The sequence below is a fragment of the Dapis purpurea BLCC-M126 genome (assembly GCF_050015975.1).
Lineage (GTDB): Bacteria > Cyanobacteriota > Cyanobacteriia > Cyanobacteriales > Microcoleaceae > Trichodesmium.
Map to the genome: position 1 here is coordinate 1 of NZ_JBNHER010000214.1, position 55,748 is coordinate 55,748.

The window sequence follows — 55,748 nt, forward strand, 5'->3', positions numbered from 1 at the left end:
AACACTCCTTGAGATAATTTTTCCTCATTCTTGATGCACGAATAGACTTAACTTGGATAATTATATAGAGCTCAAATGGGTTCTATAGCAGCTTGTGGATACTCAAGAGAAGCCGCTCCGCGTCTACAAACCCCCATAAAAGAGGCACCACTAATTTTTTCGCTCCTTTGTGAGGGACCGTTACTCTTAAATTTTTAGTGCTCCAGCTAAATGCTGTTTGCGTAGCATTCGGCAGGAAAAGCTGATAGCTAGTATAAAAGTCTCAATAAATATTATTTAGGGTTTGCTAAATAAATCTCGCTCGCATGGGCAGATAAAGGTTTGAGCATTTTCAAATCCGGAAAAAGTAGGATATTTTCAGCCAGGGTAAGCTCAAAAAGTTAGTATTTTGGTAAGAGTTAGGGAGGTTGGAGCAAAGGATAATTTTTCTGAGTACCTCCTGTATAACTCTCTGTCTCTGTTGAGTTTTCACTACTCCCTACTCCCTTCCTTCACCATCAGACTTTTGAGCGCAAGCCCTATTTATTAGAAACAAAAGACATGATTAAATTTTGTCTTAGTGAGAAATTTAATCACACAAAGCTTAATCAAATAGCCTTAGAGTGAAGGAGTTCAGTCGTGTTTATTTGTTTCCATCAAATATTTATTGTATTTTACTGGTCAAATCCACTTAGTCAAACTTGAAGAAGAAAGTAATTATTTTGCTTGACTCCATCATTACACTGAATAATATATGAAGATTTAGTAAAGATTCACTGTAACATTAGATAATTTTATATTTTATATATGAAAGTTTGATGTTTTTTTATGTGAAAGAGGTTGCTTATTCCTACTCAAATGCGTAAAAATACTGATATATATTCATAGATATGTATAAATAAGAAAAAGGGACAATTATATAATGACTACTAATAAATCTGAATCTCAATCTGTGGCTCCAATTCTAGCCATGGCAAGCTTGACACTTACTGCTACATTAGTTTACGTTGGATTTGGAGTAGCAAGTCTAGTTGATAAAAGTGCGGTTGTGGATATGAGCACTGAAAATGCAAGCGTAGAGCAATTAGAAGAAAAATTGTCGGCTCTGCCTGATTCTGAATAATTGCTTTAGGACTTAATATCATGTCCGGGTGAATAGTTATAACTAGAGCTTCGTAGTAGGGCTTGATCAATAATATAGATATTTTGTGGACTAGATCAATACTACGAACAAAAACTTTTTTATCACTTATTATCCGGACATCATATTACCGACTTCTGAGCAAAACTATTCTGAATCAATTTCTTCCATATTAGAATTAGTGCTAAGGCTAACCTCAACCTCATCATTATAGAATCGATAAAAAAGAGGCTCATCCTTAAAATTATGTTCATCGAAAATATGGTGTATTATCCCTTGTTGTAACATTAACTCACCCATCATAATCGCTTCTTCCCTCGTAGCTCGTTCATTAATCATTAACCACTCTACTGCTTCTGACCCCAAAAAGACTTTTTTGAAGAGCTTAAACTGAAATCGTCGATCTTTGATACAAACTCCATGCTCTCCACGCATCGTACTAGATATTGCCTCCCAGTCATACTCTTCTTTGCTAGAAGGAGGTTCAATAGTTGGAATTTCTTGAGGTAGAGGTCGATATTCTACAGGGGTTTGCGATCGCACCCAAGCATAGAGTTCTGGATCGAGGTCTTTGAGATGTAAGTCTTGTTGGGGGCGAGGGACTTCTACTCCATACTTTCGCAAATATCTTTCTATTTGGTTATATAGGTGGGTTCTTACCTTTGGTTGTTTGAGAGGATCGCGGATAAATGCCACCACCCGAAACTGCAACCCATCCTCTACATATTCCCGAAATTTGACTTTGGGGGGAGGATGGCGGAGAATATCTGGATGTTCTACTTGTGCAGCACCGAGTAGCACTTTGTAGACAAAATCAATATCTGTTCCATAGGGAATTTTAACATAAGCTTTCACCCTAGTTATACCGCTACGGTTCCAGTTGAGAACCTCCCCTTCAATAAAGCGGGAATTAGGAATAGTAATAATGTAGCGTTCGATATTAGAAATATCAGTAGTTCTGGCACCAATACGTTGAACTAAACCTTGAAACTCTCCCACTTGAACTAACTCTCCTACTTTTATCGGACGGGCGACAATTAAAATTAACCCACAGATAAAGTCTTTAACAATATTTTGTAATCCAAAACCAATACCTATACCCAGCGCCCCAAGTAGAATAGCTAAAGATTGAAAGTCTACCCCTCCAGCATTGAGAATGAGAAGCGTGCCAACAGACAGCAGTCCGTATTCAACAAAAAAAGCAATTGTACCTTGGTGACTGGCTTCTGCTTCTGTGAGAGGGAGCAAGCGAGATTTGAGAATACTCACAAACCAACCTACTCCTACCCAAAGTGCAACAACAGTTATGGCGATCGCTAATATTCGGTTGAGAGAAATGCTTTCTTCTCCCAATTGAAACATTCTGGCATTAAATGTACTGTCTAGAAGTTGAAAAATCTCGTAAAACCAACCTCTAGTTATGGGAAATAATTGAATTCCATAATTGATAAATGTCGCCCATACTCCCACTTGCAATAATAGTAAAACTAATAACTGTAAAGAGTGCCAGCGTCTCTGAGGATTTTTGATCTTCCGGCGTAGAATGTAACGAAATAGTAATACCAGTCCTCCTTGAAGCAACAGAGTAGTCACAAAGGCAATTGTCAGCATTTTGATTGCCCAACGGGTATAAGCTGGTGTGCGTTCCCGCCAACTTTGCTCCAAACCCTGCTGGAGTTGTTCCTGCCATATTTGCTGCTGCATCTCTGAGTGCATTGAGTTGAGGTTATCCTGTGGTATCTCTAGCAAGGGGCGACTATCAACTTTCAATACCACATTTTGATTAGAGCGAACTATTTTGACCTCTGGAGGTTTTCCTCGTTCAATGCTATCAGCTAAAGCTGACTCTAGAGTTGATGTGATAAATTCAGCACGTTCCTGAGCTGTGACTTTTCCCAGAGGTCCAATTTCTAACAATTCTCGACCATCTAATACCACTGGAACTTTGACAATTGTTGCATCTTCAGCTTGGACAGGAGAAAATACTAGAAATACTGATAGTAAACTGATGCAAAGAACAAGAACAAATTTAACTAAATATTTCTGAAATCTTGCCATATTTGTTTTAGGGAGTAGGGAGTAGGGAGCAGGGAGTAGTAATTCGGGAAACAGGGAATAGAAAAGAAGAAAAATAACTCTACCTCAGTAACTTGAGGAAGGTTATAATATTGTTATATATTCTAAAGTATTAAACTAGATCATGTCAACACCAATAAAAATATTAGACCCCCAGACCAATATTTTAATTCAGCTAACATAACTGAAGCTAATATTATTAGATAATTGATACCTAAATTCAGTGTAAGTGAGAAAAGTTTTATCAATCACTTATTCTTAATTAAGTCTACTCAGTCAAAAGAGGAAATCGTAATTTTTTACCAATTTATCCATAAATTAATATATGAAGAAATCATTACTATATTTGACTATCTCAATCATCTATGGGTGTAGTAATTCTTCTACTCCTGAAAATCAATTATATTTGCCCAGTACATCATCCACTCCTAGCTTTGTAGAATGCCCAGAGAAACCAAAAAATCGTCTCGGAAAAACAGACACTAAATCTTTATCTTTAACTACAAATATAGTTACTATATCGGATACTGTTAACTCTGAAAAACAACTTGGATATAAATTTTATGCCAGAACAGGCAAAGATTTTAACTATAGAATTACCAGCAATGTTTGTATTTGGATATTTGCCCCAGATACTAAATTATTGCAACGGCGAGAATTAATCATAGCGACACAGCAAGATTCTCCTATTTCGGGAGAACAAATGTCTATTGATTTACCCCTAACAGGAGAATACATTGTACAAGTTTCAACTCCTACTAAATCCTCAGAATTTAACTTAGAAATGAGTTTAGGTGATTTGCCAATACCAGAACCATCTGTAGTTACTTCAGAAATCCCAAAATCAGCTTCTCCATCAACACCAATATCAGAAACAACTCCTACAAAAACTTCTGCTGAAGAAGCAGTAAAAAATTATTATTCAAATCTGAATAAAGGTAAATATCAGGAAGCTTGGAATCAATTATCATCAAGTTTTCAGAATAATCAACAACTACATCCAGATGGTTATAATTCCTATTATGACTGGTGGTCAGGAATGAGTAATGTTGTGATTCAAGATGTTCAACAAACCAATACAAGTACAGACACATCTACAATAGATGTACAGGTAAAATATACAAAAAAATCAGGAGAAAATCTTACTCAATCTCTGGAGTTATTTTTAATCTGGAATTCTGCAAATAATAATTGGGCGATAGATGCTGTTACACTTAATTAGTTGAAATTATTATGGTACAATACTCCCTAAATATTACTGAAAAAAATACTAATCAACAATATAGATATACTGTAGACTTAGAACAACATTATGAAGATCAGCCAACAAATTTTTTTACCCCAATAGTATGTAATAAAATTAAATATGAACTAGAAAGCCAAAGTAACTGTCAAATTAATGATATGCACTTACAAACAATCATCAAAACTTGGGTTCAAGATATAAAAGAAGGATATAGAGATAGCAGTATTATTCTAGACTTACCTATAGCTAATCATCAGAATATTCACAATCTCACAGAATTGGCAAATCAAGAAATTTCCCCACTGATTTATCCAGACTTATCTGATTTAGAACCAAAAATAGGAGCATTACCACCTCTAGATTTTTCTTAAAGGTAGGGAGTAGGGTTTTTAGGAATAAGATATTTTTGCTTAATGCCTAGAATCGTTAAAAATATTCCTAAACCTTAATTATTATATAAAACTGCCTTAAAAATTCCTCATTGCCACGATAGGAAGCAATCTCTCAAAAGCCCTGAGATTGGTTCCTTAAACTCCGTTACAGTCTCTGCGGACTTGGCTATAGCAATTATCTGGATTCTATATTACTTAATAACTAAAGTTTTGAGGAAGTATAATATTATTTTTGGGAATTGGTATAATACCACTTTGAAAACAGAATCCTACAAAAAAAAGTGCATCTCGATCAGAAATGCTTAAAAATAGCTGATTGCTGATAGCTGAGAGCTGAATGTTTATAAAGAGGATAATTATGGCTATTACTTGTAATTTATGTTTCTACGACAGAAATGCAGACAAAAACCAATTTTGCGAAATTTGTGGTTCAGAAATTAGAGCATCAACCACTTTATTTGAAACTCAAGAAAAAGGGATTCAAGACCGAGAAGCAAAAACATTTATACAATCAGATGAACAACAACTAAACCTAAATCATAATATTAACAACTATCCCCTAAAAACACCAGTATCTACAAATATTTCTACCAGTAAAAACCAGATTATAGAAGATAGTCAAAAAGCTAATATATCACCTAAAAATCCTACTAATCCCACTTTTATTAATAGTACTGTTGTTAAACTTATCTCTAAACAAGTAGGTGCACCTATAACAGAGTTTATTATCGATAGTAACAATGCCATTATTGGTAAATTCGACCCAAATCTCGGACCAGTAGAAATTGATTTAGATGGATTCTATGGAGATGAGACTGTTTCCTCAACCCATGCAGAAATTTATTTTGAAAATAATCAATGGCAGATAAAAGATATGGGTTCAACTAATGGTATTTATATCAAACCTACAGGTAAAGCTCGGTTTGGATACCGTATGAATAAACCAGAAATATTAAACTCAGGAGATGAAATTGCCATAGGTAAAATTCGGTTATTATTTATAATTACTTAAATCTCAGCTAATATACCTTTATTTGCAGAATAAAATACACATAGGAAAGGAATAAGAACAAGAAAAAATATTTTAAGCTATCAGTTAATTAATAAATGCTAATTTATTATTCACAATTTCAATGTACAGCAGAATTTATTCTTCTTTCTTTCTTCTTTCTTCTTCCCTTTTCCTTCTTAAGTAAAATAAGGATAAAAAATGTCAATCAACTGCCCAATTTGTGGCGCAGAAAATCTTGATACAGCCATTACCTGTACTGCCTGTGGTTGTGCTTTAATAACCTTAAATTCAGTGGGATATCAACTTCCTAGTGGCACTTTACTTTACCAAGGTAAATACAGAATAGAAAAAACTTTAGGTGAAGGTGGTTTTGGCATTACTTACAAAGCAACTGATTTAGAAAATTTTACTGATATTGCTATTAAAGAACTTTGCCCAGATAAGTTTCTCAGACATGGGATTAATATTATCTGGCCTCCTTCTATTCCTCCTAAAATTCAACAGGAACAAATCCAAAAATTTCAGACCGAAGCAGAATCTCTAAAAAAATGTGTTCATCCCAATATTGTCAGAGTAATTAACTGGTTTGAAGCTAACAATACCGCCTATTTAGTAATGGAATTTGTCTCAGGTAAACCTCTATCTCAAATTTTGCTTGAAAGAGGTAAATTGCCAGAAAATATTGTCAAAAAATATTTTATTCAAATTACCGAAGCTTTAAAATTAGTTCATGCAAATAACTTTCTGCATCGGGATATTAAACCAGATAATATTATTATTAACTCCCAAGATAAAGCCATCTTAATTGATTTTGGTTCTGCAAGAGAATTTTTAGCAGGTCTCACCAATAAAATGACCGCTATGCTAACACCTGGATATTCACCTATTGAACAATATACTAATCTAAGTAAAGCTAATCCCAGTACAGATTTGTATGCTATTTGTGCCTCAATTTATCATGCTTTAACAGGTAAAGTGCCAGTAGTATCACCTGCTAGGTTAGGGTCAGAAACTTTAATCTCTCCAAGGCAAATAGAACCATCAATTAATTCCCAAACAGAACAAATTATATTAACAGGAATGAAGATGGAAATAGAGGAACGTTTTCAAACTGCTGATGAATTAATTGATGCACTTAAAGGTAAGTTTATTTCTCAAAAATTAAAACAAGCAAGACAGATTTTAAAACAAGGAAATCTAACAGAAGCAGTTACATCTTATCAACAATGTTTGCTCAAAGAAACTGATAATGGTATAGCAGCAGTAGAGTTGGCAATGATATTAGTTTATATAGAAGATCGCCAAGCTATTATTGCAGCTAATCAAGCAATTCAAATTAATCCTAATGATGGTAGAGGTTATGGAGTTTTAGGGCTAATTAATTGTCGTCAAGAAAATTGGCAACAAGCACTTCAACAGTTAGAAATAGCAGTAAAATTATCTCCACATGAATCTTGGATACAGGCAAATTTTGCTTGGTCTCTAGCTAAAATAGGAAGATGGAAAGAAGCATTAATTGTATGCAATTTCGCCTTGAAACTAGATAATAATTCTGACTTTGTATTAGGATTAAAATCCTGGATTTTAGTTAATCAAAAACACTTAGCAGCTATAGCGCTACGGACAAGTCACAAGTAATCAATGAATGATGATAGAGCAGTTATAAATGTCTGCAACTTATTTGCCTAGTGCTATATTAAACCTATCCACTAAAATATATTTTAGCTAAGAATATTAGAAACATAATTGAGATTAACTCCGTCTTATACTAATTATACTAAATATAGCCTATTTTTGTTACATTTCCTTAAGAGCAGCGAATAGGGACAAGGGAGCATCGAAATTAGGAATAATATATATTAAGGTTGATGTCTAGAATCTTAAAAAAAATTAGTTAACTTTACCTATTACTTAATCACTGAAACTGAACTGTTAGATAGGTATAGTATTGCTTTGGGGAATTGGTATAATTCAAAATTATTAAATAGTGGTGGAAATGCAGATGTATAACTATGCCATTTTCTGGCTTCATTCATTAAAAATCTGTTTGAGTCGCATTCCGCAGGATGAGCTCAGTGCTAATAGCTGAATACCTACGGTAGACTATTTTTCTTTTATCTATTCCCTGTTCTATCAAATCCAAAAATTATGTATCTTACCAATTCTAAAATTGCTATACTATTTGTATGATTGATGAATAAAGTATTATAATAAATTATTGATCTATGCAATAGATATAGATATGGTAATGAAATCCAGCAATAATGATCGTCTCAATACTAATATAAGCAATAAAAGTACCATTTTAGTAATTGATGACAACCCAACTAACTTAAGTTTAGCAGCTAATGCTCTAGAATATCGGGGATTTAATGTTTTGATTGCTAGTGATAGTCTCAGTGGTATTAAAAGGGCAAAATTTGCCCATCCCGATCTAATTTTGCTAGATATTTTAATGCCAGAAATAGATGGTTTTGAAACCTGTCGTCGATTAAAGGAAGATGAAAAAACTCAAAATATTCCAGTTATATTTATGACTGCTCTTAATCAATCAGAATATCAAGTCAAAGGATTTCAAGTAGGGGCAGTTGATTATGTAACTAAACCAATTCAAATTGAAGAAGTTTTAGCTAGAGTGAACCTGCATCTTCAACTGTATTTTTTGACTCAAAAACTAGAACAACAAGTAGAAGAACGGACAACAAAACTAAATAGAGCTTTACAAGAACTGCAAGAATCACAATTGCAATTAGTTCAGAGTGAAAAAATGTCATCTTTAGGTTTACTTCTAGCAGGAATTACCCATGAAATCAAGAATCCCTTGGGTTTTATTGCCGGCAACTTGGAACATACAGAAGTAGCAGTAAAAGAGCTAATTGAATATTTGAAATTATATCAAGAAATATTTCCTGTGTCAGGAACAATTATCCAAGAAAAAGCTGAAGAAATAGAACTAGAATATTTGTTAAGTGATTTGCCGAAAATGCTTATTTCTATGAAACAAGGTATTGAAAAAATTCAGGAAATTAGTAGATCTATGCAAACATTATCTCGTGCAGACCGCAATGAAAAAGTAAATTTTAACCTTCATGAAGGCATTGATAGTACCTTAATGATACTCAAACATAGATTAAAAGCAAACGAGTATCGCTCTGGAATTAATGTCATCAAAAATTATGGAAGTATCCCCCTGATTCTAGGATTTCCAGGACAGTTAAATCAAGTGTTTATGAATTTAATAGCTAATGCAATTGATGTATTTGATGAAGTGATTAGCAATCAAACAAGAACTGATGATTTGATTGTGGAAATTTCTACTGAAATTAGTCTAGATTATCAGCAAGTAATGATTAAAATTAAAGATAATGGTCATGGAATGTCAGAGGAGATAAAAAAACAAATATTTGACAACTTATTTACCACAAAAGAAGTAGGTAAAGGTACAGGATTAGGGCTTTCTATTTCTCGCCAAATTGTAGAAGAAAAACATCAGGGTAAAATTTTCTGTGAATCGAAACTTGGTCAAGGTACAATATTTACTATTATTCTGCCAATTTTTCAGGATGATAATTCTGAGTTAAATGATTAAATAATTTTTCAAGGAAATAAAAATGACTGTTTTAGACAAAAAAAATCGACAACAGGATTTATCAGAGCCTCAACAAAAAAGTTTATATCATAATTTTTGGGTCCGAGTAATTATTGCTGGTACAACATTATTTGTTAGTTTTAGTACTTACTTCAGCTATCAAATAGTTAGGAATTTAATTTTAGATAATTTACGAGACAAAGCATTTCTAGAAGTAGAACAAGGTGTGAATGAAATTGATAGTTGGTTGAGTAATAGAAAAGCCTCACTGGAAGCAATAGCAAATAATCCCATATTCCGAACTATGGAGTGGTCTCAAATTAAACCCTATTTGCAAGTAGAAGAAAAACGCTTACCAGAATTTATGTATTTAGGAATGATCGATGCTGATGCTTTTTTATACACTACAGTAGAGGGAGAACCCAGTGGAGTGATTAACCTAAAAGACCGGGAACACGTTCAAGAAGCTCTGAATAAAGGTATCACAACTTTATCCGATCCGATAATTGCTCGCATTCCCAAAGGTAAAAGAATAGTGGCTTTTGAAGCACCAGTTTTTTCTGGCATCCCCGAATTGGAAAAACCATTGGGAAAAGTTATTGGTTTAACTGATGCTGTAGTTGATATTGAAAAAGTCATTGATATCGTAAATAGTTTGGAATATGGGAAAAAAAGTTATGCTTTTGCACTCAACTCTAAAGGAGAAGCGATCGTTCACCCAGACACAGAGTTAATGTCAACCTTAGAAAAACCTGCCCCTAGTTTGCTCAACTCTACAGACCAAGGTTTGGCAGTTATTGCTCAACAAATGGTTGACAAAAAACAAGGAATTTCCCTAACAAAAATAGACAGAATTTTCAAATATGTAGCATATTTACCCCTAAAAGAAGCCAATTGGTCAGTTGCCCTGGTTATTCCCCGACAGAATATTGAGTCTCAACTTAGACCTCTTAACTTAATTGCTGTAGTGGTAATAGCATTAGCAACAATGATGATGATTATTTTATGGAAAATACAATCATTTGAACAAAAACAACTGAAAAAATCTAAACAAGTAGCAGAAACAGCTAACCAAGCAAAAAGTGAATTTCTCTCAAATATGAGTCACGAACTGAGAACACCTTTAAACGGTATCCTGGGTTATGCTCAAATTCTCCAACGCGATCGCAACTTTACCCCTACTCAAAAAAATGCTTTAAATATTATTCATAATAGTGGAAATCACCTTTTGACCTTGATTAACGATATTCTAGATTTATCCAGAATAGAAGCTCGAAAAATGGAGCTTTACCCTAGTGAAATTCACTTTATTTCTTTTCTAGAAAGTGTCGTAGGAATTATTAAAATGCGCGCTCTAGAAAAAGATATTCTCTTCAAATCTCAACTAGATTCTCACTTATCAACTGGCATTATAGTAGATGAAAAACGTCTACGACAGGTACTATTAAACTTATTAGGAAATGCTGTAAAGTTCACTGATAATGGTCAAGTAAATTTCAATGTTACTCAAATAGAAACAGAAACTAATCAGGCAACTATCCAGTTTGAAATAATTGATACTGGAGTCGGCATGACTGCTGAAGATTTAGAGAAAATATTTCAACCTTTTGAACAAGTAGGAAATACTAAACACCGACAGCAAGGAACAGGTTTAGGACTAGCTATTACTAAGCAATTAGTTGAATTAATGGGAAGTAAACTACAGGTGAAAAGTGAACTGGGCAAAGGTTCAAATTTCTGGTTTGAAGTTAATTTACCGACAGTTAATACTTCAATAGAAACTACTACTGAAACTATAGGACGCATCATTGGATACCAAGGCACAAAACGTAAAATTTTAGTAGTAGATGATAAACAAGAAAACCTATTAGTGCTGCAAAATATGCTCGAACCTTTAGGATTTGAAATAATTCTTGGTGTAGATGGTCAAGAGGAAATAGATCTAGCGCAAAAATTTCAGCCAGATTTAATTTTGACAGATTTAGTAATGCCAGTTAAAACTGGATTTGAAGCAATTCAAGCTATTCGTAGCCTGTCAGAAGTAAAAAATATTCCTATTATTGCAGTTTCTGCTAGTGTTTTAGATATGGATAAAAAACAAAGTCAAATAGCAGGTTGTAATGATTTTTTATCCAAGCCAATTGATGAAAATAAGTTACTATCACTATTAGGAGAATATTTAAAATTAGATTGGATTTATGAAGAAGAAGCAGCAGAAGAAAAACTAGATACAAATAGTATTAGTCTATCAGAAAAACTTGAATCTATAATCCCACCTCCTCTAGAAGAAATGGAAATATTATATGAATTTGTTATGCTAGGTAGTATGCGAAAAATTCAAGAAAGAGCAGCTTATCTAGAAGAGTTAGACCAAAAATATATTCCCTTTGCCCAACATTTGAAAAATTTAGCTCAAGAGTTCCGAGATAAAGAAATTACAGCCTTTGTAGAGAAGTATTTGTATCAAGATTGAAAAGAAGTATAAAATAAAATATAGCAATTACCACAGTTATGAAGTACAGTTATTTTTCTTATGTTCATACTCTTCTAATTTTCTACTTACCAAAGCCAAAAAAATTGTGTATCTCATAAGTATGGTCATTGCTATAAAAGTTTAATCAATTTCTGTTTAAGTATTTTCTTGAAAACTGAAATATTATTGGGATTGTAACTATTCTTGCCATTACGCATCTACTAGAGTCTTACCATTAATTATCATACCTTCACAAGAGCGAATCTGGCTAAAATCTACTCCTTTTAAGTTAGCATTTTCAAGATTAGTGCTAGTAAAATCTGCATTTTCTAAATTACATTTTTCTAAATTAGCTCCTTGTAAATTCGCATTTTTAAAAGAAGTATTACTTAAATTTAAACCTGAAAAATTAGTTTCTTTTAAATTAGCTTCGTCAAATATTGCTCCAGTCAAATTAATCAAATTAATCCTACTAAAATCTACTCCTGATAAATCTGTATTTGTGAAATTAGCATTTTGAAAATTTACGTCTTTTATTGTAATAGGACTACTAAGAAAGTCATATAAACGTACCGCACCTGAAAAATTTGCATAGCTAAAGTCTGCTCCATCCATTTCACCTAAACAAAAAGTTGCTTCCTGAAAATTTGCACCTCTACAATTAGCATTTCTAAAATGTGCATCTTCGTGCCAAAAGGAAGCTCGACTAAAGTTAGCATTAATACAAATAGTATTCTCAAAATCACCTGAATTAAAACAAGTATCACTTAAATCTGCTCCTTCTAAGCAGGCACCTGATAAAGAAGCGTGTTCAGAGCCACTTAAATTAGCATTTTTGAGATTAGCATTAGTAAAATCAAAGTTATATAAATAGGAGTTACTGAAATTTGCACCTTCAAGGTTAGCACCAGTTAAATTTACTCGTGAATCGTAATCATCGGAATTGATAAAATCAATTTCAATATTACTAATATCGACTCCTTTTAAATCTCGATTTTCTCCTCCTAAATTAACTAATTCCCAAAGTAATCGCCATTTAGGATCTATTTGTGTAGTTTCATCAATTTTACTTTCTTCTAAAATAACACCTTGAAGTTTTGCACCCGTTAAATTTGCCCCAATTAAATTTGTTTGAGAAAGGTTACAACTACTTAAGTCAAGGTTACTTAAATCAGCATAACTTAAGTCAATTCCTACCAAATCTACTCCAGGATTTAATCCGGCTTTTTCAAGTTCTTCTAAAAAATTATCTACTTTTTTTTGCTTAATGCTATCAATAATTTTTTGTCTGTCAGATAAGAATATTTCTAACAAATCATCATCATAAAAATATTGAGAATCAGAAAATTTATATCCTTTATTCTGTTTGGAATTAACTAGGCTATCAAATATTTCTTTAGCCTCTTTTAAAGAAACAGGAGTATTTGTTTTTGTGCCAGTTTTAAGTTTACTCCCTGTTCTGCCATAGGCAAAATTAACCTGATATTTTTCCCAAGCTAGGTAAACTATTTCCACTTCATAAACTTTATCTGATTTTTCATCTTTATAATTGAGAGAAGCCTTTTTAGTAAACATATTTTAAAGATTTTTTATTTAAGTAGTAAAATTAAACATTCCTAAGTTAAATTTAGCACGCAAAAATTTATGTTTTTCATATCTATTCTCAGTTTAATTTATTGCTTAAAGTTGCTCTCGAAATTTATACTTAACTTCCTTATTCCCAGCACCTATAACGCAAGTGCAACGAAGAGAAACTTCACCTCTTCTACCTGGTGTACCATCAGCATTTAACCAAGTTACTGTTTCACTTCTGAGAAAAATGTCACTCAAATTTTTATCGGTATAGTCATACATACATTCTCCTTTTACTGTTAATATAGATTCTTGTCTTTCATTTTCTTCTGTGTTTTGAAAATCTGATAAATGATACTTTAATTCAAACTCTAGAGCTAGTTTATTTACAACTTCTGTATAAAAAGCTGAAATTGAAGATTTATTTTCATAAAATTCTGTTATTTCAAAGCCTGTTTCCGAAAGTAAATCTTGAGATAAATTAGAATTTATTTCTTGATTTATTCCTAGAATAATACTTGTTTTATCGAGTTCTTGCATACCAGCTTGAAGCTTATCTAAACATGATTTTAAATCTTTATATATAAACACCTTTTGACCTAAATTTTTGCAGTCTTCCTCAAGATTTTCAGCCAGGCGAGCATAATGATCATTTCTATTCTTAAAAAAACCTTTATCTTCAGTTATAAAGTGAACTTGGTAATTTTCTCTTAGTAGAGAAAGTATTGCTTCCCAAATAGCATAATCTTTGAAATTGTTGATTTTTTTCTCCATTAGGTGGTGTTCCTTCATCTACGCGCTGAAGTGCTGACTTAGCGTGTTCAAAAGTAAACGGAACTCTTTTAATCCACGGCTCAATTTCTTTCATTCTGCTTTCTATAGACTCTTTAATTGCAGTTTTATCTGGTACTGCTTAATCAGATCGCTATCCCATGATAATTTCAATTATTTTAAAGTTTTTCTTGATATTTTCAACAGCTTCATATCCATATTTAATAATATGTTTTATCACTTCATTTTCAATAACTTCTGGCAACCCAATACAGCCATTATTTTGTTTGATACAATAAAGTAATGCTGCTCCTAAAGGCGTTTTTAGTAAAATAGTAGAATTTTGTTTCCATATATTAGCATCAATTACCACACAGAGTTTTTTTGACTTTTTTTCCATACAAATAAATCCTAAAAAATATTATTTTTTGACTATAATTTCTCTATCAACAAATTGTAGGTGCTAGTCACCAAAAAACAAGGTATTCTACCTCTTTTAACGACATAAAAAAACTCCTATTTAGTATTTAAACCCTCCAACTTCAGCAGAATAATATTATGTCCGGTTAAATAGTTATAATTAAAGTTCGTAGTTGGGCTTCAGCCCCATCTATAGTTAGGGCTAAAGCCCAACTACAAACTATCACCGATCGTCCGTACATCCGTGGAAAAATTTATGTCCTGCCTTTCTTATTTTTTATATTTAGCATAATGCCTCTCCATTAACCGAGAAACTTCAGGATTATAAATCTGCAAATAATTCCAATAATTTTCAAAGACAGCCTCCACATAACCCCTCGTTTCTGGATAAGGTATTTTCTCGACAAAAGCATCAGCATCATCAAACCCAAAACGCTTTAACCAACTACTTACAGCATTCGGACCAGCATTATAACTCGCTACTGCCAACATAGAATTATTCTGATACTCTTTATGAGTAAAATCCAAATAAAAAGTACCTAAATTCACATTATCATTTACATTCTCCAAATCATAACTAACAAGATTAATTTTCTTAGCAGCTTCTTTTCCAGTTTCCGGCATTATCTGCATTAATCCTGTTGCTCCCACAACCGATTTAATCTTGGGCATAAAACGAGATTCTTGACGAATTAAAGCACTCACTAAAACAGTATTTAACTCTCGTTTATTAGACCATTTAACAATAGTTTCCAAATAAGGAAAAGGATACAAAGTTTGCCAATAAGTAGGCTTTTCTTTTAAAGCTTTATACTCAGCTATCTCCTCTGGTTTTTCCCGTTGACTCAAGCTAGTCAACATCCAAATACCATCTAAATTTTCCCCCACACCAATCCTCAATACACCATCAGTATACTGTTGAGCAACAGTTGGATTCATCCGTTCTTCAAATTCCATCTGCCACTGTTTCCAAGCATCCCGATCTTGACCAATTTGATACAGTTCGCGCAATGTTTCAGAGCCAAAAGGTAGTGGATCGCGCCCTTTCGTATGTACAACCTCTGGAGACAAATCTCTAACTGTTGTAAAATCTCCCACAGGCCAACCTAATATTACTGCTGATCGCCAAGCATAATAAGAGTGAGGATACCGTAAAATCATATACTCAAAAGCTTTTTTAGCATCCTTTGTCAACCCAAGTTGTTGTGCCCACTTACCTACCCAGAAACCTGCTTGCGCTGCTAACTCACTATCAGGATTATTCACAGTCAACTCTTGCGCCCACTTCCAAGCTGCTTGTAAATTACCGCCTGCAGCAGCTTGTTCGGCTAACTCCCACCGTAGTTTAGCAGCAGTATCAGAATTATTATACTCTCTCAACAATTGTTGACGTACCAGTGAAGCAGACTGAGCAGATTCAAGTTTATCAAGCAACTTAGACTTATCTAACATAGCTTCAGGTGCATGACTAGGGAAATTAGCAATTACTCTGTCAAGATAAGGTATGGCATCTTTGCGTTCAACCAATCTTGATAAACGGATCAAACCCAAAGCTGTATGTTCTCCACCATTGGGAAATGTATTAATTAAGGTTTTATAAGCTTCGCGAGATTCTTTAGTTTTTCGCCCTAACCACAACCCCCTAGCATAACGATATAGATTTTTTGGTGTTTTAGTTGCTTTTTCGTAGGCAAGGGCACCTTTACCATAGTCCTGTTTTTCCCAATACCCAAAAGCAATCATTTCCCAATCTTCGGGAGTTAACTGGGAGGCATATTTTGTTCTCAGTTGTTCCAATACTGTGCCATATTCCGGCACATGAAAACCATACTTAGCAATGAGCAATAATAACTGAGGTTGATTAGGATTTTGCTTTAATTTTTCCTGAGCAATTTTAACTGTAGTTGGATAACCAGGAAATTTAGCGATCGCCTCATCCCAGTATTCTGGGTTTTGTTTTCCTAACACATACAAAGCTTCTGCCACTACTGCTTCTTCCGGATAGGTTTTTAAGACTTCTTCCCAAGTTTTTTGTGCTTTGTCTATTTCCCCTATTTGTTCGTAAACTTGCGCCCGTTTAACCAAAATATATGGTGCTAGAACTGTATATTCTTGTTCTAAATCTTTAAGTTGAGCGATCGCCAACTCTGCCTCTCCTTGTTGAATTAAATCATTAGCCAGAATATAACGAGCGCGACTGGCATTAAGAGATTTTCCTGTTTTTATCGCAGCCTCCAATTTACTCTGGCGTTGCTCTGGTGGCAATGACACAAAATTTGTTACATCTAACTCTGGGTTAAGTTTTTGGATGGCATTTTGGGAGATTTTATTAGTGTTAGTGCTAGTGAGTTGTGGTAGAAAAACTCCCAGTAACAGAGCGCCAATAGAAGCGACTACTACTATAGAAACTTTTGTTATGTTTTGCTTTAACATTTACTTGCCGTAAGTTAATTTTAAATTTGTTTGGTTTGAGTATTAATTTTTTCCCTGTAAGGATAATTGAACATTGCTAGTGTGTATTAAAATTTACACTCTTAGGAAAAGTTGTAATTTCTCCATCTAGCAGTTAATTAATTGGGACTTTCGTCCAAGTTTTGACTCTTGCCAGTATTTTATATCAGGTTATGAGTATCACTTATAGCTGAAGTTAGAAGTAGGTAAGAATGGCCATTCGCTCCTACATTTTTTAATTTGAGAATTATGAGAATGTCCTAATAGTTAATGATAACTGCTATAAATAATAACAGAAGTTCCTACTGCCTCGGAGTACCTCCTTTTTAGGAGGAATTTAAGTATTCAACCGAATTTAATATTATTAGAGTCTTTTCTTCTGTTTGCTACACATTTTCCTACTTATTTCCGGACTTTAATCTTGCTTTTTGTATCACCCGTTCTATAATCAATTATATAATAACAATTACCAAGAGTAATGGTATACTTAGGTAGGACTTCAATTATTAAGTAATTAACAGCGACTTTTGAACTTCTTTGATAATTACTAGCTATTTAATGTTAATTATTCTTATGTCTACTTCTCGGTCTCGGACATTGCATACAACGTCCTTACCTAATCAATAAAAGGCGTTGCATATTTGCGGCATGAATTAGTGGAAGTGTGGGGAGTGTCAGGAGTGTGGGAGGAATTAGAGTTTTAGAGAAAGAGGAAGTACAAAGATTCATCCCTTGGTTCAGCAACGCCAGTTTTTAAGAAATGTTATAATACTAAGCATTTAAGGCGCGGACATTGGTAAATCCTATTTGCGGGGCATTTGGGCACCGAAAACTCAGTCAGACTCTATTGTTCCACTGCACCCAAAGTTTTTAACATCTCCAAATGAGCATCAGTTAATCCTTTTACCCCAGTAATGTTCATACCTTCATAAGGTCTAGCCACTCGCATAGTTTTCAAACATTCACCACTCTCAACATCCCACAGTTTAATAGTTTCATCCAAACTACCAGTAATAACCATTCGACTATCCCTACTACAATCTAATGATGAGATCCGAACGTTATGCGCCTCGATAATTTTCAGGCATTTTCCAGTTGAAGCATCCCAAAACCTTAAAGTGCCATCCTGACCCCCACTGATAACAAATTTACCATTAGCAGCAAATTTCACAGGTCACACTAAACCTTGATGTCCGTGAAGCGTGTTCAGGCATTCTCCCGTTCTCACATTCCAAAGCTTTAACTTACTATCTTCACTGCCACTCACTAAAAACTGCCCATCCGGACTAAAAGCGATCGATATCACATTATTTGTGTGGCCGTGTAAAGTTTACAGCGGTTTTCATATGAATAAACCACAATGATACTGACTTCTAACTCCTAATCTCCTGACTCCTGACTTCTGACTCCTAACAATGAATTTAGTGGTCTACTCAACTGAAAAGCGCTGTAAAGACATTCATCACTCTCAACATCCCAAATTTTGATAGTTTTGTCATCACTACTACTAGCAAGAGTTTTGCCATCATGGCTAAATTCAACTTTCCAAATCCAACTGTCATGCCCTGACAAAACATGAAAATTACCAGTATCAATATTCCAAATTTTGACAATTGAATCCCGATCTCCACTAGCTAGAAGTTGACTGCAAGGACTAAATGTCACCGTCCAAATTCCACCTTGATAGTGTTCAGTAGGATTAGGATATCGGAAAGTTTGCCTACAACAACCTGCATTAACATCCCAAACCATAATACTTTCATCATCACCACAACTAGCAATTTGTTTACCATCAGGACTAAAAACTACTGCCCAAATTAAACCAATATGCCCCCTCAAATTTTGCAGACATTCTCCAGTGTTCGCATCCCATAACCTAATAGCAGCATCCAAATGACTGCTAGCAATTAGTTTTCCATACCTTCTCTGGTTGTAAATCTTGAAAATTGATAAATATAGTTATCGAGCAATTTTGTTTTTTCCTGGTGTCACTAAAACATAGGTAGATGTTGTATTAATTTTGGCCATTAGATATCTCTAATCTCTAAATATTAATTTATGGATATGTATTATATCACACTCATTTTTAAATCTTGTCGATTATCGACAAGATCTAAAAAATTTTTGTCGATCTTAAAATTAAATTATGGTAAAACGCTTACTATAAGTCAGTTTTAAGATTTTTTTCTTATGAAAAAATTTGCCTATCTTTAACTATCGACGATCGAAAAAAAATTTATTTGCTTAGATTATGATATAGTTATTTAAGTAATTTATTAGACATTAAAAGCTTGTTTATGCGAGTATTTACTGAGATGCTAATACCTTAGTAATTAACTCAAGAAAAAATATTGAGCTAAAAAATTTTTCCAGGGAGGTCATTGTGGAGAATATTTTTGGAGACCAGTCTAACATTTTGGAACAACAGTTTACCAACCCAATGTTAGCTGGGATAGATAGAGCAAACGTTAGTAATGAGTGGCGATCGCTTAGTGCTATTAAGTCGAGTGTAGAGAGTTTGGGACTAGAAGTCCAACAACTAAACACATCAAAAGTGTTCGAGTTAACTGAACCCAAGCTTTTATTGGCCTCAAATTCTCCACCAGGGGAGGAAGATCCAATAATAGGTAAGGAGAACGAAGCAGTTGCGGAAAAAAATGACAGTTTGACAAATCCAACCAATGCTGAAACTAGAATTCAAGCTCGAACTCGAAGCTCTTCTTCTGTTGAAAAGGTAAACATCACTTCTCCAACTAGCAGTACCAGTCTCGAACCAGGACAACGCTATACTATCCGATGGACAGATAACTTCAGGGATAATGTGAAGCTAGAACTATACAAAGGCAGTTCCTGGGAACAAACAATTTCTAACTCTACCTCCAGTGATGGCAGTTACTCTTGGACAGTGCCCACATCTTTAAGTAGTGGGAGTGACTACAGAATTAGGATTCGTAACGTCAACAATGGTAGGCTTTCCGACTTTAGCAGTAATTTCACCATTGAACCAGAAGACTTCATAACAGTCACAGCACCCAACGGAGGCAATACCCTAGAACCTGGAAAAAGCTACACTATTACTTGGAACGACAACATTGACGAAAATGTTAATATAAAACTATTGCTGTTACCTGCTGACACGGTGTCAATATCCAGGAATATTACCAGTTCCACCAGTAGCGATGGCAGTTACACTTGGACTGTACCTGAGAACGTAGTTGGCATCGCCGATGGCAATAGCGAGTACAAAATACAAATCACCAGCGTCAGCGATAACAGCGTTTCAGACTTGAGCAATAGCAGCTTTACTATCGAACCAGATGAACAGGTAAATATTACTTCTCCAACCAGTCGTACCAATCTGGAACCAGGAGACCGCTACACTATTCGGTGGAATGACAACTTCAGCGATAACGTTAGGTTGGATCTCTACAAAGGCAGTTCCTTACAACAAACAATTTCTCGTTCTACCAGAAGCGATGGTAGTCACTCTTGGACAGTGCCGACATCTTTAAGCAGCGGTAGTAACTATAGAATCAGAATTCGCAATGTGAACGACAGTAGCGTTTCTGACTTTAGCAGTAATTTCACCATCGAACCAGATGAACAGGTAAACATCACTTCCCCAACCAGCAGTACTAGTCTGGAACCTGGACAAAGATACACGATTCGGTGGAACGACAACTTCAGGGATGATGTGAGGCTGGATCTGTACAAAGGCAGTTCCTTACAACAAACAATTTCTCGTTCAACCAGAAGCGATGGCAGTTACTCTTGGACAGTACCGACATCTTTAAGCAGTGGTAGTAACTATAGAATCAGAATTCGCAATGTGAACGACAGTAGCGTTTCTGACTTTAGCAGTAATTTCACTATTGAACCAGATGAACAGGTAAATATTACTTCTCCAACTAGTCGTACCAATCTGGAACCAGGAGACCGCTACACTATTCGGTGGAACGACAACTTCAGCGATAACGTCAGGTTGGATCTCTACAAAGGCAGTTCCTTACAACAAACAATTTCTCGTTCAACCAGAAGCGATGGTAGTCACTCTTGGACAGTGCCGACATCTTTAAGCAGCGGTAGCGACTACAGAATCAGAATTCGCAATGTGAACGACAGTAGCGTTTCTGACTTTAGCAGTAATTTCACTATTGAACCAGATGAACAGGTAAACATTACTTCTCCAACGAGTCGTACCAATCTGGAACCGGGAGACCGCTACACTATTCGGTGGACGGACAACTTCAGTGATAATGTCAGGTTGGATCTGTACAAAGGCAACTCGTTCCAACAAACAATTTCTCGTTCAACCCGGAGCGATGGTAGTCACCCTTGGACAGTGCCCACATCTTTAAGCAGTGGTAGCAACTACAGAATCAGAATTCGCAATGTGAACGACAGTAGCGTTTCTGACTTTAGCAGTAATTTCACCATCGAACCAGATGAACAGGTAAACATCACTTCCCCAACCAGCAGTACTAGTCTGGAACCTGGACAAAGATACACGATTCGGTGGAACGACAACTTCAGGGATGATGTGAGGCTGGATCTGTACAAAGGCAGTTCCTTACAACAAACAATTTCTCGTTCAACCAGAAGCGATGGCAGTTACTCTTGGACAGTACCGACATCTTTAAGCAGTGGTAGTAACTATAGAATCAGAATTCGCAATGTGAACGACAGTAGCGTTTCTGACTTTAGCAGTAATTTCACCATCGAACCAGATGAACAGGTAAATATTACTTCTCCAACGAGTCGTACCAATCTGGAACCAGGAGACCGCTACACTATTCGGTGGAATGACAACTTCAGCGATAACGTTAGGTTGGATCTCTACAAAGGCAGTTCCTTACAACAAACAATTTCTCGTTCTACCAGAAGCGATGGTAGTCACTCTTGGACAGTGCCGACATCTTTAAGCAGCGGTAGCGACTACAGAATCAGAATTCGCAATGTGAACGACAGTAGCGTTTCTGACTTTAGCAGTAATTTCACTATTGCAGCAGTGACTCCCCCTCCAGAAGAAGAAAACAGTTTGGGCACGGCTCGCAATATCGGTACCATCAGCGGTAGTCGCAGTTTTCGCGACTCTGTAAGCAGGAGCGACACTAACGACTTCTATCGGTTTAACGTTAGTCAATCTGGTATTTTTACCGCTGATTTAACTGGGTTGAGTGGAGATGCAGATGTCCGACTAATTAAAGACCGCAATAACAACGGTCGAATAGATCGAGGTGAAGTCGAAGCTTGGCAATGGGAGCGTGGCTCTGGTAGTGAATCAATTCGTAAATTTGTTACTCGTGGTACTTACTTCCTGCAAGTCAACAGCTACCGAAACCAAAGCACTAATTATAACTTAACGACTAACTTTAGTGCTGCCTCTCGCGATAATCATCAATTCTCTATCGAAATTGATGTGGATGGGTCGGTGAGTTTAACTTCTCAGATGAGAAATGCGGTAGAAGAAGCTGCTAGTTTTTGGGAAAATGTCATCTCCCACAGCAGCCTTAACTTGAATCACAGATTGACTATTGATGTAGAAGGAAAGGATCTAGGTGGAAGAGATGGAGGTGGGATAGCACTAGCTGAAGCTGGTCCCCGTAATCGGACAACTGATGCTAATGGAAATTGGAAACCAATGTCCGGTATTGCTAGGATCAATATCAACCCAGAAGCTTTAGAACAGTTGAGTGACATTGATTATTTCAAAGGAGTAATGATACATGAATTTGGGCACGTTCTCGGCTTAGGAAGAGCTGGTTGGGGCAGAAATAATCTAACGTCTGGTGCAAGTTACAAGGCTAATACTGATGCCGGGTGGGCTTATGGTGAGTTACTAGGTACGTTTAGACAAACTGCCATACCCCTAACTACAGGTGAAGGTGAAGGTTCTGACGGCGCTCACTGGAAAGAGGAAGTTTTTGGTGATGAAATCATGACTCATGAAGCCGACGATGATTACCCCTTGAGCCAAATGACGATAGCTTCTTTAAGGGATATGGGTTGGAATGTTAATTATGGTGCAGCAGAAGAATATTCTTTACCCTAAAGATGGAGATGAGGTTGAATACATCTAGAAAAATGAACTATGTAACAGAACTTGGGTTCTTGAAAATTGTCTAGTACAATTCTCAACCTAAAGTCAATTTTTAAGATTCGCTAGAAAAGAGCGATCGCCCTCTCTAAAAACAATCACGTTTGAGGAGCGATCGCTTTCTCGATTCAATACAATTATCATTCAACTATTGCAGCCAATTTTCCAAAATTAACCCTTCAATTCTCGACATATCTGAATCATTAGAAACTAAAACCAGATTATGATAAATTGCTGTAGCTGCAATCAAAATATCGGGAAATTGTATTGGTGTTCCCTTACTTCTTAAATCTGCATAAATGCCAGACGCAATATTAATTATTTCTATCCGGTCTAAAAACAAAATTTTTAGCTCCTTCTTACACAAATTCTCCAGAATAGCTAACTTTTTCTGGGATTTAATTGCCAATAAACCTCCCTCACTTTCAAAATAAGTAATACAACTGATAAAAAGTTGCTCTTCTCTAGCATTAACATCATTCAGTTTATCAAATAGTCTAGAATCTTTTTTCAGAATAGCAGTCAATATATTTGTATCTAATAAATATTCCATTAGTAGCTTTTCCTTAAGCCTCTAACTGCTGTATCAAACTCTTCTATTTCTCTACCTGTTAAATCACTCAGTAGTCCAAACATTACTTGCCCTCCTAATATGCGTCTAATTTTACCAGTAAGTGTTTTATCAGTCATTTCTTGCAATTGTTCTACGGTATAATTTCTCCTCAAAGTATCATCTACAATTCCAACCATTTCATCTCTATCTAAATGTTCTAACAAGCGATCGGTAGCTAGAAAATTTTCTACAATTGAAATTACTCTATTCTGAAAAATATTATCGATACTAACAGAAACTTTAGGCATAATTTTCTCCTTTTTATTTTTACATCTTTAAGTTTAGCATTTTTTTTGCGTTGGCGTAGTTTTGCTTGGGGAAAGTTTTTACTAAAAGTTAGGCGAACTTAATTTAAGTTAGGACGAATAATGGCAGACTCAAACAATTACTGACTGAGAAGGATCTTGATTGTCAGATTCGATATTCAGCGGTCGTAACTCACTAAAACCCTTCACAAATACCCCTATCGCTTTCTTTGATATCAGAACTACTCTGCAAATAATCGTGAATAACATCGCAACCCCGCCCCAACAAATTCTCTAAATCAAAATTCCACAACATCCCCACCCTATCCCTACCAACAGCACCAAGCATTTTACCATCAGGACTAAAGCTAACATCCATCACTCCTTCCCGAATAGCTTCTAAACTCACCAACTCTTTGCCATCAAGATTCCAAATTTTCACCGTACCGTCATCGCTACCAGTCGCAATTATTTTGCCGTCCGGAGTAAAACTCAAACTATTCACTGTTCCCTGATGACCTCTGAGAATTCCCACTACTTGACCTTTAGGAGTTAGTAATTTCACTGTATTATCAGAACAAGTTGCAGCAATAATCTTCCCATCTGCACTAAAACTAATCTTTCTCACCACACTACACAACCCCTCAACCTTTTCTAATTCCTCACCCTCGAGGTTCCATATTTTCAGCACAACCTGACTATCACCACCAAAACCAGCAGCAGCGATCGCCTGACCATCAGGACTAAAAGTTACACTTCTGAGGTCATCAATACCCCCTGGAATAGTCAGCAATTGTTGACCGCGAATATTCCATAATTTAATCGTCTTATCCAAGCTAGCAGTAGCCAACATCTTACCATCAGGACTATAACTAATACTATAAACCTGATCCTGATGTCCGGTGAGAGTCGCATTTCCTAAACCAGCTAAATTCCAAACAATACCCGTTCCATCAGCACTTGCAGAAGCTACAGTTTCACCATCAGGACTAAAACTCAAACTATAAATACCACGCTGATGTCCCTTCATAGTTGCTAACTCCTCCCCTTCCCGACTCCAAATTTTCACGGTATTGTCATAACTTCCAGTAGCAATAGCATCTTTGCTCAAACTAATAGCTGTAATATAACTGGTATGTCCTCTGAGAATAGGTAGCTTTTGTTCTTGCAGACTCCAAAGTTTAATCGTATTGTCTGCACTAGCAGAAGCTAGAGTCAACCTATCATTACTAAAACTGAGACTACTAACCCAGGTACCATGACCTTTGAGAGTTGCTATTTCTCGACCGTAATGAGTCCATAGTTTAATCTCTCCATCAGAACTTCCTGAAGCAATAGTCTTACCATCCACACTAAAGTTAACGCTAACAACTGGACTTTTATGCCCCCTCAAAGTACCTATTTCTTTGCCATCCATACCCCAGACTTTAACGGTATTATCCCAACTAGCAGTGGCAATAGTTTTACTATCAGGACTCACACTAACGCTCAAAACTCTCTCTTTGTGACCTTTGAGAGTAGCTAATTGTTTTCCCTTAGCATTCCATAACTTCACGGTTTTGTCTTCACCCGCAGATGCTAATACTTTACCGTAGCTAACACTATAAATTTTATCCTGATTAGCTTTAATAGAAAGAAGTTGCTTCCCCTGAAGATTCCACAATTTAATTATCCCATCTACGCCACCAGAAGCAAGAGTCTTGCCATCCGCACTAAAATTGACACTATTAACTGCTCCCTGGTGTCCTTGCATTGTACTTAAGAGTTTACCATCCCGACTCCAGAGTTTCACCGTACCATCTTGACTACCAGAAGCTAATACTTTACCATTTTTACTCATACTCACACTGTAAACTGCCCCCTGATGTCCTTTCAAGGTAGCAATTTCCTCACCATAGCTAGTCCATAGTTTGATTGTACTATCATCACTAGCAGAAGCAATAATTTCTCCATCTTGGCTCAAACTGATGCTATTAACAGGTTGTGTATGTTTTGCTATGGTTCTGCGCTTACTCACACCATAAACAGTTTTTTGCAGAGCTATCAAAACTCCCATTCTTATATCTGCTGCTACTTCAGAAGCATCATGTAATTGTTTGCCAGCTTTAATAGCAGTAAGTAAAGCATCAAAACGTTGGTTAGCAGTAAACTGATTTTCTGCTGACAAACTCAAGGCATTAAGTTGGGCATTTAATTTATCTTTTTCTGCTACTCCCCAATTAATTAAGGAAAAGCCACTTAAACATCCTAAGACTATGATTAATCCCACTATACTCTTAATGCGAAAATTGCTTTGAAAACGTTTGCGATTAATACTTTTTTCGAGAAATTCTTTGGCTAATACAGACACAAAAGCACTTTCAGGATCGCTCTCTAATAAATTTTCAGCTAAACTTAATTTGCGCCCAGTTAGCAAATATTTATCCGATCTATCTTTTTTCAGCCATCGTTGAGCATCCTCTTCCATTCCGGGTTTTTGTTTAATTGCCTCCCTATTTGACTCTACCCAAAAATTTAACTGAGACCAATTATTAATAATTGTATTATGAGCTAATTCTACTACCGTTACTGTTTGATTACTATTTTGATAATTTGTGAATTTTGTAATTAATATTAATCTGGCTTTTGCTATTTTTTTTAGTACCTTACTTACAATTGCTAATGATTGTTTAGGAGTAATTAAATTTGTCTTCAATACTTGTTTACAACTTGCTACTGTATCTTCATTAATTTGTACAAGTTTGAGAAATATCTGCTTTGCTACCTGACGCTCTCTAGCATTAAAGGAATGATAAATTGCATAACCTTGTTTTTCTAGACAACCTTTTACTCCACCTAAATTAATATATTGATTCAGAGTAAATTGATTGCCCCGGCTCTGTTGCCATAGTTCTGTTAGAGTATATTGTAAGAGTGGTAAGCTACCATAATTTTCTGTATCAATAATCATTTGTTCGACTAATTCTGGGTGTATTTCTATACCTACTTGTTTTGCCGGTTCGGCGATAGCTTGTTGCAATTCCAGTCTAGTCATCGGTGTTACTGTTACTAAATGGGATTGAATTTGCCTAGCTAACCCAGAATATTCTTGTTCAAAGCATTTACCTAAAAATTCTGCTCCCATAGTGATAATTAATAGCAGCCCACTAGCGTTAGAGTTACCAAGGTAACTTCTATCTATTGCTCCCATCAAACATTCAAAAAATTGCTGTCTTTCTATTTTGTCTGAACACAGGGTAAAAACTTCCTCAAACTGATCTATTACCATAACGATTCGAGATGCTTGAGTATTTTTCAGCACTTGTCTAAACCCACTAGCACCTTGATTAATTAATTCTTCAATTTCTAAAGGTGAATGAATTATGCGCTCAATGTTGGTCTTTTCTCTTCCTTCTTCTAGGTTTTCATTACCAGAATTTTTAGTTGTCGGCGGTGGTGTTAGAGATGATTTTATACGGGTTCGTTTTGTTTTATGTATAGGTGGTGGAGGCGGAGGGTAAATTGATAATTTGGGCGATCGCTCTCTTTCTTGTTGATGCTGCAAAGGAGTTGATGATAATTCTTTTACAGGTGTTAGTAAAGTCTGTAGTTGATAATCTACAAATGCTGCGGCTAAATTTTTTAAAGGATGTTCACTAGGTCTAATAATTAATATTGGCCAAGTATTACTGCCTGACAATCTTTGCCCTAGTTTTAATTGATATAATAATCCTGCTTTAACAATACTTGATTTACCAATTCCACTTGCTCCTACTACTGCTAAGAAATTCCGAGAGCGAACTTTTTCTAAAAGTAGATTGACTAAATTTTTTCTACCATAAAAATATTTGAAGTCTTTATCATTAAACTCAAATGCAGCTAATCCTTTATAAGGACAAACTCCGGCTGTTAGATCGGTATTTTCTGTATTTTCTTTTTCCCCAGTCAAGATAATTTCATTTCCAGAATTATGAAACACTGGGGGCTGAATTGAAAGATTTAGCTTTTGATTGAGATAGTCTATTAAACTATAATTTGTTACCCAACCATTGGGATTATTTTCTGGTTCTAAAGCTTCTAATAAATAATTTGTGAGAAAGCTATGTTCTGAATTTATTTGTATTGTAGTTGCTTCGGCTGGTTGAGAAACAAAAATAAAACATCTATCATTATCGGTTGATTCTATATTACCCAGAGCTGTTTGTAAGAAGTTAATTTTTTTTTCTTGATAGTAACAATCTAACCATACTATTTGTTGTTTAACCGGGGATTTTTGTAATAGTTGACTTAACCAATGTAGGGAAATGCCCCATTTTCCTTTTTCAGGGTTAGTATCACTGGTTGCTAAAAATCCTTCTTGTACTCCCCCTTCTTCATCTAATACACTATTTCCTACAAAAAATAATAAGGCAGTTTCAGGTATATTATTTTGGGGATTAAATAATTTAGAAATAGCTTCTTTTAAAGGATTTATGGAACTATTTTTCGTCTTTGCATGAGGATCTACTTGCCAATAACCTTCTATTTTAACTTCTGGAAAGCGCTGCACATGAAAATTTCCAGAAGTCTCTAATAATTGAGCTATCGCTTCTGCATCTGCTGCTGGTTTAATTAGGTCTTGGGGGTGGCCAGAGCCATCTCTGAGTAAAGGATAGTGATTAATGCCCACTACTAATGCTTCTCGGTTCATGCACGGTAGCCCATTTTAGTTAATAACTGGCCAATTTATTATAATACTAATTTTATCAAAAAAATAGGGGTTTGGTCTCCAAACCCTTCTAGGTTGCTCGCTCCTGAAACATAATTTTAGTCTAGTGCAGGATGATGGAAATAAGTTACCAGTGACAAAATACTCAAAGCCTTACCAATCAAAACTTCTGAATTCCCATCCAGGCTCCCCTCCTGGGAGGGGCGGGGGTGGGTTGAATTCTGAATTCTGACTTCCGCGTAGCGGTACTAGACACCCTACTAGCTAATGTTAAAGAAAAAGCCAGTTGATTTTCCCAAGTTATAGCCATAAGAAATCACATCTGCACAAAAAACTGTATACGATAACATCCTACAACCTATCAAATCTGGCATTCTGAATTTAGAATTCTGAATTCTGAATTCAGTCTTTAAATGTCAAATAATATCATGTCCGTTGGTATCGTTTGTGTAAAAGCCGGGAAAATATCCACCATATTTAAGGTTTTTTCTTCTCTTAAAGCTTCTTCCTTCTTCCTTATTCCTTCTTCCTTCTTCCTTACCTTCTCTATACAATACCAATGCTACCAGATATAATATAATTGCCTGAAACTTTTGTGAGTGTCAAAGTTTTTAGCCTATCATTCAGAATTCTAAATTCTAAATTCTGAATTCAGTGAAACGGTATAGCGATCGCCTCCTATTTCTTCCTTTGCAAAGTCTCTGAAGGCAACTCCCCAAACATGGCTTTGTAATCTTTAGTAAAATGACTTCGATGGTAGAACCAAAATTGACTAGCGAGGGTAGCTATAACACAACTTTCTGGATCGCTTGCTTTCAAGTGTTGTCTTACTGCATTGAGTCGTCGCACCTTGAGATATCGCATGGGACTCAAGCCAAATAAGTCCTGAAAACCATAAGATAACGCAGAACTGCTAGACTCTAAATTTTCAGCTAGCTGTTTTAAGGTGAGGGGTGTTTCTAAGCGCCCTAACATTGTTTTCTCTGCTTGAGTAATCAACTTTCCTCTTCGAGAAGGTTTGAGGAAAGATTTGGAATTGCACTTAATGGGAATCTGACTAATTAACAAAGGAACGAAATCATCAGCAATGAGTTTCTCAATATCAGGTTTTTGTAACCAATTTGGTTTGTGTACTGCTAACCAAAATAATTGTTTCAGGTAATCTTTAATTTCTTTCATCCCAGTTGGGAGCAAATTCACATGATTTTTACTCAAAAAATTATCGTCTAGATCGTGGCATTGTAGTTTGTCTGCATAAGTATCAAAAGTTTTGACAGGGATATGAATCTCTATTATCGCTCCACCTTGAGAAAGTAATAAGTCTGCTTCCATTTTATTGAAACCAAAAAGAGTCCTTTCAGTCTTGACGAGGTGACGGTAGGAGTAAATTTCTCCTTCCAAAGCTAGTGACTTAGCTGCATCTATCGTTAAATCTGCATATAGTCGAGGACTACTTATAGAAACCTGTGGCGCAAATAGGGATGTTGTCAAGATAATTCCTCTAACAGGAATTAAACATTAATTTCTCAGTTTATGTTACCCTTTGTATTAGTGGGTTACGCTCAAGCGAAGCCACCCTAATGTGGTGTCAATACATTTTAGGTGTGTCATACCACTACTAAAAGCGATCGCCATTCTCGACTATCTAATCCTGGCATCTCAAAAATTACAAGGTTGACAGTTTCAACAATGTATTGAATGAGTGTAAGTCCAGCAATTAAAATAGAAACACAAATCGTATTTATGAAGACCAAAAATCGTTTAGCTTTCAGTTTTCTCATAACGTGGGTTTGTACCTGCTTCCTAGCAGTAACTATTGGACTAACCTCCAATCCTACCCCTGCTAAAGCAGATGTTATCTACCATGCTTTCGATGAATGTTTTGCCAATGTCACAGCAAAACTGCCTGAAGTTGAAGCAGCAGGATATAACTATATTCAAATTTCCCCTCCGAATCAAACACCAGGACGGGAAGATGATGCCTGCACTTCAGATAAATACTGGTACTTCCAGTATCAGCCTTATGATTATGTTCTGGAAGGAAATCTAGGTTCGGAGCAAGATTTAAAGGATTTGATTGACGCTGCTCACGAACGGGGAATTAAAGTTATTGCTGATGTGGTATTTAATCACATGGCTAATTATCGTTTCTATAAAGACGTTGCACCTTTCCCTGAAGCATATCCACTTTATCCAAAAAAAGAATACTTCCGCGAGGCAAAATGTATCGCCGACTATAATAATCCCTACGAAGTTGAAAATAATTGGTTATGCAGTCCCAATGATCAGGAAGGATTGCCAGATTTGAGGACAGACTTACCTTATGTGCAACAGAAACAGCATGAGTATATGCAAAAACTGATGGATATGGGAATTGACGGTTTCCGCTTTGATGCTGTCAAACACATTTCTGTTGAAGATTTAGAGAAGATCGTCGAAGTTATCCCTGAAGATAAGTTTTATTATGGTGAAGCTATTGGGCGCAACTTTGACGAAAGCATGAAATATATTCCAGTGTTTCCCAAGGTAACAGATTTTCAACTGGTTAATACCTTGAAAGATGCTTTTAGTTATGGAGGAGACTTACGTTCTTTAGTTAATCCAGCAGATAGTCAGCGTGCATTACCTGGTGATGATGCTGTCACGTTTGCTCGCAACCATGATACTTGGGCACCAAGACAGTTTGATAATTGGAAATTTGACAAGGACGATTTAGTTTTAGCAACAGCTTACGTTTTAGGGAGAAAAGAAGGAACCCCCTTGATTTTAACTTTTGATGCTTTTGAACCTACAATTGTTGCTGGAACAAAATTCCACGAAGAAATGATAGCAGAGCCTCAATACTATCGTAATGGTAACGAAATTGCTGACAGTGCAGATAGTCCTAATTTGCTATTTATCGAACGTGGAGACAAAGGTTTAGCCATTATTAATAAATCTGGCGAAACATTTGATGTTACAGCAGCCAAAATGCCAGGTTTAGCAGTAGGTTGTTACGACGAACTTCAGTACGACTTTGAAATGTGTGTAGACTACGGTGGTGATGGTCAAAAGTACATTAACAAATGGGGTTCTCCCAATCGTGGTGGGATTGAAATCGGTCCTCGGACTGCATTGTTCTTTGTCAAAAATGATGTTTAAGTAGTCTCTTTGATGACTAGATTAATCTTGGTGAAGATAGCTATCTCCCCTTCGGAGGAGCTATGCAATCGGATAAGCACGTTATAATAAAGTTTTTGTTTGTAGTTTTGCTCTATCCCCTTAAATATTTATGTCCGAGCCAGAGCAAAACTACAACCCTAATTATAAGTGTTCTAGCCAAAATGATATATAGCGATGAGCCGAGAATTAATCCCACAGTCAGACTGGCATTTGCCTCTTGCATTCTGGGGAAGAGCTGCGCTAATAAATCTGGGGCAATTCCGGCGAGGAAGCTAACAACCCTCATAAATTTCACTTCTACTAGCCAATATTCATTGTGCAAAAGCTTGTTATGGCTTGCTTGCGGTAATTCTCATACAGGAGAGCTAAAGCAGCTCAAGCAATTTTTGCTTGATCGTTATCATCCCCGCTCTGAAACAGACGGGGGTTCCAATATCACTTTCGCGTAAATATGTGAAGTATTTAGTCTTAACTTAAAATCATGCTGTTGCCATTTCCTCTTCTAAATCCTCTTCTTCCATATCCACATCCGCATCTGCTTCTACTTGACGCAAATGAATATGTTTACGTCCCAAGGAAATTTCAAACTCATCTCCAGGCTGTAAATCCATTTGTTTAGTATAAGCTGCACCAATTAATAAATTACCATTGGATTGTACACTAATCTTATAACTAGCAGAACGTCCGCCACGTCCATTACCATTTTGTTTTCCATCTAACTCAATACCCTCAGCATCAATCAAGGCATTCAAAAACTTCATCATGTTGACTCGTTCAACACCACTTTTAGTAACAGTGTAGTAGCCACATTCTCTAGCTTTATCTTCTTTACTTTTATTACCTAAGTTTTTGACTTTTTCCAGTAATTCTTCCCCTTGTAAGGGTTCAGGATTTTTCTTTTTACCCATGTTTTCAGTCCTATAACACTTTACTACAGTTATCAACTTTTGTCTTAGCTTTTTTTAGTTCCAAGAAACAATAGCTTGATATTTGCTTGTAAAACTATATTACACTAATTATGTAAAAAATTCACATATTTGATTAAATTTTTTAGACAATAATCTAAGAATAGGAATTTATTACACTCAACAATCATCTATATAGTATGTAACATCAGCATTGAACTATCAACTATTAACTATTAACGAGTTTAGTTGAATGGCCATTTGATATAGTTACAGCTATAAATTACTCTCGCACCTTTTAATTAAGAACAATACAATGAAGTTAACTACTCGTGGACATTATAGTGTTAAAGCACTTTTAGATTTAAGCTTACAACACAGTAATACTCCAGTATCTGTCAAAGAAATAGCAGTACGTCAAGACTTACCTGTAGCCTATCTTGAAAAGTTATTAATAGATATGCGTCGTGCAGGTTTAGTTGTATCATTTCGTGGGGCTCAAGGTGGATATCAACTAGCTAAATTACCAGCTCAAATATCTCTAGGAGAAATACTAGAATCTGTTGGTGAAACAATCGAACCTTTGCCTCGATACGCTCCTGATACTAACCAAGCAGAAGACTGGGTTACTTATTCTATCTGGCATCGACTGCATAAAAAACTTTCTGAAGCTCTTTACAATATTTCTTTAGAAGACTTATACTACGATGTCCGTAGTTGGCAAGCTGTAGTAGGAGAAGAAACAAGTTTTGTTGTTTAGTTTCTGATAGCTTGACTGTAAAGTTGTGAAAGTTAATCAGCATTTAGATCATTGACAATGATTATTCACTAAAACAAATTTATAATTATTTAATTTCTGTGACTTATAACTATAGCTTCATTGTTGTTTTTATAGCTGCTTGCCTAGATTATTTGATTGGCGATCCTTGGAATTGGCCACATCCTGTAAAAGTCATGGGATGGATAATTACTCATTACACTCAAATGATTTTTCAACTCAGTAAACACCATAGAGAGAACCTCCCTGCACTTATACTGAGATTGGTAGGTATTTTATTGGCAGTTGCTCTTGTTTTCGGTAGTGGAATTATCAGTTGGTTAATTGTTCAAGCTTTACGAATAATTTTTGTCCAATTTCCTTTATTAACAGTAATATTAGAGAGCATTCTATTAGCTAGCTGTTTTGCTGGTAAAAGTTTAAATACTGCAGCCAAAGACGTACTTAAACCTGTCATAAGTGGTAATTTAATTCAAGCACGTCAAACATTAAGTTTATATGTAGGTAGAGATACAGAAAACTTATCAATTTCAGAAATATTTCGTGCAGTTTTGGAAACAGTCACAGAAAATGCTACAGATGGAGTAATAGCACCATTATTTTATGCTTTAGTAGGAGCAATAATACCTAATGTAGGCAGTATCCCTTTGGCCTTTGCTTACAAAGCTGCCAGTACATTAGACTCAATGGTAGGCTATAAAGAAGCACCCTATACCGATCTAGGATGGTTTAGTGCCAAACTAGAAGACGTTTTAACCTGGCTACCTTGTAGGTTAAATGTGCTGACTATAGCATTTCTCTCTGGCAAACCTCTATATGTTTGGAGAATATGTCAAAGGGATGCAGTGAAAGACCCAAGTCCTAATGCTGGTTGGAGTGAGTGTGCTTATGCTGCAACATTAGGGGTGCAAATGGGTGGTGCAAATTCTTACAAGGGGGTGGTTAAAAATAAACCACTATTGGGAGACGCCATTTATCCAATTACACCAGAAACGATCGATCGAGCATTACGCTTAACTCGGTACTGCTTTTTAATATGGCTGGGATTATCAGTTATCAGTTATCAGTTCAGAGATTACTTTTAACTTTTGAATTTTGAGCAGTACACATTTCAGTTATCAGCAGGACTTACTCATTGGGAACAAGTGTTGGGCATTTAAGATTGCTTCCTTATTACTCGCAATGACAGAAACACCTTATTTTGCTTAAGTCCTAATCAGTTCAGAGATAACTTTTAAATTTTGAATTTTGAATTTTGACTTGTATTTGTGGTAGGTGAATAAATGAGCAATACAGTAGAAATTTTATCAGCAGAGGAGTTACGACGTACTATTACTCGTCTAGCTTCCCAAGTAATTGAAAAGTCAGGAGATTTATCTCAACTGGTATTATTAGGTATTCATACCAGAGGAGTTCCACTGGCAAAAATTTTGGCAAATCAAATTGAATTACTAGAACAAGTTAAGGTACCTGTGGGAGCATTGGATATTACTTTTTATCGCGATGACTTGTATCAAGTGGGAATGCGAACACCAGCTAAAACAGAAATTCCTGTGGATATTACTGGTAAGATTGTGGTTTTAGTTGATGATGTTATTTATAAAGGTCGAACAGTAAGAGCTGCTTTGAATGCAGTTGTGGAGTATGGCCGCCCAGAAGTAATTAGATTAGTTGTTTTGGTAGATAGGGGTCATCGAGAGTTGCCTATTCATCCAGATTTTACAGGTAAAAAGTTACCTACTGCTAAGGAAGAGCAGGTAAAGGTTTATGTGCAAGATATTGATGGCAGGGATGGGGTAGAGTTATTTAGGTAGATAGCAACTTTTCAAAGATATAGCTTTAAGCTATCAGTATTCAGTCAAGTCAAAACTATTAATTGTAAAGAATTTTAATTTTATTAATTTTCTAACACTTTTTTGTAATCCTATATCTAATTTCGGGGGGTTGCACATTACAGTGCTTTTCAGTTGAGTAGACCACAAAAATGTTGTAGGAGTAAGAAGTAAGGAGTAATGAGTCAGTATGATTGTGGTTTATTCATATGAAAACCGCTGTAAAGAATGATAATAGATTTTAAACTCTACATTTTATTGAAGAAAAAGTTATCCAAAAATATCTACTTTTGGATTTAATTATTCCTGATTGTGCAACGCCGGGGCATGGGTGGGTTGTCTCCTGATATCAAATCCGGTTAATTCGGTATAAAAAAAATTTTCATCTTCATCCAAGAGCGAATGTTTCTAAATTCTCTTCCCTCCTGACTCCTGACTCCTGACTCCTAGATTAACTATTTAATTATACCAATGCTACCGGATTTGATATGACTCCTACCCTTACCCATAAGACTTATAAATAGGATTATTTGAGCTTAAACTATTGCTGTGTAAGCTTTTGATACTATTTTTAAATTACTTTTTGTTAAAGTATGATTAGATAAATTTCCAACTTTATGCAATAAACGCATTTTTAAAATACATAAAAATCATAACAATAAATAATTTGTAATATAAACTACAAAATATTTATTTACCTTCCTCTAAATTGGTCAACAACAAATTAAAAGAAAATTAGTTAAACAAATAATATGCTCAGAAAAGATACAATCTCTTAAAAAAGTTTTTTATCTTAGTAAGGATTTTAAAAAAATAAGTAATCAACTAAAAACTAGACCTAAAATTAGTTTTTGACATGGAAATAAAAGTCTGTAAATAAGGAAAAATAGATGACTGGCACTATAGAACGCCAAACAAAACTAAATAAATTTGAGAAAATTAAAGCTGAAAAAGATGGTCTAGCAGTAAAAACAGAAATAGAATATTTTGCCAAAATAGGTTGGGAAGCAATAGACGAAACAGACCGCAACCACAGACTCAAATGGTTAGGTATATTCTTTCGACCTGTAACTCCAGGCAAATTTATGTTAAGGATGCGTATGCCTAATGGAATTATCACCAGTCAACAAATGCGAGTTTTGGCAGAAATAGTCCAACGCTACGGCGATGATGGTAACGCCGACATTACCACTAGACAAAATTTACAATTACGAGGAATTAGAATTGAGGATATTCCAGACATCTTCAATAAATTTGAAGGAGTTGGTTTAACCAGTATTCAATCTGGGATGGATAACGTGCGAAATATCACAGGTTCTCCTGTTGCTGGCATTGATGCTGATGAACTCTACGACACCCGTGAGTTAGTACAGCAAGTCCAAGACATGATTACTGGTAATAGTAAAGGCAACCCTGGATTTACTAATCTACCACGAAAATTCAATATAGCGATCGCTGGATGTCGTGATAATTCAGTTCATGCGGAAATTAATGACATTGCCTTTATTCCAGCCTACAAAAACGATAAATTTGGTTTTAATGTTATTGTAGGTGGCTTTTTCTCTGCCAAACGGTGTGAACCTGCTATACCTCTAAATGCTTGGGTAGAACCTAATCAAGTCGTAGCCCTTTGTCGAGCTATCTTAGAAGTATATCGCGATCGCGGACTCCGGGAAAATCGCCAAAAATCAAGGTTAATGTGGCTCATTGACGAGTGGGGACTTGCAAAATTCCGCTCAGAAGTTGAGCAACAAATGGGGAAAACTTTAGAAACAGAAGCCCTCAAAGACGAAATTATTTGGGAAAAGCGCCACCACATTGGCGTTTATAAACAAAAGCAACCAGGGTTAAACTACGTTGGGTTAAATGTTCCTGTTGGTAGATTTTATGCTGCTGATATGTTTGACATAGCTCGTTTAGCAGAAGTTTATGGCAATGGAGAAATCCGTTTGACTGTTGAACAAAATGCTATCATTCCTAATATTCCTGACTCTCGACTAGAAGCATTTCTAGCCGAACCCCTCCTGGAAAAATTTTCTATCAATCCTCAACCATTGACTAAGACCTTAGTTTCCTGTACAGGAGCGCAATTTTGCAACTTTGCCTTGATTGAAACTAAAAATCGCGCCTTGGCAATAGCCAAAGAACTAGAAACTGAACTATCAATACCAAAACCAGTACGCATTCATTGGACTGGTTGCCCCAACTCTTGCGGACAACCCCAGGTTGCAGAAATTGGTTTGATGGGTACTAAAGCTCGCAAGGATGGGAAAATGGTTGAGGGTGTTGATTTGTACATGGGTGGTAAAGTTGGTAAGAATGCTCAACTTGGCAGTCGTGTTCAAAAAGGTATTCCTTGTGAAGACCTGAAACCTATTTTGCGGAATTTGTTAATTGAAAATTTTGCTGCTCAACCAAAGTAAGTCTTTGTTCAAAGTTCTTGAACGAGTCAATATGATAATTTAATCAGGACTGGAGAAGCATTTGCAGTAAGGAAAACAGTAAAGAGGGAAATTTAGCTGTACTACAGTCTGCATTCGTTGCTATTTCTGTAAAAACTTGATTATTTACTTTAAGCAATATTTCTCAAATTAATCAACTAGATCAACAATTATAGCACTTAATATTATGTCTGGTTGAATAGTTATAATTAGAAACTCTCGTAGTATTGCTCTAACCAGCTATATAGATATTTCGGTAGTGGTGTACAAGTAGTGATATCCTCAAAAAAATCAATTAATCAAGAGAATACGATTTAGTTAAAACTAAGAATTTAAGTTACTTTGTGTTCCCTACCTCTACTCTAAATAACTATATCTAGAGAACTACCTATATTTCTAGGGCTAGAGCAATACTACAAACAAAAACTTTTTTATCACTTATTATCTGGAAATCATATCTAGACACCCTAACCTGTGAAACTGGTCTTATTACATTAGACCTCTCCGGAAAAGAGAGAGTAGGGAGTAGGCAGAAATCATTAATTATTTATGCACGATAATTGATTTGATTTTTAATTATCGGAGATGTCTACTTATTATTAACTAATCGTACAGATACTTTCGTTGAGAAATTTGGTCTCTGCAAAAGTCCTGAATTAATTAAAAATTTAGCTCTCACAGAAAAAATTCACTAATCTTAGACAAAACTGTAATTTTATCACAAGGAGAATATTAACAATGTCTACTACAATCAATCCCTCAGATACTACTTCTGAAACGGCAAAGTCTTTAGGTTTGAAAATCATATCTATTATTGGGTTAACATTATTTACTGGCTTTTATTTTAACAGTTGGCAGCGTTCTTTAGCAGAATACGCTCAACAGCAACAACCTGAAACTACTATTGCTACATCCGCATCAGAATCTACTGTGACCTCATCAACTACTACAGAAACTTCTGAAGTTGATACTAATGGGTCAATATCAACAATGAATACAGTATCACAAGGAACTGCTCCGGTAGTAACTGAGGAAACTATGACAGTTCCAGAAACTCAGACAATACAAACTCAGACAATACCAAAAATCACTGATTCAGATACCCTTGACAAATTAACTTCGGTACTATATAACCAAATAGACACAAGTTGGAAACAATATCCCACTTTTTCAGAAAATTTAGTCTATCGAGTGACAATGAATTCTGCCGGAAATATTGCTGAATATCAGCATATTAATCAAGCAGCTTCTAAATATATTGCAGAAACTCCTTTACCAAAATTGACTAATTTTAGCACTACTGACGTACAAGATGCTAGCAAACCAACTGCAGAATTTTTAGTGGTACTTACTCCTGCTGGTGTACTCCAAGTTAACCAATGGGTGCTTGAATAAGAAGTCGGGGAGTATTAAGAGATGGGGAGATGGGGTATGTTAGAATATTTTTTCATCTTTATTCCTGTATAGCCTATATCCCATGGATGACTCCACTTCTCAAAAATCAATATCGCTGGCATTAATACTAAATGAGTTCTATACAAATTGAAACCTGTGCAGTAGGATGCGTTAGACGGCTAAAATTTAAGTAAGCTGGAAAAGTATTTAGGGATCTGTCGTAACGCACCTTTTAGATGTGTTATTCCAGTAGTTGCTAAAGCACCAGAAAAATATTTGGAGGCTAAAGCCTAAGTACAAACAAATCTCAATAATCAAAAGCAATATTCCTCCTATTTTTGATAAATGCTCTTTACCAATGGATAATTGATAATCAATCAATTCGGTTTAAAGGCTTCTATTTCAACAGAAAAAGCGGTCGTTTAGCTGGGGCACAACTTTCCTATCGGAATGCTGGCGCAAACGCACTTCGGCTGTTGCCGACATTTTTTGGGAGCATTCCGTCAGGAAAAAGTAGAGCTTTCCCTAGGATGGGATGGTGAAGTTTCCTCACGATATCGAATCGATCATAGAGAATAACAGGTGATTTCTTGATCAATTCCGTTACGGTTTTAACCAGAGGTAATTATTCATTATCAATTAATGAACCTATACGAGTATTAACCTCGTGATTTTTATAATCTAGTATAATTTACACAAAATATGTTAACAGAACTCTGGTCTTTTCGCGGTCGTTACCGTATCCTCCATTTAACCTGGTTTGCCTTTTTTCTCTCCTTTGTTGTTTGGTTTAACCTAGCACCATTGGCAACATCATTAAAAGCAGATTTAGGTTTAGAAACGTCTCAAATTAGAACTCTTGCTATCTGTAACGTTGCACTCACAGTACCTGCCCGAATTATCATTGGGATGTTACTAGATAAATACGGACCAAGAATCACCTATTCACTCTTACTGATGTATGCAGCTATTCCCTGTATTGGGTTTGCTCTAGCCCAAAATTTTAGCCAGTTGGTGATTAGCCGTTTAGCATTAAGTATTGTCGGTGCTGGTTTCGTGATTGGTATCCGCATGGTGGCTGAATGGTTCCCACCTAAAGAAATAGGTTTAGCAGAAGGTATTTATGGTGGTTGGGGTAACTTTGGCTCTGCTGGTGCTGCCTTCACACTCCCAACTATAGCTGCTTGGTTAACTTTTGGTTCTGGTGATATTTTAAATTGGCGGTTATCGATCGCTCTTACAGGTATTATTGCTGCAGTTTATGGTGCGTTTTATTTCTTCAACGTTCAAGATACACCCCCAGGTAAGGTTTATCAAAAACCCAAACGTGCTAGAGGTTTAGAAGTTACTACCCAAAAAGATTTCCTTTTCCTCATTTTGATGAATATTCCTTTAACGGGAGTTCTCTGTTTGTTAGCTTGGCGGTTAAGTAAAGTTGGTTTCTTATCCCAAGGTCAACTTTATATTGTCTGGTTATTACTATTAGGTTTGTATGCTTTCCAAACTTATAACTGTTGGGCAACTAATAAAGAGTTAATTGCTGGAGAAAAACATTATCCTCCTGTTGATCGCTATAAATTCTCCCAGGTAGCAATTTTAGAGTTAACTTATGTTGTGAATTTTGGTTCTGAGTTAGCAGTAGTTTCGATGCTCCCTGCTTTCTTTGAAAATACTTTTGGTCTGAGTAAGGCAATGGCAGGGATGATTGCAGCTAGTTATGCTTTTATGAATTTGGCATCTCGTCCTGGTGGTGGTTTAATCTCTGATAAGCTAGGTAGTCGTAAGTTAACAATGACAATATTGACAGCAGGGATGGGCATTGGTTATTTGATAATGGGTAATGTGAATCAAAGTTGGTGGTTACCTGCTGCTGTATTGCTCACAATGTGTTGTTCTTTCTTTGTTCAAGCTGCTGAAGGTTCTACTTTTGCGATAGTTCCCCTAGTGAAACGGCGAGTGACTGGTCAAATTGCTGGTAATGTTGGTGCTTATGGTAACGTAGGTGCAGTGGTTTATCTCACTTTATTTAGTTTATTGCCCGAAGGTGCTATTGGTAATAAGATTTTCTTTGAGGTTCTCGGAGTCATGGGAATGATTGTAGCATTTCTCTGTGCTTTCTTCTTAAAAGAGCCAGAGGGTTCATTTGCCGAACACCATGAAGGGGAAGAATATCTGCCAAGGAAATCTATGCCTGTGTTGGCTGAGGAATAAGGTTTTTTGGTTGCTATCAACGAGGGTTACTGAATGACCGTAAGATTTTTCTAATAATCTATAATATCATCTTCGGTTGAATACTTATAAATCATGATTGAAGGAGTCAGGAGTCAGTAGTTAGGAGGGAAAGAGTAAATTTAGAATGAATAAGATTTATGATAACTAATTATCCGAACATGATATAAGTCAGTAGCCAAGAAACCGCGCCCTTAAGGGCGCGGTTTTCATAATATATAGAAGTTGACATCCTCCCCGCCGTAAAACGGACAGGGGATTCCTACCGAATAGAAGCTCCTCGGTAGGATGAAACAGAGGGAAGACTTGAGCAGTATAGAAATAGAAATAAAAACTTTTTTTGATCGCTAATTCAACAAACTTGATATAGTACCTAAACCTCAAATTATTAAGTGTTAAACTTTGTGGTGTTCATCCAAGATACTCAGCGCGTTTTGCAGAGCTTCAATCCTTGTTGCTACTAAGTTTTGGGGAGCTAAAATATTCCAGATATTTAAGTTTTTGAGTCTGGCCTTTACCTCACCAGAGGACCCAACAAAGAAAACTTCACGATATTTTCGACGTGCTTCTTTGACCATATTCTCAAGAGCTAAAGACATAGTAATCCCAAGATAAGAAACATCGCTGAGGTCAAGAATGAGAACATCATACTTTTCTACCATCCCCATCTGTCCAGAGATAGCCTTGGCAGCCCCAAAACTCATCGGTCCACCAAGATGTAGCAAAAGAAGGCGACCTCTAGCTTTTTGAAGGAGTTGTTTTTCTTCATGGCTTAAGGGAGCCTCATCATGGGGTTCAACTATAGCCTTAACCTTCTCAAGTTGAAAGTCACTAAGGCGTTTGACCGTCAAGAGGTTGGCGATAAATACACCAATGGCGACCGCAGTAATCAGATCGACAAAGACAGTTAGGAACAGTACACAGTACATAATGCCAGCAGCTTTGAGTGATAACTTATGCGCTCGTTTGAGGAATTCCCAGTCGATAATATCAATTCCGACTTTGAGTAATATTCCTGCCAGGATGGTTTGGGGTATAACTTCGGTCAGTTTTCCAGCCCACAACAGGATAAATAGTAAAATAACTGAATGAGTAATGCCAGATAGAGGTGTTCTTCCACCAGCATGAACATTGATTACAGTCCGCATAGTTGCTCCCGCTCCTGGTAGTCCACCAAAGAGTCCAGACACTACATTTCCGATGCCCTGACCAATTAATTCGCGATCAGAGTCGTGATTAGTGTGAGTAATGTTGTCAGCAACCAAAGAGGTAAGCAGGGAGTCGATAGCTCCCAGAGTTCCTAGCATCAAAGCATTCACGAGTATAGTGTTCAGTTGCTCGAAAGTAAATATTGGCAAGTGTGGTTTTGGCAAACCAGTAGGAATTTCTCCAATAAGTATCAAATTACTATCTCGCAGCAAGAATACTGAAATTAAAGTTCCTATTACTAATGCTAGGAGTGGGGACGGGATGAATGCAGTTACTCTGCGCGGTGTCAGGAAAAGAATTATCAGTGTGAGAATTCCTAGCCCAGTTGCAACCGGATCGAGATTGGTGAAGAAGTATGGGATTTTGCTAACTGATTCAACTACATTAGCAGAGCCAGGATGACCGAGAAATGGACCGACTTGAATGAAGATAATTATTACGCCGACTCCTGACATAAATCCTGAGATTACGGCGTAGGGTATCAGAACGATATATTTTCCCAGTTGTAGGATTCCAAAGAGTATCTGGAATAGTCCGCCAAGCATAACAACAGTAAATGCCATCTCCAGACCTAAATCTGGGTTCTTAGCGATTAAAGTGCTAAACACCGTTGCCATAATAACGGTCATGGGACCAGTTGGACCAGTAATTTGCGAGGGTGTGCCTCCACACAGAGCGGCAAAAAAACCAACGAATATGGCACCGTAAAGACCAGTTATTGCACCAGCACCGGAGGATACCCCGAAGGCTAAAGCTAAAGGCAGTGCAACAATTGCAGCAGTTATACCGCCCAATAAATCGCCTCGCAGGTTATTGAAATGTAACCTATTAACAAGTTGCATGAGTGCTTTGATCTATTGTTATAGTTTGTTAATCTGATTTTCTCATGGAACGTGAACCATTACTCAGATTTATATTAATTTGATCGAATAATGTTCTCAATAATATAGACGAGGAAAAGTGATACCGTTTTACGGCAGTTAAAAGTTAGTAGAGGTGATTTCCTACAGAATTTTCCGCAAACGAGAATCGCCTGTATAAAAGTCATGCATTAAGATTTTATAGACTCGAAACTTTGACGCGCTCAGTAATTTCAGGAAATTATTTCACAGATACAGTTAGAAACTATTTGTGACATCTTTAAAGTGAATTGGTATGAGTTTATTTGGGTAAATCCTCTTCTTTTCAAGGAGAGGTAATTCTAAATTCTTAATTCTCAATTCTCAATTCTTGAAACTCGCCGATGATGAAACCTTTATGATAGTTGGTATATAGAAATTATCGTACTGGTGAGGTACAAAAATCTAAGTTTTAGGGAACACTAGAACTTAGATATAGGATCAGTACAGAAAAGTACAAGTGTACCTCAAGCTTACGGAGAAACCGTTCTACTAAACTTACCCAAAATATATTTTGAGCTTTGGAGTTAGCTTCCTGTTTTGCTGACGCAATGCTGCGCAAATACAGAATAAAACTGACCGCAGTCTGTAACTTATCTTCAACAGTATGCTTAAAAGAGGGCTAGCACTACACAAATAAGTTGGGAAATTTATAAATGCTCTCTCCTCAGTCACGGATGGCTTCTGACTTCACGTAGCGCTATACATATTTTTGTAAACAGTTGGCAAATATCTACTCCAATTTAAGTTTTTTTTCTTGTTTTGTACCAATTTCATCAACTTAGGCTACACTACTGATCTTAATACTAAAATGTGAAATAATTTCCTAAAATTACTGAGCGCGTCAAATTTTTGAGCCTATAAAATCTTACTTTTAACTTTTGACTGTCAGATGTGCGTCTTACATTCTGTTCGCGAAGCCTTTCCGCAGGAAATGAAAACCTCACCAATTAGCACTCGATGCATGACTTCGGTGAAACGGTATTAAACCTTATTCATTCTTACTTCTTCCTTCTCTTGTACTTTCACTATACTTAAGTAAATTAGTATTTATTAAAAGCAACACAGGTTAATTCCTCCGAAATTAGTGCTTAAAGCAACATTGAGAATCTCCATAGATTTAACTAACCACCAAACCTTACCAGAAGTAGATCCTTGATAATGGTTAAAGAGAATAGAAAACCTTTGTTCTAAATAAGGTTTAGCTTGGCGACAAAAGAGTACAATTTTCAATAATATACCAATAACTCTTATAGTACCCAAATTATTAATTAAGTCATAAAAAACAAAATGTTTAGGTTGTTGCAGGCTATCGATAACCATAAAATTTAATAACTTTTTACAAGTACCTAAAATTAGAAAATCATTAGGTTTATTACTATTATTATGAGAGAAGGTACTTTGCAATTTATGATATAGTTTGTGATTAAATTTACCTTTGCCATAATCATAGTCAATTGTATCAGTTAAGTATTCATATAAACCATCTTTAAAACTCCGATAAGAATAAGTTAAGTCACAATAACAACGAAACTTTTCAGCTTGGTTTCGCAATGTTTGACCACCATCAACTTTTCCAGTAAAATAGTTAATGGCATCATTTAATTCTTCGTTTTTTATTAGAGTAGGATTTTCGACAGAATTGCTTTTTCTGGGCAACCTCTGATAAGTAATATATTTAGATAGATCTACTTCATATTTTTCTTGCTGCTTTTGTCTCATTTTTATAATTTCTTCTCGCTCTTGATCAGTGGTATTCTCATTAATAAAGCTGTTTTCATATAGATATGGATATCGATTAATTAATTTTCCTAGGGTCTTATCTTCAATTTTTGTATTTTCTTCAACTTCTCTGATAAACATCCGAGCCAAACGTTGTAAGGCAAGATATTTTTCAGTTTCAGTAAAACTGCTAGTCAAACTGCGTATACGTTTAGAAGTCCAACAACTAGCCAGCCGATGTGGTTTTACCTCGAAAAGATTTACTAAGTCTGGAATTGATTTTTGCAGTTGTGGGGTTTGTAACCAACGATTAATTAATATGTAGCAACTTCTGTTGAGAATATTATGAAAATCTTCTTCATCAGGCTCGGCATCAATAATTGTTTCCATTGCCTGCCAAATTTCCGGGATAAAGTATCCAGAAGCATCAATAAATAGAGTCTTAAATTTATCAATTGAACCTTCAGGCTCTTTCTGGCAGGCTAAATGTTGTAAGTGCTGATAAAGTAGCTGTTCTTCTTTGGTAGATTTACGATTATTTTTAGTTGATAAATAGTTTGACATTTGTATAATACTCCCTGAAATCAATTGTAAACTAATTTCAAGATGTCTTAAAAAAACTTAACTTTTGTGCAAATAAATTATTATATTTACTGGAATCAATCTAATAATAAATATTAAATTGTGATTGAAAAGATATTAATAAGAGTAGTTAAACCAAAATCTTTGAGATGATTATAGTAAATTTAACTACTCCGATCTGAAATATTATTGATATTTGTATTTACAACCAAATATTCATAATGAATAGATATCCAAGACGGAAAACAGAAGAATTTTTTCAAATCTAGGTTACACCCTTTATAGTTAGATTATAGTCTGGGATAACTTACCTTTATATGAAGATTCGGTAAAGAATTTGAGAGTAGCGGAGATTTTTGGTACGATAAATATACTGAGATACTCTCAACACAAAAGTCTAGATTTAAGTGTTAATACGGATAATTTGTAATTAAATAATCACTAATAACCTATTTTTCAGTATAAATATATGCTGGCTCTAATATTAATGAGGTATAGTATTTTTTTTGATCTTCCTATTCCCTAAAATTAAAAAAGCTAATACATCAGAATAGAGATCAATGCTATCAGCAATTTGTCGTAAAATTGAACACAAATTATAATTTGTGAGTAACATTAACTTCAGCAATTACTCAGTCAACTAATATATGAAGTTTGATATTGAAATGGAAGAACTTGATTATTTTTGATCAAAGTTATTCAGCTTTCCTCTCCTGGTTAATAACAGAAATAAATATTATATATAGTTTTTTTTAATGAGGACAAATAAGTGGAAGATGGAATAAGAAAAGCTAATTATAAATCCGTTTATATAGAACGAGTAGAATAAGTTCGGGCATTACTAAATCTTTTTTGCAGAGCATTTGAGCATCGAAAAATTCACTCAGAGATTACTTTTAACTTTTCTATGAGTGACTTGAAACCTGAGCGTAGCGCTATAGTAAACAAATTTTATTTCAATTATTTTATATAATACCTACCCCGCATTTCTCTCTTTGAAAAGGTCAAATTGATAGTACTTTACATTTTGTAATATTATAGGTAATTTATAATCGGCTAATTGTTTAATTTATAGTATTTGGATAAATATTTGCTACAAATGTGTATTTTTCAGTCTTTATCAACACATTTTTGTAATATTATTTAATCAAATTAGCACTATATATGTAGACATTTTATTGTTAATGTAGCAAAATCTTGATTAATGTAGCAAAATAATAATCACAGAAATTATACCAAGGGAGGATAAAATGACAAATGTTTTGGTCGTTGAAGATAATCTACTTAACTGGAAAGTATTTGAAAAAGTTTTGACAAAATTAGGTGGTTTTGCTGCTCAACTCACTGAAGACGTAGAAACAATCATAGAAATTGTAAAAGCTAATCAAGCAGACATTATTCTGATGGATATTTGTCTAGAAAATAGTTATTATAATGGCAAACCAATCAATGGAATTGAAATTACTAAATTGTTAAAAGCAAATCCCAGTACAGCCAAAGTGCCTATTATGTTGGTCACCGCAATTGGCACTGCACAAGATAGTAAACATTATATGGAACTTAGTGGAGCAGATGGTTTTATGGGTAAGCCAATCGTGGATCATCAAGTGTTTATCTCGGAAATAAAATCACTGATTTTTGCGAAGGACTAATTTTAGTTTTTTCACACTATCAAAATCATAGATGTTCAATCCTCAAATCTTAAAAAAGTATTAAAAAAACTGTCCCTAAGAAATAATAACAGGGATTCCTATTTTACAACTCAAATTTTGAGTATTGATAGGAAATTTTTCCTGAAAAATAAAACGGCAACTATAATTTACTTGTCAAAACCACATATCAGAACTATGATATGACTAAATTTGACCAAATAGATTATCTTTCAAAAGCGATCGCTATGCTAGAAACCGAAGCAATTCTATGGCCGAGTTTAGTCACAGTTGCCAGTTTATTAATGTATTTTGTGGTAACTATCAATGTTGGTAGAGCTAGAGCTAAATACAAAATTATGCCTCCTCAAATGATTGGAGACCAAAATTTTGAGCGGGTAGTAAGAGTACAACAAAATACTTTAGAACAACTAATTTTATTTTTACCTTCTTTGTGGCTTTTTTCTCTATTTGTTAGCCCACTTTGGGGTGCTTCTATCGGTGCGACTTGGGTATTGGGGCGCATCTTATTTGCTTGGGGTTATTATCAGGCGGCGGAGAAACGAACTCTAGGGTTTGGTATTAGTTCTTTAACTACTATAACTTTACTTATAGGTGCTTTGGTAGGAATAATATTACCTCTGTGGAAAACTATTTCATAGCTATAATAAATTTAGATCGAGGTCAAATCAATTCAAAATTCAAAATTATTAATTACCTCATTATAACCTCTGACTTCGTTCAGAGGCTTTAAATAAGGAAAATATTTTGGATTTTTTTGTTCTGAAGAACGAGGCTTTAATCCTTAATTGAACAATTATTGAAATTAAAGAACGAATCAAAATTTTTGAACTTTGAATTGAGCAGTTTTGAATTCAAAAAATGATCAGTTAAAATAGCTTCTATCTAATTTTTATTTATGTTCAAAATGAGGCAAAAATGATGTCAGAAAAACCTGTATTTAAGATTAACCAAAAACTTTTTAACCAATTGAATGATTGGCAAGAAAAAATGGATGCAAAAGAAAAAACTCCAGCAGAAGCAGAAATAGAGGCAAATAATCAAGATAAAAGACTGAGTGATTCTGAGGAGGAAAAAGATTAAAATAGCTTAAACAATTGGGAGATAAAGATTGTTTCCGTAGGGATTTAGCTACTAAACCCTTACATATTCTAGATAGCAGGTGGATCGGAGGAGTTTGATTAATTGATAATTAATAATGAATAATTACCTCTGGTTAAAACCGAGAGGATTCAATATAAGGAAATCACCTGTTCTTTTCTCTTCAAATAGAAGGCAATAAAGCCAAATTGATTAATTATCAATTATCTATTCGTAAATATCTTAATAGTTCCGTAGAATATTTTTAGTATCACTATCCTTTTACAATCTGATATTCTTTTTCTGAATATTCATACCCTAAAAAAGCTACAAACAAATATTTTTAACCAGTAATTAAGTCGGTGGGTTTCAAGAATTGAGAATTGAGAATTAAGAATTTAGAATTACCTCTCCTTGAAAAGAAGAGGATTGACGAACAGGAAAATTTTTATTTACTATCCCCTTAAAAGGAGAAACAAGAAAAAATTTTCCCTACCGCATCAATCCTCTTCCTTTTAGGGAGAGGTAATTATCAATTATTCATTATCAATTATCAATTATTGAACTCAGCAGTATAGCAATTAATCTATTACTTTTCTACAGGATGTTGTCCATAAAAAGGTAATGCTTCTGACCAATGGGATCTGTTTCCTTTTTGCCATTCTAAATGAGCTAATTCTAATAGACTTACAACAGATTTTCCTAAACCATTTTCAACCTGAATTAACTGATAAGAAGTTTCCCAGTTTTCTAAGATTTTTTCCCATGCTGTGGGATTCATTAGTGTATCTTCTAAAAGAGGATTTATATCCATTTCTCCTACCTGATAAATAGCTGTAAATAACTGCCCTCTTTGAGCAGACATTTGTAGGGATAAATTCTGATTTTTCTGTTTATATGACCAAGCTATAGTTGCCAAAGTTGAAATTGCAAATAGTGGGATATCTAACTGTTGAGCTAAAGTTCTAGCTGTAACTACACCAATACGAGTACCTGTAAAACTTCCCGGACCTTTAGCAACAGCAATAAAGCTTAAATCTTGCCAAATTTGAGGTGGCATAAACTCTTGTAATTTTTGATGTAAGAGAGTTGATAAGTCTCGCCCTAAATTCCATGTTTCATAACGGGTATCCTCGGCAAAATTACTAATAGCTAAACCTAACTCCGGACTGGTAGTATGAATTGCTAAACCGTATTTTTTATCTGTATTTGTCATTTGCTTGAAGGAAGAAGGAAGAGGGAGGAAGGAAGAAGGAAAAAGCAAGTAAAATCAGGTTTGGAGACCAAACCCTTACAGTTTTTTGCACAATAAGAAATGGCATCTAAGCTATTCATATTGACTCCTGACTTAATAGTTTATCAATTCTAAATTCTAAATTCTAAATTCTAAATTCCCATGTCCTCCCTAACATAAAATATTGGCAGAGCTACAAATAAACAACCTAAAAGTAAGCCAAAAATATCATCAATCCAAAATCTAAAACCTAACAAACCTACTATTAAAAATACAGTGGCTACAGTAGCAAATAAATTATTAGTTGCTAATTTATTCTGTTTTCCAACCTGATACTTAACTGTTATAAAAGCCGAGGCAATTATCAGAGCTATTAGGGGATGCCAAATAATTATCCGATAACTAAAAATAAACCAAGCTAAAGCAAACATTAGAGTATTTAACCAAAATTCTCTTTGCCTAAATCTAGCTAACCAAAAACTATGAGTTCCTAACTGTGATAACTTCATAAAATCCTCTGTTTTTTGCAGCCTCACAATTTTATTTTTCCATCTAGCTTTACGATCAATTCTCAATATTTGTTGCCACTCTGGAACAGTCTTCCCATGAGCCTTACCTAACAATTTCACCTTATCTATATTATGCAGCTTCAAATCAGTCAACTTCGCAGAAATTATCTTTAAAATTTGAGCATAATTAACCTTTTTGTCTAATTTTCTACTAATCACAATAGTCAAAGTTTTCTTCACGCGACTCACTTGAACTTTTACCGACTCAACAGCTAAAACTTGCTGCAACTGTCGTCGAATTTTTGCCTGGGGAGTTAACTTTTTTGGAACTGCTGAAGAAGAAAAATAAACAGTCTCCATATAAGTAGACTGAGGGTTAAGATGTCTCATAATAGCAGCAGCAGAATGATAACGCCGATTAGTAGCACTTTGCAACATTGTGTCTAAAATTCTACCAAGTTCATCACTAATAGGCATTTTTAAATAATCTCGCCACACCCATTTACTATTTCTACTATCAAATAGATCGAAGGGTGAGACTTGAGTCAATAGATGGATACAAGTAACGCCCAAACTATAAAGATCGCTGGCGAAAACTGCTTTACCCATAAGTTGTTCGGGAGCAGTATAAGCACCACTACCAATAATAGTACCTGTTTGAGGCAAACCTTTTTTCTCTACTAACTTAGCAGCACCAAAATCTACTAAAACAAGTTTACCTGTAGTGCGACGAATAATATTCTCTGGCTTAATATCTCGATGAATAACTTGAGACTTATGAACAAACTGTAATACTGGCAATAAATCATTTAACAATTCTCGAATTTTAGCCTCAGTAAACACACCTTTTTTTGCTAATTCTTGAGCAAGATTTTTGCCTTCAATATATTCTTGAACGAGATATTGTTGTTCGTCTTGCTGAAAATATTGAAATAATTCAGGAATTTGAGGATGACTGCCTAAAGTTTTTAATTGTTGCGCTTCTTGTTGAAATAATTCTATAGCTTTTTCAGAGGTCGTTTTTACCTGAAGTTCCCTACTATCAGAAATTGTTTCTGAAATTTGAGGAGAATTTTGGTGATAATTTTTATTCTGGGGAAAAAATTGTTTAATTACACAAACTTTTTCTGGAGTATTTGCTTCATCTACCGCTAAAAAAGTTCTACCAAAACCACCATATCCAATAAGTTTAAGAATGCGGTAACAAGACTGATTAGTTATTGTGGAATTATTATCTACTGACGGAATAATTTTCTTTGTTTCTATTTCTGTATCTTGACTACTAATTGGAGGAATTAGTAATAATGGTGAATTGCAATTATGGCAAATTTCAGCCTTCAGAGAGTTTTGTGGATTTGTGCAGATAGGATTAAAACAATAACTCATTAGAATAGATCAAGATTTTTATATTTATTTTATCTCGGTAGAGTAGGAATTACTCACAAGCCTGGCTTATCAAAGAAATTTTGTGGAAATAGGGAATAGGGAACAGCAATACTTTATAAACATTTTTCTTAACAAAAAAATTGACAACAAAAGTAAAGTTATGTGTGAGTCTTGGATCAGCTTTTTTAGGAGAAAAAGTGCATTGAAAAATACATTTTTTTGATAACTTAAGTAGTGCTTAGTGATTCAATCTAAAAGTATTGACAGATAAAGGTAAGTGCTTTTTTAAAGCCAAAAAAAGTGCAGCTTTTTAAGGTTTAGCGAGCAAAAAGTTAGGATTTTAGGGAGACTATGGCAGAAAAATCGAGGGATAAAATATCCGACTACCTCCTCTAAATTCCTCATTTCTCCTGAATTCCAAATTCAGACTCCTGACTTCTACCCGAACCCATCCATACTTTTTCCGCAAATCCTAAGTAGTTTTACTTAACTATTATACTCTTTCTCCCTTCTCCCCACCCTTCACACATTTCCCACATTTCCCACACTCTGCTAATTTAGGTAGGAATAAGTTCACCTGGCCTTAATTTTGCCCATTTGCCCATTTCTTCTAGAAAACTTTCACAACCGACAACATCCCATTCCATCTCAATTTCCTCTTGTTTAGGACGAATATTGACATTGATAGTAGGTTCAACTGGGTCAAAATCTGGATTTTCTGTTAAATGAAGTTGTTCGTGCTGAGTTTCTACAGCATGATAAGTGACACACCGATCTACATAGTGACAGTTAACACAAATACACATTTGTAAGTACCTCGTTGATGGTCAAGTTTAATCTGAATAGATGCAATAATTTCCTATCTTAGTGATTTGATAAGTTTATGAGCGCGTTGCTCAAGTTAGTGAGGTATAGTTACTTTTTTTCTTTTCTATTTCCTACTCCCTACTACCTAAAACAAACTAACTTTGTACCTCACTCCTTATGATAATTGCTATATTTTAACCCAAATTAATTTTATCTAGAGTTGATAAAATTTTGTCCTAGAGACAAAAGTTATTTCCGGGGAAAAATATATTTTTTCCAGACATAATGTTAACTTTAACCTAAGTAAAATTTTAACTGCAAAGAAATTCATTTGATTTTTGTGGCAATGTCGATAAATTCCCTGTCTGCTTTATCACCGGAAACTTGGCCATTTGACGGAAAAATGCTCCCCCAAACTGTTTATTTAGTGGGTGGTTCGGTGCGGGATGCTTTGCTGAAAAGGAAGAGGGAATATTTGGATTTAGATTTTATTATCTTTGACCAAGCAGTTAGTATCGCCAGAAATATTGCCAAGGAATATCAAGCGGGGTTTGTGGTTTTAGATGCGGAACGAAAAATTGCTAGGGTAGTATTTCAAGGAACTACAGTTGATTTTGCTGAGATTGAAGGTGATAGTTTGGAGGAAGATTTATGGCGACGAGATTTTACGATAAATGCTATTGCTTATAATCCTTTTACTGATGAATTGATAGATTTATTTGATGCTCTAAAAGATTTGCAAGATGGTATTATTAGAATGGTAAAATCTGCGAATCTTAGAGATGATCCCCTCCGGCTATTACGGGCATATCGTCAAGCAGCACAATTAGGTTTTGTAATTTCCCCAGAAACTCAAACAACTATTGGAGAGTTTGCACCTTTGCTTACCGAAGTCGCAGCAGAAAGAGTGCAGACAGAATTAGGTTATTTATTGAGTCATTCCCAAGGAATGGTGTGGATAGAAAAAGCGTGGAAAAATGGTTTACTCTCAGATTATTTTCCTGCAGCAATAGAAAATCTGGAAATAGGAAAAAAGGTAGAGATAGTAGTAGAGCAGTTAGAAAAAAATTGGCCTAATTTAGAAGTAGAGTTAGCAACTGGGGTGCGAGATACAGTCAAAACATCTTTATTGGCGATCGCTAAATTAGCAATATTAGTTAATCCTCATCCAGAAAAAGCGGAAGTCGAATTAATGCGGTTGAAGTATAGCAATGCAGAAATTAGAAGTACAATTGCAGTTATTAAAGGTTTAGCAAAACTGTCAGAAATAGAAATTTCTCAGATGTCTGTTCGAGAACAATATTTTGTCTTTCAAGAAATAGGAAAAAATTTTCCTGCTCTAGCAGTTGTAGCAGTGGCAAAAGGAATATCTATAGAGGAAATTAATTGTTTAATTCAACGTTATATTAATCCGGACGATCCAGTGGCTCATCCCATAGCTTTATTGAATGGAAATGATTTAATTACAGCTTTAAAATTACCTAAAAGTCCGATAGTTGGTCAGCTTTTAACAGAAATTAAAATAGCACGAGCTGAAGAAAATATTTTTACTAAAAGCGAAGCAATTAAATTAGCAGAAAAATTAATTGAAGTAAGGAAGAAGGAAGAAGTAAGAAGGAAGAAGGAGTAAATTTTGAAAAAAATGAATTAGAAGTAAGGAAGAAGGCTTTAGTGATCTAGGAGAGAAGGGAAAAGGAGTAAATTTTGAAAAAAAGGGAAAATGATAGAGATAGTTATCTAAAATGAACTGGAGCAGCTATTTTTAATTTTTTAGCATACTCGCTCAAAATGTACCCTTTTGTTATCCTCCCCAGATGTAAAAGTAGTATTACTTCTTCCTTGCTTATTTCTTCTTCCTTCTTCCTTACTTCCTCTATTTTAAAGTTTTATTACTTCTTCCTTCTAACTTCTTCCTTCTAAATATGACTTACTTTTTTATTGGTGGATGCCCTCGCTCTGGAACTACTTTATTACAAAATATTATTTGCTCCGATACCAATGTTAATCCCTTAATTGGAGAAGTAGGTTATCTGTATCATTTAGTTAATGCTTATAGTACAGGTAAAATTGATTTTGAAAGCCAGAGCAAATATTATTTTTCCGATATAGCAGAACTCAGAAATTTTAGTGCTGGATTAGTCAATAAATTTTTAGAACATATTCGGAAACGTTATACTGATGCTACTCATATTATCCTCAAATACCCTCTCATAGCAGAATTATTTCCAGATATTTATGAGTTAGTAGAAGATGTGAAATTTATATTGATTATTAGAGACCCCAGAGATACTATTGCTTCTTTAATTAATGTAGGAAATCAAATGGCTATTCAGGGTGAAACTAGACATTTAACTCCCATGTTTACAGAAAGAAAATTATCAGAATTTTTAGAATTTTATCGCCGTGCTTATGCACCTTCCTGGAATTGTAAATTAGCAAGCTTTCAAACTAAGCTTGCTTATATCAAATATGAACATTTGGTACTTAATCCTGAAACAGCAATTAAACAACTTGAAGATTTTACTGGTTTAAATTTAAGTAGTTCTATAAAAGATGATAAGTGGCAAAGGAGTCAAATTAATTATACTCAGTTAAGTGATGCAGAAAAACCTTGGTATTCAGAACTTTATGGCAAAGAAATATCACCCGCAAGTGTGGGTCGTTATCGCCAGGTTTTGCGACAAGAAGAAATTAACTTTATTCAGAGAGAGGGAGCAGATATATTCAGAATTTTTGGTTATTGAAGGAAGGAAGAAGAAAGAAGGAAGAAGGAAGGTAGATGATGACTAATAGTTGAATGCTTACCAGTTATTTTTATTCTTTTCTATTCCCTGTTTCCCAAATTCCTACTCCCTACTCCCTCATCCCGACTCCCTTCTTCAAGAAACAGATATACTCACAAATTTTCTCTGATTAAAATCTCGCAATAATCCGCCATAGCAATTCTGAAAAATCAACCCACAAACAGCAAAAGTGGAAATTTTATCAACCAGCTATCTATCAGGTTTTTCAAATTACTGAGGTAGAGTAATTTTTCTGATTTTCTATTCCCTGTTTCCCAAATTCCTGCTCCCTACTCCCTCATCCCGACTCCCTTCTTCAAGAAACAGATATACTCACAAATTTTCTCTGACTAAAATCTCG

Annotated in this window: 39 protein-coding genes and 1 pseudogene; 21 read left to right on the forward strand and 19 right to left on the reverse strand. The window is 35.3% G+C overall.

Going from position 1 to position 55,748, the window contains the following annotated elements; translation table 11 throughout:
* The first annotated feature begins 901 nt into the window (after nt 1-901).
* Nucleotides 902-1,102 (forward strand): hypothetical protein, encoded by a 201-nt coding sequence (locus tag ACP6PL_RS18810; RefSeq protein ID WP_426546802.1) that lies wholly within the window; start codon nt 902-904, stop codon nt 1,100-1,102.
* Nucleotides 1,103-1,267: 165 nt separating this feature from the next.
* On the opposite strand, the gene ACP6PL_RS18815 is transcribed toward ACP6PL_RS18810, so the two are convergent.
* Nucleotides 1,268-3,178, reverse strand: a complete 1,911-nt coding sequence (locus tag ACP6PL_RS18815; protein ID WP_426546803.1) for a mechanosensitive ion channel domain-containing protein — start codon at nt 3,176-3,178, stop codon at nt 1,268-1,270.
* A gap of 343 nt (nt 3,179-3,521) precedes the next feature.
* On the opposite strand from ACP6PL_RS18815, the gene ACP6PL_RS18820 reads away from it, so the two are divergent.
* From ACP6PL_RS18820 to ACP6PL_RS18845, 6 genes are all read left to right on the forward strand, one after another.
* On the forward strand, nt 3,522-4,418 hold the full coding sequence (locus tag ACP6PL_RS18820) for a hypothetical protein (protein ID WP_426546804.1): 897 nt from the start codon (nt 3,522-3,524) through the stop codon (nt 4,416-4,418).
* Nucleotides 4,419-4,429: 11 nt separating this feature from the next.
* Nucleotides 4,430-4,813: a hypothetical protein gene (locus tag ACP6PL_RS18825; protein WP_426546805.1), complete on the forward strand. Its 384-nt coding sequence runs from the start codon at nt 4,430-4,432 to the stop codon at nt 4,811-4,813.
* A gap of 379 nt (nt 4,814-5,192) precedes the next feature.
* Entirely contained in the window at nt 5,193-5,846 is a 654-nt protein-coding gene (locus tag ACP6PL_RS18830) for an FHA domain-containing protein (RefSeq protein WP_426546806.1), read from the forward strand.
* 198 nt (nt 5,847-6,044) lie between these two features.
* Nucleotides 6,045-7,484: a protein kinase domain-containing protein gene (locus tag ACP6PL_RS18835; protein ID WP_426546807.1), complete on the forward strand. Its 1,440-nt coding sequence runs from the start codon at nt 6,045-6,047 to the stop codon at nt 7,482-7,484.
* 610 nt (nt 7,485-8,094) lie between these two features.
* Nucleotides 8,095-9,435: a hybrid sensor histidine kinase/response regulator gene (locus ACP6PL_RS18840; protein WP_426546808.1), complete on the forward strand. Its 1,341-nt coding sequence runs from the start codon at nt 8,095-8,097 to the stop codon at nt 9,433-9,435.
* A gap of 22 nt (nt 9,436-9,457) precedes the next feature.
* Entirely contained in the window at nt 9,458-11,908 is a 2,451-nt protein-coding gene (locus tag ACP6PL_RS18845) for a hybrid sensor histidine kinase/response regulator (protein ID WP_426546809.1), read from the forward strand.
* 210 nt (nt 11,909-12,118) lie between these two features.
* Here ACP6PL_RS18845 and ACP6PL_RS18850 read toward each other — a convergent pair whose 3' ends face one another.
* The 7 genes and pseudogenes from ACP6PL_RS18850 to ACP6PL_RS18880 form a co-directional block, all read right to left on the reverse strand.
* Nucleotides 12,119-13,483: a pentapeptide repeat-containing protein gene (locus tag ACP6PL_RS18850; RefSeq protein WP_426546810.1), complete on the reverse strand. Its 1,365-nt coding sequence runs from the start codon at nt 13,481-13,483 to the stop codon at nt 12,119-12,121.
* Between the two features lie 105 nt (nt 13,484-13,588).
* Complete coding sequence (locus ACP6PL_RS18855) at nt 13,589-14,254, reverse strand: hypothetical protein (RefSeq protein ID WP_426546811.1); 666 nt, start codon at nt 14,252-14,254, stop codon at nt 13,589-13,591.
* A gap of 151 nt (nt 14,255-14,405) precedes the next feature.
* The gene (locus tag ACP6PL_RS18860; RefSeq protein WP_426546812.1) at nt 14,406-14,651 is read right to left on the reverse strand and encodes a hypothetical protein; all 246 of its coding nucleotides are present in this window, start codon (nt 14,649-14,651) and stop codon (nt 14,406-14,408) included.
* Between the two features lie 290 nt (nt 14,652-14,941).
* Entirely contained in the window at nt 14,942-17,104 is a 2,163-nt protein-coding gene (locus tag ACP6PL_RS18865; RefSeq protein WP_426546813.1) for a lytic transglycosylase domain-containing protein, read from the reverse strand.
* Between the two features lie 862 nt (nt 17,105-17,966).
* The gene (locus tag ACP6PL_RS18870; protein ID WP_426546814.1) at nt 17,967-18,293 is read right to left on the reverse strand and encodes a WD40 repeat domain-containing protein; all 327 of its coding nucleotides are present in this window, start codon (nt 18,291-18,293) and stop codon (nt 17,967-17,969) included.
* Between the two features lie 3 nt (nt 18,294-18,296).
* Nucleotides 18,297-18,440 (reverse strand): annotated as a pseudogene (locus ACP6PL_RS18875) (WD40 repeat domain-containing protein); the annotation flags it as partial.
* 62 nt (nt 18,441-18,502) lie between these two features.
* The gene (locus tag ACP6PL_RS18880; RefSeq protein ID WP_426546815.1) at nt 18,503-19,015 is read right to left on the reverse strand and encodes a WD40 repeat domain-containing protein; all 513 of its coding nucleotides are present in this window, start codon (nt 19,013-19,015) and stop codon (nt 18,503-18,505) included.
* Nucleotides 19,016-19,505: 490 nt separating this feature from the next.
* Between ACP6PL_RS18880 and ACP6PL_RS18885 the strand changes: the two genes are divergently transcribed.
* On the forward strand, nt 19,506-23,174 hold the full coding sequence (locus ACP6PL_RS18885; protein ID WP_426546816.1) for a Ser-Thr-rich GPI-anchored membrane family protein: 3,669 nt from the start codon (nt 19,506-19,508) through the stop codon (nt 23,172-23,174).
* 193 nt (nt 23,175-23,367) lie between these two features.
* Here ACP6PL_RS18885 and ACP6PL_RS18890 read toward each other — a convergent pair whose 3' ends face one another.
* The 5 genes from ACP6PL_RS18890 to ACP6PL_RS18910 form a co-directional block, all read right to left on the reverse strand.
* A complete protein-coding gene (locus ACP6PL_RS18890; protein WP_426546818.1) occupies nt 23,368-23,772 on the reverse strand; it encodes a PIN domain-containing protein in 405 nt (134 codons plus the stop codon).
* On the reverse strand, nt 23,772-24,080 hold the full coding sequence (locus ACP6PL_RS18895; protein WP_426546819.1) for a hypothetical protein: 309 nt from the start codon (nt 24,078-24,080) through the stop codon (nt 23,772-23,774). Before ACP6PL_RS18895 ends, ACP6PL_RS18890 begins: the two co-directional genes overlap by 1 nt.
* Nucleotides 24,081-24,273: 193 nt before the next feature.
* Nucleotides 24,274-28,746, reverse strand: a complete 4,473-nt coding sequence (locus ACP6PL_RS18900) for an nSTAND1 domain-containing NTPase (RefSeq protein ID WP_426546820.1) — start codon at nt 28,744-28,746, stop codon at nt 24,274-24,276.
* Between the two features lie 696 nt (nt 28,747-29,442).
* Nucleotides 29,443-30,255 carry a helix-turn-helix domain-containing protein gene (locus ACP6PL_RS18905; RefSeq protein WP_426546821.1) on the reverse strand — a complete coding sequence of 271 codons (813 nt, stop codon included), beginning with the start codon at nt 30,253-30,255 and terminating at the stop codon, nt 29,443-29,445.
* A gap of 116 nt (nt 30,256-30,371) precedes the next feature.
* Nucleotides 30,372-30,518, reverse strand: a complete 147-nt coding sequence (locus tag ACP6PL_RS18910) for a hypothetical protein (RefSeq protein ID WP_426546822.1) — start codon at nt 30,516-30,518, stop codon at nt 30,372-30,374.
* Between ACP6PL_RS18910 and ACP6PL_RS18915 the strand changes: the two genes are divergently transcribed.
* Entirely contained in the window at nt 30,508-31,905 is a 1,398-nt protein-coding gene (locus ACP6PL_RS18915) for an alpha-amylase family glycosyl hydrolase (RefSeq protein ID WP_426546823.1), read from the forward strand. The two genes, ACP6PL_RS18910 and ACP6PL_RS18915, sit on opposite strands and share 11 nt — an antisense overlap.
* A 500-nt stretch (nt 31,906-32,405) precedes the next feature.
* Here ACP6PL_RS18915 and ACP6PL_RS18920 read toward each other — a convergent pair whose 3' ends face one another.
* Nucleotides 32,406-32,834, reverse strand: coding sequence for an AbrB family transcriptional regulator (locus tag ACP6PL_RS18920; RefSeq protein WP_426546824.1), 429 nt, complete (start codon nt 32,832-32,834; stop codon nt 32,406-32,408).
* Between the two features lie 313 nt (nt 32,835-33,147).
* On the opposite strand from ACP6PL_RS18920, the gene ACP6PL_RS18925 reads away from it, so the two are divergent.
* The 7 genes from ACP6PL_RS18925 to ACP6PL_RS18955 all read left to right on the forward strand — a co-directional run bounded on the left by ACP6PL_RS18925 (nt 33,148) and on the right by ACP6PL_RS18955 (nt 41,488).
* Complete coding sequence (locus ACP6PL_RS18925) at nt 33,148-33,591, forward strand: Rrf2 family transcriptional regulator (protein ID WP_426546825.1); 444 nt, start codon at nt 33,148-33,150, stop codon at nt 33,589-33,591.
* 98 nt (nt 33,592-33,689) lie between these two features.
* Nucleotides 33,690-34,694, forward strand: coding sequence for an adenosylcobinamide-phosphate synthase CbiB (gene cbiB, locus ACP6PL_RS18930; protein WP_426546826.1), 1,005 nt, complete (start codon nt 33,690-33,692; stop codon nt 34,692-34,694).
* A gap of 198 nt (nt 34,695-34,892) precedes the next feature.
* The gene (pyrR, locus tag ACP6PL_RS18935; protein WP_426546827.1) at nt 34,893-35,423 is read left to right on the forward strand and encodes a bifunctional pyr operon transcriptional regulator/uracil phosphoribosyltransferase PyrR; all 531 of its coding nucleotides are present in this window, start codon (nt 34,893-34,895) and stop codon (nt 35,421-35,423) included.
* Nucleotides 35,424-36,331: 908 nt separating this feature from the next.
* A complete protein-coding gene (locus ACP6PL_RS18940) occupies nt 36,332-37,864 on the forward strand; it encodes a ferredoxin--nitrite reductase (protein ID WP_426546828.1) in 1,533 nt (510 codons plus the stop codon).
* Nucleotides 37,865-38,620: 756 nt separating this feature from the next.
* Entirely contained in the window at nt 38,621-39,277 is a 657-nt protein-coding gene (locus ACP6PL_RS18945) for a hypothetical protein (protein WP_426546829.1), read from the forward strand.
* Nucleotides 39,278-39,727: 450 nt separating this feature from the next.
* Entirely contained in the window at nt 39,728-39,856 is a 129-nt protein-coding gene (locus tag ACP6PL_RS18950; protein ID WP_426546830.1) for a hypothetical protein, read from the forward strand.
* Between the two features lie 123 nt (nt 39,857-39,979).
* Nucleotides 39,980-41,488 (forward strand): MFS transporter, encoded by a 1,509-nt coding sequence (locus tag ACP6PL_RS18955; RefSeq protein WP_426546831.1) that lies wholly within the window; start codon nt 39,980-39,982, stop codon nt 41,486-41,488.
* Between the two features lie 413 nt (nt 41,489-41,901).
* On the opposite strand, the gene ACP6PL_RS18960 is transcribed toward ACP6PL_RS18955, so the two are convergent.
* Together ACP6PL_RS18960 and ACP6PL_RS18965 are read right to left on the reverse strand one after the other, a co-directional pair.
* Entirely contained in the window at nt 41,902-43,557 is a 1,656-nt protein-coding gene (locus tag ACP6PL_RS18960; protein ID WP_426546832.1) for a SulP family inorganic anion transporter, read from the reverse strand.
* Nucleotides 43,558-44,667: 1,110 nt separating this feature from the next.
* On the reverse strand, nt 44,668-45,900 hold the full coding sequence (locus ACP6PL_RS18965; RefSeq protein WP_426546833.1) for a hypothetical protein: 1,233 nt from the start codon (nt 45,898-45,900) through the stop codon (nt 44,668-44,670).
* 1,268 nt (nt 45,901-47,168) lie between these two features.
* On the opposite strand from ACP6PL_RS18965, the gene ACP6PL_RS18970 reads away from it, so the two are divergent.
* The 3 genes from ACP6PL_RS18970 to ACP6PL_RS18980 all read left to right on the forward strand — a co-directional run bounded on the left by ACP6PL_RS18970 (nt 47,169) and on the right by ACP6PL_RS18980 (nt 48,671).
* Nucleotides 47,169-47,570, forward strand: a complete 402-nt coding sequence (locus tag ACP6PL_RS18970) for a response regulator (protein WP_426546834.1) — start codon at nt 47,169-47,171, stop codon at nt 47,568-47,570.
* A 245-nt stretch (nt 47,571-47,815) separates the two neighbouring features.
* Entirely contained in the window at nt 47,816-48,229 is a 414-nt protein-coding gene (locus ACP6PL_RS18975) for an MAPEG family protein (protein ID WP_426546870.1), read from the forward strand.
* 277 nt (nt 48,230-48,506) lie between these two features.
* Nucleotides 48,507-48,671, forward strand: coding sequence for a hypothetical protein (locus tag ACP6PL_RS18980; RefSeq protein ID WP_426546835.1), 165 nt, complete (start codon nt 48,507-48,509; stop codon nt 48,669-48,671).
* Nucleotides 48,672-49,257: 586 nt separating this feature from the next.
* Here ACP6PL_RS18980 and tsaB read toward each other — a convergent pair.
* The 3 genes from tsaB to ACP6PL_RS18995 form a co-directional block, all read right to left on the reverse strand.
* Nucleotides 49,258-49,884, reverse strand: a complete 627-nt coding sequence (gene tsaB / locus ACP6PL_RS18985; RefSeq protein WP_426546836.1) for a tRNA (adenosine(37)-N6)-threonylcarbamoyltransferase complex dimerization subunit type 1 TsaB — start codon at nt 49,882-49,884, stop codon at nt 49,258-49,260.
* 170 nt (nt 49,885-50,054) lie between these two features.
* Nucleotides 50,055-51,797: a protein kinase domain-containing protein gene (locus tag ACP6PL_RS18990; protein WP_426546838.1), complete on the reverse strand. Its 1,743-nt coding sequence runs from the start codon at nt 51,795-51,797 to the stop codon at nt 50,055-50,057.
* 557 nt (nt 51,798-52,354) lie between these two features.
* Nucleotides 52,355-52,603, reverse strand: a complete 249-nt coding sequence (locus ACP6PL_RS18995) for a Ycf34 family protein (RefSeq protein WP_426546839.1) — start codon at nt 52,601-52,603, stop codon at nt 52,355-52,357.
* 347 nt (nt 52,604-52,950) lie between these two features.
* Between ACP6PL_RS18995 and ACP6PL_RS19000 the strand changes: the two genes are divergently transcribed.
* Complete coding sequence (locus ACP6PL_RS19000; protein ID WP_426546840.1) at nt 52,951-54,234, forward strand: tRNA nucleotidyltransferase/poly(A) polymerase-related protein; 1,284 nt, start codon at nt 52,951-52,953, stop codon at nt 54,232-54,234.
* Nucleotides 54,235-54,526: 292 nt separating this feature from the next.
* A complete protein-coding gene (locus ACP6PL_RS19005; protein ID WP_426546841.1) occupies nt 54,527-55,348 on the forward strand; it encodes a sulfotransferase family protein in 822 nt (273 codons plus the stop codon).
* Nucleotides 55,349-55,748 lie beyond the last annotated feature (400 nt).

Excerpts from the sequence above, each read along its gene's own strand:
- ACP6PL_RS18810 (WP_426546802.1), top strand. The coding sequence starts at position 902 with ATGACTACTAATAAATCTGAATCTCAATCTGTGGCTCCAATTCTAGCC.
- ACP6PL_RS18815 (WP_426546803.1), bottom strand. The coding sequence starts at position 3,178 with ATGGCAAGATTTCAGAAATATTTAGTTAAATTTGTTCTTGTTCTTTGC.
- ACP6PL_RS18820 (WP_426546804.1), top strand. The coding sequence starts at position 3,522 with ATGAAGAAATCATTACTATATTTGACTATCTCAATCATCTATGGGTGT.
- ACP6PL_RS18825 (WP_426546805.1), top strand. The coding sequence starts at position 4,430 with ATGGTACAATACTCCCTAAATATTACTGAAAAAAATACTAATCAACAA.
- ACP6PL_RS18830 (WP_426546806.1), top strand. The coding sequence starts at position 5,193 with ATGGCTATTACTTGTAATTTATGTTTCTACGACAGAAATGCAGACAAA.
- ACP6PL_RS18835 (WP_426546807.1), top strand. The coding sequence starts at position 6,045 with ATGTCAATCAACTGCCCAATTTGTGGCGCAGAAAATCTTGATACAGCC.
- ACP6PL_RS18840 (WP_426546808.1), top strand. The coding sequence starts at position 8,095 with ATGAAATCCAGCAATAATGATCGTCTCAATACTAATATAAGCAATAAA.
- ACP6PL_RS18845 (WP_426546809.1), top strand. The coding sequence starts at position 9,458 with ATGACTGTTTTAGACAAAAAAAATCGACAACAGGATTTATCAGAGCCT.
- ACP6PL_RS18850 (WP_426546810.1), bottom strand. The coding sequence starts at position 13,483 with ATGTTTACTAAAAAGGCTTCTCTCAATTATAAAGATGAAAAATCAGAT.
- ACP6PL_RS18855 (WP_426546811.1), bottom strand. The coding sequence starts at position 14,254 with ATGGAGAAAAAAATCAACAATTTCAAAGATTATGCTATTTGGGAAGCA.
- ACP6PL_RS18860 (WP_426546812.1), bottom strand. The coding sequence starts at position 14,651 with ATGGAAAAAAAGTCAAAAAAACTCTGTGTGGTAATTGATGCTAATATA.
- ACP6PL_RS18865 (WP_426546813.1), bottom strand. The coding sequence starts at position 17,104 with ATGTTAAAGCAAAACATAACAAAAGTTTCTATAGTAGTAGTCGCTTCT.
- ACP6PL_RS18890 (WP_426546818.1), bottom strand. The coding sequence starts at position 23,772 with ATGGAATATTTATTAGATACAAATATATTGACTGCTATTCTGAAAAAA.
- ACP6PL_RS18895 (WP_426546819.1), bottom strand. The coding sequence starts at position 24,080 with ATGCCTAAAGTTTCTGTTAGTATCGATAATATTTTTCAGAATAGAGTA.
- ACP6PL_RS18900 (WP_426546820.1), bottom strand. The coding sequence starts at position 28,746 with ATGAACCGAGAAGCATTAGTAGTGGGCATTAATCACTATCCTTTACTC.
- ACP6PL_RS18915 (WP_426546823.1), top strand. The coding sequence starts at position 30,508 with ATGAAGACCAAAAATCGTTTAGCTTTCAGTTTTCTCATAACGTGGGTT.
- ACP6PL_RS18920 (WP_426546824.1), bottom strand. The coding sequence starts at position 32,834 with ATGGGTAAAAAGAAAAATCCTGAACCCTTACAAGGGGAAGAATTACTG.
- ACP6PL_RS18925 (WP_426546825.1), top strand. The coding sequence starts at position 33,148 with ATGAAGTTAACTACTCGTGGACATTATAGTGTTAAAGCACTTTTAGAT.
- pyrR (WP_426546827.1), top strand. The coding sequence starts at position 34,893 with ATGAGCAATACAGTAGAAATTTTATCAGCAGAGGAGTTACGACGTACT.
- ACP6PL_RS18940 (WP_426546828.1), top strand. The coding sequence starts at position 36,332 with ATGACTGGCACTATAGAACGCCAAACAAAACTAAATAAATTTGAGAAA.
- ACP6PL_RS18945 (WP_426546829.1), top strand. The coding sequence starts at position 38,621 with ATGTCTACTACAATCAATCCCTCAGATACTACTTCTGAAACGGCAAAG.
- ACP6PL_RS18950 (WP_426546830.1), top strand. The coding sequence starts at position 39,728 with ATGCTGGCGCAAACGCACTTCGGCTGTTGCCGACATTTTTTGGGAGCA.
- ACP6PL_RS18955 (WP_426546831.1), top strand. The coding sequence starts at position 39,980 with ATGTTAACAGAACTCTGGTCTTTTCGCGGTCGTTACCGTATCCTCCAT.
- ACP6PL_RS18960 (WP_426546832.1), bottom strand. The coding sequence starts at position 43,557 with ATGCAACTTGTTAATAGGTTACATTTCAATAACCTGCGAGGCGATTTA.
- ACP6PL_RS18965 (WP_426546833.1), bottom strand. The coding sequence starts at position 45,900 with ATGTCAAACTATTTATCAACTAAAAATAATCGTAAATCTACCAAAGAA.
- ACP6PL_RS18970 (WP_426546834.1), top strand. The coding sequence starts at position 47,169 with ATGACAAATGTTTTGGTCGTTGAAGATAATCTACTTAACTGGAAAGTA.
- ACP6PL_RS18975 (WP_426546870.1), top strand. The coding sequence starts at position 47,816 with ATGCTAGAAACCGAAGCAATTCTATGGCCGAGTTTAGTCACAGTTGCC.
- ACP6PL_RS18980 (WP_426546835.1), top strand. The coding sequence starts at position 48,507 with ATGATGTCAGAAAAACCTGTATTTAAGATTAACCAAAAACTTTTTAAC.
- tsaB (WP_426546836.1), bottom strand. The coding sequence starts at position 49,884 with ATGACAAATACAGATAAAAAATACGGTTTAGCAATTCATACTACCAGT.
- ACP6PL_RS18990 (WP_426546838.1), bottom strand. The coding sequence starts at position 51,797 with ATGAGTTATTGTTTTAATCCTATCTGCACAAATCCACAAAACTCTCTG.
- ACP6PL_RS18995 (WP_426546839.1), bottom strand. The coding sequence starts at position 52,603 with ATGTGTATTTGTGTTAACTGTCACTATGTAGATCGGTGTGTCACTTAT.
- ACP6PL_RS19000 (WP_426546840.1), top strand. The coding sequence starts at position 52,951 with ATGTCGATAAATTCCCTGTCTGCTTTATCACCGGAAACTTGGCCATTT.
- ACP6PL_RS19005 (WP_426546841.1), top strand. The coding sequence starts at position 54,527 with ATGACTTACTTTTTTATTGGTGGATGCCCTCGCTCTGGAACTACTTTA.